At 69.1% G+C, this 50968-nt stretch carries 59 protein-coding genes and 2 tRNA genes; 35 read left to right on the forward strand and 26 right to left on the reverse strand.

Annotated features, from left to right (window positions below):
- Positions 1 to 270 precede the first annotated feature (270 nt).
- Positions 271 to 1713 carry an ATP-binding protein gene (locus ACIBKY_RS53980; RefSeq protein WP_397110306.1) on the reverse strand — a complete coding sequence of 481 codons (1443 nt, stop codon included), beginning with the start codon at positions 1711 to 1713 and terminating at the stop codon, positions 271 to 273.
- A gap of 166 nt (positions 1714 to 1879) precedes the next feature.
- On the opposite strand from ACIBKY_RS53980, the gene ACIBKY_RS53985 reads away from it, so the two are divergent.
- Genes ACIBKY_RS53985 through ACIBKY_RS53995 form a run of 3 tightly spaced genes read left to right on the forward strand, consistent with a single transcriptional unit; the run spans position 1880 to position 3153 of the window.
- Positions 1880 to 2332: an SRPBCC domain-containing protein gene (locus tag ACIBKY_RS53985; protein ID WP_397110308.1), complete on the forward strand. Its 453-nt coding sequence runs from the start codon at positions 1880 to 1882 to the stop codon at positions 2330 to 2332.
- Entirely contained in the window at positions 2329 to 2706 is a 378-nt protein-coding gene (locus ACIBKY_RS53990) for an ArsR/SmtB family transcription factor (RefSeq protein ID WP_397110310.1), read from the forward strand. The genes ACIBKY_RS53985 and ACIBKY_RS53990 overlap by 4 nt, the downstream gene beginning before the upstream one ends.
- Before the next feature lie 12 nt (positions 2707 to 2718).
- Positions 2719 to 3153 carry an SRPBCC domain-containing protein gene (locus ACIBKY_RS53995; protein ID WP_397110312.1) on the forward strand — a complete coding sequence of 145 codons (435 nt, stop codon included), beginning with the start codon at positions 2719 to 2721 and terminating at the stop codon, positions 3151 to 3153.
- Positions 3154 to 3156: 3 nt separating this feature from the next.
- Here ACIBKY_RS53995 and ACIBKY_RS54000 read toward each other — a convergent pair whose 3' ends face one another.
- Positions 3157 to 3813 carry a maleylpyruvate isomerase N-terminal domain-containing protein gene (locus ACIBKY_RS54000; protein WP_397110314.1) on the reverse strand — a complete coding sequence of 219 codons (657 nt, stop codon included), beginning with the start codon at positions 3811 to 3813 and terminating at the stop codon, positions 3157 to 3159.
- Between the two features lie 145 nt (positions 3814 to 3958).
- Between ACIBKY_RS54000 and ACIBKY_RS54005 the strand changes: the two genes are divergently transcribed.
- Together ACIBKY_RS54005 and ACIBKY_RS54010 are read left to right on the forward strand one after the other, a co-directional pair.
- Positions 3959 to 4240: a hypothetical protein gene (locus ACIBKY_RS54005; RefSeq protein ID WP_397110316.1), complete on the forward strand. Its 282-nt coding sequence runs from the start codon at positions 3959 to 3961 to the stop codon at positions 4238 to 4240.
- Complete coding sequence (locus tag ACIBKY_RS54010; RefSeq protein ID WP_397110318.1) at positions 4237 to 4878, forward strand: DUF6461 domain-containing protein; 642 nt, start codon at positions 4237 to 4239, stop codon at positions 4876 to 4878. The genes ACIBKY_RS54005 and ACIBKY_RS54010 overlap by 4 nt, the downstream gene beginning before the upstream one ends.
- Positions 4879 to 5010: 132 nt before the next feature.
- On the opposite strand, the gene ACIBKY_RS54015 is transcribed toward ACIBKY_RS54010, so the two are convergent.
- Positions 5011 to 5403, reverse strand: a complete 393-nt coding sequence (locus ACIBKY_RS54015; RefSeq protein ID WP_379615634.1) for a hypothetical protein — start codon at positions 5401 to 5403, stop codon at positions 5011 to 5013.
- Positions 5404 to 5611: 208 nt separating this feature from the next.
- Between ACIBKY_RS54015 and ACIBKY_RS54020 the strand changes: the two genes are divergently transcribed.
- Together ACIBKY_RS54020 and ACIBKY_RS54025 are read left to right on the forward strand one after the other, a co-directional pair.
- The gene (locus tag ACIBKY_RS54020) at positions 5612 to 5959 is read left to right on the forward strand and encodes an STAS domain-containing protein (protein WP_184959005.1); all 348 of its coding nucleotides are present in this window, start codon (positions 5612 to 5614) and stop codon (positions 5957 to 5959) included.
- Entirely contained in the window at positions 5956 to 6681 is a 726-nt protein-coding gene (locus ACIBKY_RS54025) for a glycosyltransferase family 2 protein (RefSeq protein WP_397110321.1), read from the forward strand. The genes ACIBKY_RS54020 and ACIBKY_RS54025 overlap by 4 nt, the downstream gene beginning before the upstream one ends.
- Positions 6682 to 6750: 69 nt before the next feature.
- Here ACIBKY_RS54025 and ACIBKY_RS54030 read toward each other — a convergent pair whose 3' ends face one another.
- Entirely contained in the window at positions 6751 to 7611 is an 861-nt protein-coding gene (locus tag ACIBKY_RS54030; RefSeq protein ID WP_397110323.1) for an NAD(P)-dependent oxidoreductase, read from the reverse strand.
- Between the two features lie 54 nt (positions 7612 to 7665).
- Between ACIBKY_RS54030 and ACIBKY_RS54035 the strand changes: the two genes are divergently transcribed.
- Positions 7666 to 8001, forward strand: a complete 336-nt coding sequence (locus ACIBKY_RS54035; protein WP_397110325.1) for a winged helix-turn-helix transcriptional regulator — start codon at positions 7666 to 7668, stop codon at positions 7999 to 8001.
- Here ACIBKY_RS54035 and ACIBKY_RS54040 read toward each other — a convergent pair.
- Positions 7998 to 9425, reverse strand: coding sequence for a serine hydrolase domain-containing protein (locus ACIBKY_RS54040; RefSeq protein ID WP_397110327.1), 1428 nt, complete (start codon positions 9423 to 9425; stop codon positions 7998 to 8000). The genes ACIBKY_RS54035 and ACIBKY_RS54040 overlap by 4 nt on opposite strands.
- Positions 9426 to 9537: 112 nt before the next feature.
- On the opposite strand from ACIBKY_RS54040, the gene mptB reads away from it, so the two are divergent.
- Positions 9538 to 10923 carry a polyprenol phosphomannose-dependent alpha 1,6 mannosyltransferase MptB gene (gene mptB, locus ACIBKY_RS54045; protein ID WP_397110329.1) on the forward strand — a complete coding sequence of 462 codons (1386 nt, stop codon included), beginning with the start codon at positions 9538 to 9540 and terminating at the stop codon, positions 10921 to 10923.
- On the opposite strand, the gene ACIBKY_RS54050 is transcribed toward mptB, so the two are convergent.
- Positions 10805 to 13006: a hypothetical protein gene (locus ACIBKY_RS54050; RefSeq protein WP_397110331.1), complete on the reverse strand. Its 2202-nt coding sequence runs from the start codon at positions 13004 to 13006 to the stop codon at positions 10805 to 10807. The genes mptB and ACIBKY_RS54050 overlap by 119 nt on opposite strands.
- A 60-nt stretch (positions 13007 to 13066) precedes the next feature.
- Between ACIBKY_RS54050 and ACIBKY_RS54055 the strand changes: the two genes are divergently transcribed.
- The 4 genes from ACIBKY_RS54055 to serS all read left to right on the forward strand — a co-directional run bounded on the left by ACIBKY_RS54055 (position 13067) and on the right by serS (position 17061).
- On the forward strand, positions 13067 to 14248 hold the full coding sequence (locus tag ACIBKY_RS54055; protein ID WP_397110333.1) for a glycosyltransferase 87 family protein: 1182 nt from the start codon (positions 13067 to 13069) through the stop codon (positions 14246 to 14248).
- Positions 14249 to 14283: 35 nt separating this feature from the next.
- The gene (locus ACIBKY_RS54060) at positions 14284 to 14685 is read left to right on the forward strand and encodes a DUF4446 family protein (RefSeq protein WP_221339935.1); all 402 of its coding nucleotides are present in this window, start codon (positions 14284 to 14286) and stop codon (positions 14683 to 14685) included.
- An 18-nt stretch (positions 14686 to 14703) separates the two neighbouring features.
- Complete coding sequence (gene pheA, locus ACIBKY_RS54065) at positions 14704 to 15624, forward strand: prephenate dehydratase (RefSeq protein WP_397110335.1); 921 nt, start codon at positions 14704 to 14706, stop codon at positions 15622 to 15624.
- A gap of 174 nt (positions 15625 to 15798) precedes the next feature.
- Positions 15799 to 17061: a serine--tRNA ligase gene (gene serS / locus ACIBKY_RS54070; protein ID WP_397110337.1), complete on the forward strand. Its 1263-nt coding sequence runs from the start codon at positions 15799 to 15801 to the stop codon at positions 17059 to 17061.
- 121 nt (positions 17062 to 17182) lie between these two features.
- Here the strand turns inward: serS and ACIBKY_RS54075 are convergent, their stop codons facing one another.
- Entirely contained in the window at positions 17183 to 18541 is a 1359-nt protein-coding gene (locus ACIBKY_RS54075) for a hypothetical protein (protein WP_397110339.1), read from the reverse strand.
- Between the two features lie 104 nt (positions 18542 to 18645).
- Positions 18646 to 19188 carry a TetR family transcriptional regulator gene (locus ACIBKY_RS54080; protein WP_397110341.1) on the reverse strand — a complete coding sequence of 181 codons (543 nt, stop codon included), beginning with the start codon at positions 19186 to 19188 and terminating at the stop codon, positions 18646 to 18648.
- 90 nt (positions 19189 to 19278) lie between these two features.
- Between ACIBKY_RS54080 and ACIBKY_RS54085 the strand changes: the two genes are divergently transcribed.
- Positions 19279 to 20424, forward strand: a complete 1146-nt coding sequence (locus tag ACIBKY_RS54085) for an FAD-dependent oxidoreductase (protein ID WP_397110343.1) — start codon at positions 19279 to 19281, stop codon at positions 20422 to 20424.
- Positions 20425 to 20495: 71 nt separating this feature from the next.
- Here ACIBKY_RS54085 and ACIBKY_RS54090 read toward each other — a convergent pair whose 3' ends face one another.
- Positions 20496 to 20699, reverse strand: coding sequence for a cold-shock protein (locus ACIBKY_RS54090; RefSeq protein WP_157248489.1), 204 nt, complete (start codon positions 20697 to 20699; stop codon positions 20496 to 20498).
- A 223-nt stretch (positions 20700 to 20922) separates the two neighbouring features.
- Between ACIBKY_RS54090 and ACIBKY_RS54095 the strand changes: the two genes are divergently transcribed.
- Complete coding sequence (locus ACIBKY_RS54095; RefSeq protein WP_397110345.1) at positions 20923 to 21720, forward strand: HAD hydrolase family protein; 798 nt, start codon at positions 20923 to 20925, stop codon at positions 21718 to 21720.
- Here the strand turns inward: ACIBKY_RS54095 and ACIBKY_RS54100 are convergent.
- Positions 21711 to 22223 (reverse strand): bacterial proteasome activator family protein, encoded by a 513-nt coding sequence (locus tag ACIBKY_RS54100; protein WP_379615599.1) that lies wholly within the window; start codon positions 22221 to 22223, stop codon positions 21711 to 21713. The two genes, ACIBKY_RS54095 and ACIBKY_RS54100, sit on opposite strands and share 10 nt — an antisense overlap.
- A 5-nt stretch (positions 22224 to 22228) precedes the next feature.
- A complete protein-coding gene (locus ACIBKY_RS54105) occupies positions 22229 to 23185 on the reverse strand; it encodes an NAD(P)H-quinone oxidoreductase (RefSeq protein WP_397110347.1) in 957 nt (318 codons plus the stop codon).
- Positions 23186 to 23335: 150 nt separating this feature from the next.
- On the opposite strand from ACIBKY_RS54105, the gene ACIBKY_RS54110 reads away from it, so the two are divergent.
- Positions 23336 to 25366 (forward strand): AAA family ATPase, encoded by a 2031-nt coding sequence (locus ACIBKY_RS54110; protein WP_397110349.1) that lies wholly within the window; start codon positions 23336 to 23338, stop codon positions 25364 to 25366.
- A gap of 1 nt (position 25367) precedes the next feature.
- Here the strand turns inward: ACIBKY_RS54110 and ACIBKY_RS54115 are convergent.
- Positions 25368 to 25454: transfer RNA gene (locus tag ACIBKY_RS54115), tRNA-Ser, on the reverse strand.
- Positions 25455 to 25512: 58 nt separating this feature from the next.
- Here ACIBKY_RS54115 and ACIBKY_RS54120 point away from each other — a divergent pair.
- Together ACIBKY_RS54120 and ACIBKY_RS54125 are read left to right on the forward strand one after the other, a co-directional pair.
- Positions 25513 to 25830, forward strand: coding sequence for an STAS domain-containing protein (locus tag ACIBKY_RS54120; protein WP_397110351.1), 318 nt, complete (start codon positions 25513 to 25515; stop codon positions 25828 to 25830).
- Complete coding sequence (locus ACIBKY_RS54125; protein ID WP_397110353.1) at positions 25827 to 26738, forward strand: BtrH N-terminal domain-containing protein; 912 nt, start codon at positions 25827 to 25829, stop codon at positions 26736 to 26738. Before ACIBKY_RS54120 ends, ACIBKY_RS54125 begins: the two co-directional genes overlap by 4 nt.
- Here ACIBKY_RS54125 and ACIBKY_RS54130 read toward each other — a convergent pair.
- The 6 genes from ACIBKY_RS54130 to ACIBKY_RS54155 all read right to left on the reverse strand — a co-directional run bounded on the left by ACIBKY_RS54130 (position 26721) and on the right by ACIBKY_RS54155 (position 31221).
- A complete protein-coding gene (locus tag ACIBKY_RS54130; RefSeq protein WP_397110354.1) occupies positions 26721 to 27509 on the reverse strand; it encodes an NUDIX hydrolase in 789 nt (262 codons plus the stop codon). The two genes, ACIBKY_RS54125 and ACIBKY_RS54130, sit on opposite strands and share 18 nt — an antisense overlap.
- 72 nt (positions 27510 to 27581) lie before the next feature.
- Positions 27582 to 28319, reverse strand: a complete 738-nt coding sequence (locus tag ACIBKY_RS54135) for a M15 family metallopeptidase (RefSeq protein WP_397110356.1) — start codon at positions 28317 to 28319, stop codon at positions 27582 to 27584.
- Positions 28320 to 28342: 23 nt separating this feature from the next.
- The gene (locus tag ACIBKY_RS54140; protein WP_379615585.1) at positions 28343 to 28801 is read right to left on the reverse strand and encodes a universal stress protein; all 459 of its coding nucleotides are present in this window, start codon (positions 28799 to 28801) and stop codon (positions 28343 to 28345) included.
- A gap of 13 nt (positions 28802 to 28814) precedes the next feature.
- Positions 28815 to 29057 carry a hypothetical protein gene (locus ACIBKY_RS54145; RefSeq protein WP_379615583.1) on the reverse strand — a complete coding sequence of 81 codons (243 nt, stop codon included), beginning with the start codon at positions 29055 to 29057 and terminating at the stop codon, positions 28815 to 28817.
- Entirely contained in the window at positions 29054 to 29440 is a 387-nt protein-coding gene (locus tag ACIBKY_RS54150; protein ID WP_397110358.1) for a hypothetical protein, read from the reverse strand. The genes ACIBKY_RS54145 and ACIBKY_RS54150 overlap by 4 nt, the downstream gene beginning before the upstream one ends.
- Positions 29437 to 31221, reverse strand: a complete 1785-nt coding sequence (locus ACIBKY_RS54155) for an MDR family MFS transporter (RefSeq protein WP_397110360.1) — start codon at positions 31219 to 31221, stop codon at positions 29437 to 29439. The genes ACIBKY_RS54150 and ACIBKY_RS54155 overlap by 4 nt, the downstream gene beginning before the upstream one ends.
- A gap of 85 nt (positions 31222 to 31306) precedes the next feature.
- Here ACIBKY_RS54155 and ACIBKY_RS54160 point away from each other — a divergent pair, with 85 nt between their 5' ends.
- The 6 genes from ACIBKY_RS54160 (at position 31307) to ACIBKY_RS54185 (ending at position 35798) form a co-directional block, all read left to right on the forward strand.
- On the forward strand, positions 31307 to 31876 hold the full coding sequence (locus tag ACIBKY_RS54160; RefSeq protein WP_397110362.1) for a TetR family transcriptional regulator: 570 nt from the start codon (positions 31307 to 31309) through the stop codon (positions 31874 to 31876).
- A 53-nt stretch (positions 31877 to 31929) separates the two neighbouring features.
- Positions 31930 to 32265: a hypothetical protein gene (locus tag ACIBKY_RS54165; protein ID WP_397110364.1), complete on the forward strand. Its 336-nt coding sequence runs from the start codon at positions 31930 to 31932 to the stop codon at positions 32263 to 32265.
- Positions 32256 to 33185, forward strand: a complete 930-nt coding sequence (locus ACIBKY_RS54170) for a hypothetical protein (RefSeq protein ID WP_397110365.1) — start codon at positions 32256 to 32258, stop codon at positions 33183 to 33185. Before ACIBKY_RS54165 ends, ACIBKY_RS54170 begins: the two co-directional genes overlap by 10 nt.
- A gap of 91 nt (positions 33186 to 33276) precedes the next feature.
- Positions 33277 to 35010, forward strand: a complete 1734-nt coding sequence (gene kstD, locus ACIBKY_RS54175) for a 3-oxosteroid 1-dehydrogenase (RefSeq protein WP_397110367.1) — start codon at positions 33277 to 33279, stop codon at positions 35008 to 35010.
- A gap of 153 nt (positions 35011 to 35163) precedes the next feature.
- On the forward strand, positions 35164 to 35610 hold the full coding sequence (locus ACIBKY_RS54180; protein WP_397110369.1) for a lamin tail domain-containing protein: 447 nt from the start codon (positions 35164 to 35166) through the stop codon (positions 35608 to 35610).
- Positions 35611 to 35621: 11 nt separating this feature from the next.
- Positions 35622 to 35798, forward strand: coding sequence for a hypothetical protein (locus tag ACIBKY_RS54185; RefSeq protein ID WP_379615567.1), 177 nt, complete (start codon positions 35622 to 35624; stop codon positions 35796 to 35798).
- Between the two features lie 169 nt (positions 35799 to 35967).
- Here ACIBKY_RS54185 and ACIBKY_RS54190 read toward each other — a convergent pair whose 3' ends face one another.
- On the reverse strand, positions 35968 to 36363 hold the full coding sequence (locus tag ACIBKY_RS54190; RefSeq protein ID WP_397110370.1) for a hypothetical protein: 396 nt from the start codon (positions 36361 to 36363) through the stop codon (positions 35968 to 35970).
- A gap of 441 nt (positions 36364 to 36804) precedes the next feature.
- On the opposite strand from ACIBKY_RS54190, the gene ACIBKY_RS54195 reads away from it, so the two are divergent.
- The gene (locus ACIBKY_RS54195; protein WP_397110371.1) at positions 36805 to 37851 is read left to right on the forward strand and encodes a trypsin-like serine peptidase; all 1047 of its coding nucleotides are present in this window, start codon (positions 36805 to 36807) and stop codon (positions 37849 to 37851) included.
- On the opposite strand, the gene ACIBKY_RS54200 is transcribed toward ACIBKY_RS54195, so the two are convergent.
- On the reverse strand, positions 37852 to 38049 hold the full coding sequence (locus tag ACIBKY_RS54200; protein ID WP_397110372.1) for a hypothetical protein: 198 nt from the start codon (positions 38047 to 38049) through the stop codon (positions 37852 to 37854). It lies immediately after the preceding gene.
- A 506-nt stretch (positions 38050 to 38555) separates the two neighbouring features.
- Positions 38556 to 38786, reverse strand: a complete 231-nt coding sequence (locus ACIBKY_RS54205) for a hypothetical protein (RefSeq protein WP_397110373.1) — start codon at positions 38784 to 38786, stop codon at positions 38556 to 38558.
- A gap of 405 nt (positions 38787 to 39191) precedes the next feature.
- Between ACIBKY_RS54205 and ACIBKY_RS54210 the strand changes: the two genes are divergently transcribed.
- The 3 genes from ACIBKY_RS54210 (at position 39192) to ACIBKY_RS54220 (ending at position 40677) form a co-directional block, all read left to right on the forward strand.
- Entirely contained in the window at positions 39192 to 39431 is a 240-nt protein-coding gene (locus ACIBKY_RS54210; protein WP_397110374.1) for a hypothetical protein, read from the forward strand.
- A gap of 458 nt (positions 39432 to 39889) precedes the next feature.
- A complete protein-coding gene (locus ACIBKY_RS54215; RefSeq protein ID WP_397110375.1) occupies positions 39890 to 40156 on the forward strand; it encodes a hypothetical protein in 267 nt (88 codons plus the stop codon).
- A gap of 221 nt (positions 40157 to 40377) precedes the next feature.
- Complete coding sequence (locus ACIBKY_RS54220) at positions 40378 to 40677, forward strand: immunity 53 family protein (protein WP_397110376.1); 300 nt, start codon at positions 40378 to 40380, stop codon at positions 40675 to 40677.
- Positions 40678 to 40935: 258 nt separating this feature from the next.
- Here the strand turns inward: ACIBKY_RS54220 and ACIBKY_RS54225 are convergent, their stop codons facing one another.
- Positions 40936 to 42159, reverse strand: a complete 1224-nt coding sequence (locus ACIBKY_RS54225; protein ID WP_397110377.1) for a DUF4041 domain-containing protein — start codon at positions 42157 to 42159, stop codon at positions 40936 to 40938.
- A gap of 328 nt (positions 42160 to 42487) precedes the next feature.
- Here ACIBKY_RS54225 and ACIBKY_RS54230 point away from each other — a divergent pair, with 328 nt between their 5' ends.
- Positions 42488 to 42793 (forward strand): hypothetical protein, encoded by a 306-nt coding sequence (locus ACIBKY_RS54230; protein ID WP_397110379.1) that lies wholly within the window; start codon positions 42488 to 42490, stop codon positions 42791 to 42793.
- Between the two features lie 433 nt (positions 42794 to 43226).
- On the opposite strand, the gene ACIBKY_RS54235 is transcribed toward ACIBKY_RS54230, so the two are convergent.
- A tRNA-Ser gene (locus ACIBKY_RS54235) sits at positions 43227 to 43316 on the reverse strand.
- A gap of 132 nt (positions 43317 to 43448) precedes the next feature.
- On the reverse strand, positions 43449 to 44009 hold the full coding sequence (locus ACIBKY_RS54240) for a YceI family protein (RefSeq protein WP_397110381.1): 561 nt from the start codon (positions 44007 to 44009) through the stop codon (positions 43449 to 43451).
- Positions 44010 to 44094: 85 nt separating this feature from the next.
- On the opposite strand from ACIBKY_RS54240, the gene ACIBKY_RS54245 reads away from it, so the two are divergent.
- The gene (locus ACIBKY_RS54245; protein WP_379615512.1) at positions 44095 to 44592 is read left to right on the forward strand and encodes a MarR family winged helix-turn-helix transcriptional regulator; all 498 of its coding nucleotides are present in this window, start codon (positions 44095 to 44097) and stop codon (positions 44590 to 44592) included.
- Here ACIBKY_RS54245 and ACIBKY_RS54250 read toward each other — a convergent pair.
- Complete coding sequence (locus tag ACIBKY_RS54250; protein ID WP_397110383.1) at positions 44546 to 45055, reverse strand: SigE family RNA polymerase sigma factor; 510 nt, start codon at positions 45053 to 45055, stop codon at positions 44546 to 44548. The two genes, ACIBKY_RS54245 and ACIBKY_RS54250, sit on opposite strands and share 47 nt — an antisense overlap.
- Before the next feature lie 194 nt (positions 45056 to 45249).
- Between ACIBKY_RS54250 and ACIBKY_RS54255 the strand changes: the two genes are divergently transcribed.
- Positions 45250 to 46203, forward strand: coding sequence for a hypothetical protein (locus ACIBKY_RS54255; protein WP_397110385.1), 954 nt, complete (start codon positions 45250 to 45252; stop codon positions 46201 to 46203).
- 6 nt (positions 46204 to 46209) lie between these two features.
- Positions 46210 to 46992: a MauE/DoxX family redox-associated membrane protein gene (locus tag ACIBKY_RS54260; RefSeq protein WP_397110387.1), complete on the forward strand. Its 783-nt coding sequence runs from the start codon at positions 46210 to 46212 to the stop codon at positions 46990 to 46992.
- A gap of 103 nt (positions 46993 to 47095) precedes the next feature.
- Here ACIBKY_RS54260 and ACIBKY_RS54265 read toward each other — a convergent pair whose 3' ends face one another.
- The gene (locus ACIBKY_RS54265; protein WP_184958954.1) at positions 47096 to 48277 is read right to left on the reverse strand and encodes an ATP-binding protein; all 1182 of its coding nucleotides are present in this window, start codon (positions 48275 to 48277) and stop codon (positions 47096 to 47098) included.
- 272 nt (positions 48278 to 48549) lie between these two features.
- Between ACIBKY_RS54265 and ACIBKY_RS54270 the strand changes: the two genes are divergently transcribed.
- From ACIBKY_RS54270 to ACIBKY_RS54280, 3 genes are read left to right on the forward strand one after another with little or no spacing between them, the layout of a single operon-like run.
- Positions 48550 to 49005 carry a MaoC family dehydratase gene (locus ACIBKY_RS54270; RefSeq protein WP_397110389.1) on the forward strand — a complete coding sequence of 152 codons (456 nt, stop codon included), beginning with the start codon at positions 48550 to 48552 and terminating at the stop codon, positions 49003 to 49005.
- Positions 49006 to 49044: 39 nt separating this feature from the next.
- A complete protein-coding gene (locus ACIBKY_RS54275; protein ID WP_184958952.1) occupies positions 49045 to 49521 on the forward strand; it encodes a SigE family RNA polymerase sigma factor in 477 nt (158 codons plus the stop codon).
- The gene (locus ACIBKY_RS54280; protein ID WP_397110391.1) at positions 49518 to 50768 is read left to right on the forward strand and encodes a hypothetical protein; all 1251 of its coding nucleotides are present in this window, start codon (positions 49518 to 49520) and stop codon (positions 50766 to 50768) included. Before ACIBKY_RS54275 ends, ACIBKY_RS54280 begins: the two co-directional genes overlap by 4 nt.
- Positions 50769 to 50968: the final 200 nt, after the last annotated feature.

Here is a 50968-nt window from a genome sequence, read left to right on the forward strand (position 1 = left end):
GGGGCCCGGCGGCCGCTTCTAACGCCGCCGGCCGCGGGCGCCCGCCTGCCCGGCTCGGCCCTCGCGCTGGGCGCGCGCCGCGCAACCGCGCGGGGGGGGCGGGGGCCCCCCCGGGGGGGCCCCCCCCCCCCACGACCCCCTGCCGGGGGCCCGCCCCCGGACCCCCTCGGCCGGCCGGGCACGGCGCCGGAGACCACAGACCCGACCGGCGATCATCACGAAGGGGTCATATGGCTTCCCAACCATGCGGATGATCGTTTCGACATCGCCCTACTCCGCGACGTTCTGGTAGACGGTTGGTTGCCCCCTTCCGCCCAGTTGCTCGACAAGCCCTCTCGATCGCAGCTCGCGTAGCGCCTTTCGGATGTTGGCCGCGGAAAGTTTCAGCTCCTGCTTGAGGTCGGCGACACTGTGTGGACCTGCCGCCAAGGCGTCGTACACGCGTAGCTCTGTGTCGTTCAGGCGTTTTCCCGGGCGAGCGACAGGGGCTGTCGGCTGTTGCAGGACGACCGTGAACCTGATGGCGGCGTCGAGGTAACGCGCGGGCGGGAGCCCTGCGTCCGCCAGGGCGCCGGCCACGATCGGTATGCCCGACGCCAATGCCTCGACGACTCGCGCGCCGGCGTCAGGCGTGCGGGCGTGCTGGCAGATCGCGACGAGTCGTGCGTTGCGCGCGGAGGTCACCGCGTCACGGCCGAGCCGCTCGACCGTGATGCCGTACAACCCGCCTGGATTGGAGACGATCAACCGATCGCTGCGCAGCCGAACCTCCACCGCCATGCCCGCCGACCAGTGATCGAGGTCACGATGGAGCAGAGCGTTCGCGATGATCTCGCGAAAGGCTATGTAGGGATAGGACGGCTGATCGCGCACAGTCCCGTTCGGCGCTGAAACGACGCTCGTGTCGAAGGTTCGGCGGGCCCAGGCCAGAGCCTCTTCGAGCATCCGGGGAATGGCACCGGTGATCGTCATCTGGTTCCGGGCCCGCGATTCTTCGGGATCGCTGGGCAGCGGTTCCGCGGAGGCCTGGATGACGAAGCGCGGAAACCATTCCTGCGGGTGCGCACCCAGAGCCAGCAGCCCTGCCACGGTCGGGGTGCCGTCGGGGGCCGTCACTCCGGCGCGGCGGAGCAGTTCAGCATCATCGGTGAAGCGGCCCAGGCCATGAGAATCCCGTTCGCGAACCGAACGGAGGAACGCCGCGACCAGGTCACCGTCCAGGTCTTCACGGGTGGCGCCCGCCACGACCCGCCGGTCGAAGAGCGGTGGCTTCCGAGCGGCCAGAAACGCCTGCTCTTCCAGATCCGACAAGGGAAAGTCCCCGTCATACCCCCGCAGGTATGCCGTGCCCGAGGCCGTGACCCGACACGGCTTGGCGGACGGATCACATTCGTGCACCCTGGCAACGATGACCGGTGCCCCATCCACCTCCGCGTCGCTGATCGTGAGCTGGACTGGAGGAGAGAAGGAGCGCGCCTTGTGTGCGAGACCCTGTTTGAGAGCCTGCGGATCTGAAAGGCGCACCGGCCGGAAGCCAGTGGCCTCATCGAGGCCAAGGATGATCGTGCCGCCGCCTGGATGGTTCGCGAGCGCGCTCAGCGTAGAGGTGAGCGACTGCGGGAGTCCTCCCGCTGCCGACTTGACCTCAACATCGTCATAGTCGCCTCTGGAAGCGCGGAGTCTCGCCACCAGATCCTGCACATGCTGACTCACAAGCAAATGTAACCAGGTCTTAGTTACATTTACTCGGGATCCGGTTACATTTCAGTTCTATTTTCAACATGACCTCCAGAAGCGCAACTGATGGTTGCGCGTGGGTGGATCTCGCGCTAGCGTGATGTGCAACCAAACGTTGCATGTAGCGAAGTGGAGAAGAGCCATGGAGTACGGGAGCATCGAGCGGGAGATCCACGTCGAGGCCTCGCCCGAGGTGGTCTACGAGGTCGTCAGCCGCCCGGAGCACATCTCGCAGTGGTGGAGCGACGACGCCTCCATCGAACCCACCCCCGGCGCCATAGGCGAGCTGGTCTGGGGTGATCGGGTGGACGTCGCGCCATTCACCGTGGTCAGCGCCGAACCGCCGCGGCTGTTCTCGTTCCGCTGGTGTCATCCCGGCGGCAAGGTCGACGACTCCGTCAGCTCGCTACTGGTCACCCTTGAGCTCACCCCGTCCGGCGGCGGTACGCGGATCCGGCTCACCGAGACCGGGTTCCGGGAGATGGGCTGGGAGGCGGCCAAGCTGGAGGAGGTCTACCGCGATCACGTCACCGGCTGGGACACCTTCGTGCCCCGGCTCGGGGAGTACATCGCGCGGCTGGTGTCGGCTCCGTGAGTGCCGCCGTCGACGACGATCTGTGGTCAGCGGTCGGCGATCCGACCCGCCGGCGGATCCTCGACCTGCTTCTGGCGGACGGCAACGGCACCGCCACCAGCCTCAGCGAGCGGCTGCCCGTGACCCGGCAGGCCATCGCGAAACATCTCGGTGTGCTCGACCGCGTCGGCCTGGTGCACGCGGCGCCGTACGGGCGGGAGAGGCGGTACCAGGTGGACGAGGCGCAACTCGCGCGCGCGGTCGCCCAGTTGTCCGCGGTGGGCGCGGCGTGGGACGCCAGGCTGCAGCGCATCAAGCGGATCGCCGAGGCGATTCAGCGAAACAGAGACGATCAGCGCAACAGAGACGATCAGCGAAACAGAGACGAACAGTGAGAGGAGCTCGACATGGTGGACATCCTTCACCGAGTGGGTATCAAGGCACCGGCTTCCGAGGTCTACGCGGCCCTGACCACCACCGACGGACTCGCCGGGTGGTGGACGACCGACACAAGAGACATCGGCGACGACGTGATCGCGTTCCGGTTCGGGGCCGGGGGGTTCGACATGAAGGTTCTCGAACTCCAGCCGGACAGGCGCGTGCTCTGGGAGGTCGTCGAGGGGCCCAAGGAGTGGATCGGCACGCACGTGGTCTGGGACCTCGACCGGGCCGACGACCAGACCATCATCCTGTTCAGGCATGAGGGCTGGGCGGAGCCGGTGGAGTTCATGCACCACTGCAGCACCAAGTGGGCGCTCTTCCTGATGAGCCTGAAGTCCCTGGTGGAAACCGGGACAGGCGCCCCGGATCCGCACGACGTCAAGATCGACAACTGGAACTGACGCTCAGCCGAGGACGAACGGGAGCTTCGCCGCGAGATCGCCCAGCTCCGCCCGTTCCGCTTCGGTGGGGGCACGCCGTCCGGTACCGACCAGCAGCGCGTCCTTGTCGGAGAACGACTCCGGGAACGCGGCCCCGGCGATCTTCTCCAGCATCTCGCGGGACCGGGCCAGCCCCTCCGCGGGCGGCCCGGCCACCTCGGGCAGGTAGGCGATCAGGTCGAGATGGTGCAGCGTCCACTCGATGACGTACGCGGACAGGTAGTCACCCGCCGTGAGCACGATGTCCTTGGTGCCGACCCAAGCCCCCGGATCAGCCAGTACGGCGGCGCGCCCGGCAGCCGAGCCGACGTCGTCAAGGTGGAACTTGAGCATCCAGGGCTCCCCGTAGGCGGCCGCCAGCCGCACGGTCAGCGCGTCCAGCGGATCGTCGCCGGTCGGGGGCGTGCCGGTGACCTCCCAGTAGGTCACCGCGTCGCGGGTCGGTTCCGTGTCGGCCGGGGTCACGAGGGTGATCAGGACGTCCTGGGCGTCGATGACGAGGTGGCAGGCCAGGTCCCGTACCAGCCAGCCGGAACATCCCGACGGCTTCGCGAAGTCCTCGTCGGGGAGTTCGGCGACCGCCGTACGCAATGCCGTCCAAGAACGTGAGAAGAGGTCCACCTCGGCAGGTTATGCGGTGGCACGCCGAGTACGGCCCAAAACGGTGCTCTTGGCGCGTGTGGTCGTGCTCACGCTACGACCTCGCCGGATATTGGGGTTCGTACCCCATCGAGGGGGCATGGACTGACCGGTAGTGTGATCGACTATGAGGCTGGTGGTGCAGGTGAAGCTCCTGCCGACGCCCGAACGGGCGGCGGCGCTGGAAGCCACCCTGCGAACCGCCAGCCGGGCCGCGGATCTGGTTGCGAAGATCGCCTTCGAACAACGGTGCTTCCGCAACCACGACTTGCGCGAACACACCTACGACCAGATCAAGGCCGAGTTCGGGCCGGCCGCTCAGCACGTCGTCAAGAAGGGCCGCCTGACGCGGCCAGAACCGTCGAGGAGCCGCAAGGTTGGTCTCTTGAGGGCCGGGAAGCTGACATGACCGCAGCCATGCCGACCACGACCGACTACGCCTGGGCCGACAGTGGCGCCCTCGACGACCCCTACTGCCTGACACTCGTACGCGGGCTCACGCCCGAGGAGTTCATGGCACGGGTGCACGCGGAGACCCGCCCCCGGCCGATGCGCCTGGACGCGGACTTCCACGACGTCAGCTACGACCTCAGAAGCGCCGGTGGGGCACTCTTCATCGGCGCCGCCGCCGTTCCGGGCGAGAACTGGACGCTCGCCTACGAGAGCAACGGCCACCTCGGCGTCACCGCGGAGGCGATGATCCCGGTGTCGCTCGGCACCCGGGTCGTCTCCCACTACGAGGGCGGAAACGGCCGCTACCGGTTCTTCTGGGCCGAGGACGGCGACGTCCGCCTCGACTTCGACCCGCTGTACGCCCACGACCGGTGCGGCAGCACCCCGGACGCCCTGCTCGACGACATGGTGGAGATCGGCTACGACCTGCGCGACGACGCCTCGCTGGAAGACATCGACTTCACGTTCCCGCTCATCGCCGCCTCCTTCGCCCTGGCCGAACGCCTCACCGGCATCCGCGTCACCCCCGAACTCCTGGCCGACCGCACCTTCCTCTGCGGCCAGGCCCGCGTGCCCTTCCCCCAGGATCGCTAGCCGTCGCGTGCCGCCAGGTCTCGGGCTCGGGCACCGTGCCCGGCCAACCGCCGGGACCGGTGCGCGGGTTGTGTGCACGGGGCGTCGGTTTGAGCTCCTGTGGTCCGAGCCCCGGGTCTTCCTGCCGTGCCCTTAGGCGGGTGAAGGCACGCGCGGCGTACCGAATGATTCGGACATTGCCCGAAACGTGGGGCAGGGCCAGCGCCACATGCAGCTCCGGCACCGCAGGATCGGATGGGCCGTGTCGCTCGTGATCCCCCCGGCGTCACGAGGCTGGTGCAGGTCGAGCAGGCGCAGGCCGAGCTCGGCGAAGGTCAGCAGGGTGTCTCTGGCGTCGCCGAGGAAGTCGAGGTCCTCGCCGGCCAGCCTGGTGCGGACGGGGACGTACCCGTCGTTGTTGAGCAGCCCCCGCAGGCGCCCTGCTTCGTCGTGCCACGAGGTGGCCTTCTCGGTGCGGATGTGGATGGCCTCCAGCTGCTCGCGCAGGCGCTGGCGCTGGGGATCTTCGGAATGCTCTGTGGTCATGTGTACGCTCGGGCCCCTGGCTTCCGTGATGCGATGGTATTGACCAGGAGAGCCCGTGCAACCCCCCTTTCCGGCACTTGCCGGTGTCACAGTGTCAAGCTTCGCGTACTCTCCGTTTTCATGGAGCCCAAACGCGGGACAAAAACCTGGCGTTCCACTATCGGCGTGAGAACGTGACCAGACGCCTCCACCCCGCTAGCCTGCCCATGTGGAGCTCAAGGTCTCGACTCGATCACATGCCGGCCATGCACTAGTTGCGATCGCCGGTGAAATCGACCTCTATACGGCGCCCCGCCTGCAGCAGGAGTTCACTCGCCTCCTGCAGGACGGGCCCAATCGCGTGGTCATCGACATGTCCCTGGTGGAGTTCTGTGACTCCACGGGGATGAACGTGCTGCTGTCAGCACTCAAACGCATGAAGGAGCAGGGGGGTGAGCTCGACGTGGCCGCCCCACGCCCCGCGGTGCGCAAGATCCTTCAGGTCACGGGACTCGATTCGGTGTTCACCGTGCACGATGAGGTGCCCGAGGAGTTTCTGATCTCCGAGGGGTCATGACGCCGGACACGGCGGTCGTCATCCCGGCCAAGAACGAGGCCGACCGCATCGGCGCGACCGTACGGGCGGCCCTGGAGCTGCCCGGGGTCGACCTCGTCGTGGTCGTCGACGACGGCTCGCTCGACCAGACCGGCCGGGTGGCGCGGGCCGCGGGCGCCAGGGTGGTGCGCCACAGCCGCAACCGCGGCAAGGCCGCCGCGATGGAGACGGGCTCGGAAGCGGTCCGTCTGCTCGACGGCGACACGCCGCGGCACCTGCTGTTCCTGGACGCCGATCTGGGCGAGTCCGCGCGTACGGCGGCCGCCCTGATCGAGCCGGTACGCGCGGGCAAGGCGGACATGTCGATCGCGGTCTTCGCCACCCGGGTACGGCTCGGCGGCCACGGCATGGTCGTCCGCCTGTCCCGCGACGGCATCCGGCGGGCCACCGGCGGGTTCGAGGCGACGCAGCCGCTCAACGGCCAGCGCTGCCTGACCAGGGCGGCGTTCGAGGCGGCCAGGCCGCTGGCCCACGGCTTCGGCGTGGAGACCGGGCTGACGATCGACCTGGTGCGCAAGGGCTACCGGGTGGCCGAGGTCGAGGTCGAGATGGCTCACCGGGCCACGGGCAACGACTGGCGCGCCCAGTTGCACCGCGCGAAGCAGTTGCGGGACGTGGCGCTGGCCCTGGCGGTCCGGGAGCCGGCGGTCCGCGGCGCGCTCGGCAAGCGGCCCGTCCGTTAACGCGGTTCCGGCCCTCAATTGAGGGTGTTGCGGACGCGTCTCGGCGGTTTCGGCCGCCAAGACGGTCCGTTACGGCTGCTTGCGGAGGAGCTCGACCAGGGAGGCGATGCTCTGGTCGGCGCGTCCTTCCGCCACCGCCCGCCTGAGCAGGTCGTGCATGGGCTCGTGCCAGGCGACGTCCAGGTTGCCCTCCCGGCCGATCTCGTGGTCGTACGAGATGCCCTCGTGGAAGAGGCCGAGCGCCGACTCGGGGTTGGCGTAGTCGCCCTTGTCCACGGACTCGGCCAGGGACGGCAGCAGCTGGATGATCATTTCCAGCCACTTCGTCTCGTAGCGCACCAGTGAACTCGCCTCCAGCCCGCGCGAGGTGACCAGTGCCGCGCCCTGGAGGAAGGCGAGGATGGTCGGCAGCAGCGTGCCGCCCACGGCCAGCTCGTACAAGCCGGCCAGATCCGGCTCCTCACCCAGATGCACGGTGTCGCCGCCCATGACCCGCAACGTCGGAGCGTGGCGGTCGAAGACCGCCCGGTCGCCGCTGTAGTACAGCAAGGTGTCCGGCAGCCCGACCGCCGAGGGCACGTTCTTGATCGCGCCCGCCAGGAAGTCCACGCCGTGCCCCGCCGCCCATGCCGCGGTCTCGCGCGCGCCCGCCGGGGTTCCGGTGTTCAGGGTGACCAAGGTGCGGCGGGACAGTTCGCCCGCCGCGGGTTCCAGCGCCTCCCGGGCGGCGTCGAAGGTGGTCAGGATCGCGATGACCAGCTCGCTGGCCGCCACGGCCTCCTCGATGCCCGCCGCCCGCACCGCGCCTTCCGGCGTGGGCCTCGCGGCGGAGCGGTTCCACACGGTCGTCGGGTGCCCTGCGGCGACATATGCCTTGGCCAGAGCGGTGCCGATCGCGCCCAGGCCGATGATCGTTACTGGTGTTCTCATGTTCGCCATGCTCGGGGCTAGCGAACATTTCATCAAGTACCTACTATTTTGTTCGTGAAGAAGGCGCGCTACACCTGCGGTCTCGACGCCGCCATGGACGTGATGGGCGGCAAGTGGAAGGTGCTGATCCTGTGGGGCCTGTACGACGGCCCGCGCAGGTTCGGCGAGGTCAGGCGGGAGGTGCCCGGGATCAGCGAGCGCATCCTCACCCTGCAGTTGCGGGAAATGGAGAAGGCGGGCCTGGTGCTCCGTGAGGACTATCACCAGATCCCGCCCAAGGTCGAGTACTCGCTGACCGCGTTCGGCTCCTCCCTCCTCGCCGCGCTCATTCCGCTCGGGGACTGGGGGGAGAAGCACATGGCCCGCATCGAGGCCATCCCCCGCGACTAGCCGGTGAACGTCACCGTCCGGCGGCGGGCGCGGATCGTGTGGAAGATCCGGGTCCCGGCCACGGCCAGGGCGGTCAGCGCGGCCGTGGCCGTCCAGACGAACAGGGCGGGCCAGACGTAGGAGATCTGGGCGAGGGTGCCGGAGCGGTTCATCAGCAGGCCGAAGAGCTCGGCCAGCCCGGCGAACAGCGCCACCGGCAGCGCGTACGGCGCCAGCCGTACCACCAGACGCCAGGTCGCGCGCCCGGAGCGGCGGCGAGCCCAGGTACGGGCGCGGTAGACGCCCAGCGCGCCCAGAGCCAGCGTGAGCAGGGTCATTCCGGCCAGGATCGGGTCGGCGGAGCTGGTGAAGGGGGCGAGCTGCCGGTCGGGGCGGCCTTCCGCGAGGTCGATCAGGCCGTCGGCGATGATCGCGGCGTCGTCGCCGGACATCATGCCGGTGTTGGTGACCACGGCGATGCCGTACCCGCTGCCGGGCAGGAGGACTTGCACGGCGTTGTGGGTGAGCAGCCAGCCGGTGTGCTTGAGCATGGGCGCGCCGCTGGCGGTGCGGCCGGTGTACCAGCCCATGGCGTACGTGCTCTCGCCGACGCCGGAGCCCTGGTGGGTGGCCTTGATCGCGGGCCGGTCGCCGTTCTGGGCGATGAGCCACCTGGCCATGTCGTCGGCGGTGGAGACCACGCCGTAGCCGCCGTTGACGAACCATTCGGGGTGCGAGCGCGGCACGGTCCGGCCGTAGGCACGGACGTAGCCCTTGGCGGCGCCGGGCAGTTCGAGGCTGGAGTCGACCGTCTTCGTGGCGTTCATGCCGAGAGGGCGGAAGACGCCGGCGGCCATGTGCTCGGCGAAGGGCCGTCGCGCGACGACCTCGACCAGGCGGCCCAGGAGCGAGTAGTTGGGGTTGTGGTAGTACATCCTGGCGCCCGGCTCCGCGCTCAGCCCGGCGGTGCGCAGCATGGCCACCGCGTCCTTCAGCGTCGCCGGGGCGTCGAGCGTGAGCTCGGGGAAGCTGCGGTCGGACATGCCGGAGGTCTGGTGGAGCAGCTGCCTGACGGTGATCTTCGCGGCGCGCGGGTCGGCCATCGTGAACTCCGGCAGGTACTGCCTGACCGGGGCGTCGAGCTTCACCTTGCCCTCTTCGGCCAGCTTGGTGACCGCCAGGGCGGTGAACGACTTGGAGACCGAGGCCAGCGGCATCGGGGTGTCCTTCGTGATCGCGTCGCCGCCGGCGGTGTGGCCGTAGCCGGCGGTGAGGACGACCTTGTCGCCCTTGGTGACGGCGACCATGGCCCCGGGCAGGCCGGTCCGCTCGACGTAGTCACGGACATAGGAGTCGATGCCGAGGTTGTCGTCGGCGCTCGCCGTACCCATGGCGGAAAGGAGGAAAGCGCCGGTCAGGGCGGTGATCACCATCGGAGTTCGCATGAGGAAACCGTAGAAATCCCACCACTCCCGGCGGACCGCCCGATCGGCAGCGGTGTCCCCCGACTTTCGTCAGGTGTGCTGGAATCTGCGGGTGACTTCCGACAGCAGGGCCTTGAGCGCGTCCTTGTGCACCGCGGCGAGCGTCCTGCTCACGATCGTCATCGGGCTGCTCGGGCCGTCGGCGGTCGTCCCCGATCTGGGCGGGCCCTCGCTCGGCCTGAATCCCGGCCCCCACCTCGTGATCGGGCTGGCCGCCGCGGCGATCGTGCTGGGCGGTCTCGGCCTGCTCGGCGGGCTCGCGTACGGCTCGCGCCTGCCCCCCGGGCTCCTGGTCGTCCTCGGTTGTACGGCCGCCGCCGTGCTGGCCCTCCTCCCGCCCTCCGGCTCGGCCGACCACCTCAACTACGCCGCCTACGGCCGCATGGTGGCGCTCGGCGTCGACCCCTACACCCACGGCGCCGCCGACCTGCCCGGCGACCCGATCGCCGGGGCCGTCGAGGAGCCGTGGCGTGAGGAGGCCAGTGTCTACGGGCCGGTCGCGACGGCCGTCCAGGCGCTGGCCGGCTGGGTGGGCGGCGGCTCGCTGTGGCTGACCGTCCTGGTGCTCGCGCTGGTCAACGCCGCCGCGTTCGTCGCCACCGGGCTGCTGCTCGACCGCTTCACCCGCGACGACCCCGCCCGCCGCCTGCGGGCCGCGCTGTTGTGGACGGCCAACCCGCTGCTGCTCTACCAGCTCGTCGCCGGCATGCACGTGGACACGCTGGCCATCGCCTGCATGGTCGCCGCCCTGCTGGCCAGGTCGAGGCCGGCGAGCTCGGGGCTGCTCCTGGGGCTCGGGGTCGCGGTCAAGCTCAACGCCGGGATCGTGGCGCTCGGGCCCGCCTGGGAGCTGCGGCGGCGGCCCGGACGGCTGGCCGTGGTGGCGGGGGTGGCGCTGGCCGTGGTGGTGGCCGGATACGCGCTGGCCGGGCTCGCCGCGCTCGAACCGGTGACCAGGACCAGCAAGGCGATCTCGCACGCCTCCTACTGGAAGACGTTCCAGGGGATGTTGCAGGCCGTGGTGGGGGAGGGCAGCGCGTACCGGGGCGAGATCCAGGTGGCGTCGCTGCTCGTGCTGGCGCTGCTGGCCTGGGCGCTGTTCCGGGCGTTGCCCGGACGGGACGCCCCGGCCGTGGCGGCGGTGCTGTCGGTGGCCTACGTGTTCGCCACGCCGTACATCCTGCCCTGGTATGACGGGCTGGCCTTCGCGATGGTGGCACTGGCGGGGGTCTCGCTGGTGGACCGGTTCCTGGCGGGGCACCTGGTGATCCTGTCACTGGCGTACCTGCCCGCCCGGGTCGAGATGCAGCCCGGCGGCCTGGAGTGGCTGCGGACCGTCGTCAGGCAGCAGGTGGCGCCGTGGGCGCTGCTGGCTCTGACGCTGGCTCTGGCGGGATGGGCGTGGACAGCTGCAGCGCGCGCACGGACGCGGCCACAGCCAGCGGCACCGCCACGGTGAGCGCCATGGCCGGGATCGCGATGCCCGAGTCGTTGATCAGGAAGCCGACGAAAGCGCAGGTCAGTGCGCCGAACAAGCCCGCACGCAACGGCGGCGCCAGCTTGTAGGCCTGGCCGAGCGCGGAGGCGCCCCACCGGGAGGGCCGGTTCAGCACCAGGAACAGGAAGGCCAGCGCCACCAGCGACAGCAGCGTCAGCGACCAGTTGCCGACGGTCACGCCGATCATCGCGCTGAACTTCCTGCCGATCACCGTCCAGGCCTGCCCGTCCAGGATCTGCTGGACGAAGTTCCCCAGATGGGTACGCTGCGCCGCCGGCCGCATGAAGTCGAAGACCATGATCGAACCGATCAGCAGCGCCCCCACGAGCCCCACGACCAGCAGCTTGCCCACCGAGACCCGGCGACCCGACAGCAGGATCAGGAAGACCGCCAGCCCGATCACGAACGCCGGCACGCCGCCGAAGTCCGCCCCCCACGCCGGCCAGCCATCCGCGAACACCGCGAACATCCCATACGCCGCGCACACCCCCAAAGCCAGCCAGGTACGCGCCCTGAGCAGCCAGGCGACACCCGCCAGCGCCAGGATCGTGCCCGTGGACTGGATCGCGAAGGCGATGTTGCTGAACCCGTAGAAGCGGCCGCCGGTGACCGGCTCGTAGCCGCTGACCGCGTTGACCTGCAGCTTGGAGCCGGTCATCACGTCGATGAGCAGGGCCAGCGACGTCACGCCCGCCACCACCGTGAGCGGCCCCAGGACCGCCGCCCGCCACGGCCCCGCGAAGGCCAGCCCGGTGATCAGCCCGGCCGCCGCCACGATCGTGACGATCAGCGCGGCCATCGGCGCGGGCAGGCTCCACCAGGGCACGAGCTGGGCCAGGAACGTCGCCACCGCGATGGACCCGGCCAGCACCGACACCACCTGAACGACCACGAGCAGCCGCGACGCCGCCGCCTCGCCATCCTGCGCGGAGGCGGGCTGCGCGCGGCGGCGGCGCAGGGCGAGGGCGGCGAACAGATAGAAGAGCAGCTGAACCACGACGAACACCGCGAAGAACGGCCCGCGCACCTCCCGCAGCACCTGACTGGCCAGATCGGCGTCGGCCAGCTGGGTGACGGTCTCCTCGGTGGTCGCGGGGGCGTCACCGCCGTCGCTCCAGGCCCGCCCGACGACCGCGCGGGGAGACTCAAGCCCCAGCGCGCCGATCGCGGTGGCGGTCAGGTCGGTGATGGTGACGAGCGCGTCCTGCCGCGTCGAGGCCGCGGTGAGGAAGCCACGACGGTACGGCGGGCCGCCGGGAGAAGGCCCGGCCGCCATGGCCACGTGGAGATGCGCGGCGGGGGAGGTGTCGGAGATGCCGCCCACCAGGACCGTGCTCCCCTCGGGAACCCGGGCCATCAGCGTGCCGACCCGCCTGTCGGCCTCGGCCGCGGCGGCCGCGCGCTGCCCGGCGGGGAGCCCGGCGGGCACCCCGGCCTCGTCCCGGGGCATGCGGGCCCAGGCGGCGGCGAGCGCGTCGGCCTCGAAGACGATCAGGGCGTAGCCGGTCAGGTCGCCCAGCCCCTCCACGTTGTCCGCATATTTCGGGATCCGGCCGCTCTTGTCGGCGGCGGCCAGCGCCGCGCCGGGACCCACCGCCCCCACGGCGCCGCCCGAGTCGGCCACGAGCTGGCCCAGCGTCCCGAGCACCGCGTTGTACCCGGTGCCGGACTGGTAGGCGGCCAGCGACTCCCATCCCGGAACCCGGGCACCCGCGCCGTCCGGCTCCGGCCGGGGTACAGGGGCGCAGCCCTTGCCTGCGGTGCCGGAGCGCTGCCCGGCCGAGACGGTCAGCCAGCCCGCCACCGGACAGGTGACGCCCCGGTCCGGCGGTGGCACGGCACGGGTCGACATCGAGGCCGAGCCGCCCGCGGCCACCAGTTTCCACAGGTTGGGGGTGCGCGACGGGTGGAGATCGCCCCATTCCAGACCGGGTACTCCCAGCAGCACGACCCGGCCACGGGGAGCGGCGGAAGCCGTACCGGCGCCGAGGACGCCCGCCAGGACGGCGCCCAGCATCAGAGCCGCCAGGAACCGACGTGCCATGAGCGCAACCCCCGCAGTGTGCGTCCTCGATCGACTGGAGCCACGGTAACGTGCCAGACCGTGACAGGTGGCAAGCGGCAGTGGTGGACGTGGTTGCTGGCGGCGGCGGTCGTCGCGCTCGCGGCGTGGCCGCTGGTCGAATACTGGCTGACCAACCCCGACGACCAGCGGCTGGTCGACCTCGACGTCTACCGCACCGGTGGCGAGATGATCCGGGAGGGGCGGCCGGTCTACGAGTTCTTCACGCCCGCGCCGCAACTCCTGCCGTTCACCTACCCGCCGGTCGCGGCGCTGCTGGCCGTACCACTGGCGATGATGTCGTGGACCACCGCGCAGTGGGTGTGGACGATCGGCGTCTTCGCCGCCCTCGCCGTCACCGTCTGGTTCTCCTTCAGGCAGGCGCAGGTGGACAAGAAGCCACTGCTGTTCGCGCTGGCCATGGTCTGCTGCACGTACCTGATGCCCATCCGCGACCAGGTGCGCTTCGGGCAGGTGGACATCCTGCTGGTCGCCTTGTGCGTGGCCGACCTGCTGGCGGTCCGGCCGAAGTGGCCGCGCGGCTTCCTCATCGGCCTGGCCACCGCGGTCAAGCTCACGCCCGGCGTCTTCCTGATCTATCTGCTGGTCACCCGGCAGTGGCGGACGTTCTGGATGGCCTGCTTCGTCGCTGCGCTGCTCACGGTGCTGCCCTTCGCCGTCATCCCGCAGGACGCGGCCGCGTTCTGGTTCTCCGCGCTGCTCGACCCCGAACGCCTGGGCTCCAACGCCGCCACCACCAACCAGTCCGTGCGCGGCATGCTCATCCGGCTGTACCTGCCCGACCTGCTGACGTCCGCGATCTGGGTGGCGGTCATCGCCTTCATCGGCTGGTACGGCTTCCGCGGGGCGTACCGGGCGTACCAGGCGAAGGACATGGTCACCGCGGTCGCCCTCACCGGCCTGATGGCGGTGCTGCTGTCGCCGGTCGCCTGGATCCACCACCTGGCCTGGGTCGTCGTCGTGCTGGGCGCGATCGTCGGCGACGGCCGCGACCGGGCCAGGCTGTGGGCGGCGGCCGGCGTCTGGCTGTACTACGTCATCCCGGTCCCCTGGTGGGGCGTCTCGCTCAAGGCGCTGGAAATCCCCATCGTCAGCCCGGTCCTGGGCAAGATCGTGCAGAACGGATACGGGCTGGGCGCGATCGCCCTCGTCTGGCTCCTGGCCGTCTGGTTGCCCAAACGTCGCGGGATCTTGGCCAACTGATTACCCTGTGTGTTGTGCTCGTTACCGTATGGGTCATGATCGGCGTCCTCGCGGGCGTCAGCGGCGTCGTCATCGGCTACGTCGCGCTCAAGCAGGCCAGGCTGGCCGTGCAGGACTGCCAGCAGATGCTGGCCAGGCAGTCCACCGTCAGCACCATGGGCGGCGACCTCAAGGCCATCCGCGACGTGGCGGTCTACCGCTACGACGCCCTGGAGGAGATGACCGGGAGGCTGTCGTTCTCGATCGCGATGATCAACGGCCTGGGCGACGGCATCGTCCTCACCTCGATCAACGGCCGCTCGGAGACACGCACGTACGTGCGGCCGGTCGTGGGCGGAAAGGGCCAGACGCCACTCGCCCCGGAAGAGGAGGAGGCGGTGCGCGCGGCCAGACTCGGACTCGGTCCCGAGATAGAACCACAGATGGCACGCCGCTGAGCTGGTTACTCTGGTGTCATGCCCAGAATCGCCTATCTCGGACCCGAGGGCACCTTCACCGAGGAAGCCCTGCGGCTCATGGAGCCCGACGCCGACCGCATGCCCTGCGCCACCGTCGGTGCCGCGCTCAACGCCGTACGGTCCGGTGAGGCCGACGGCGCGGTCGTCCCGCTGGAGAACTCGCTGGAGGGCGGCATCACCACCACCCTCGACGAGTTCGCGTGGGGCGAGCCGCTGCTGATCACCGCCGAGCTGCTGCTGCCCGTGCGGTTCTCGCTGCTGGCCCGGCCCGACACCGAGCTGGTGCACATCAAGCGCGTCTACACCCACCCGGCCGCGATCACGCAGTGCCGCGGCTACATCAACCGCGAACTGCCCGACGCCGTCGTGGTCTCCGCCCCTTCCACGGCCGCCGCGGCCCAGGAGGTGTCGCTGCCCGGCTCGCCGTACGACGCCGCGGTCGCCGCCCGCATCGCCGGCGAGCACTACGGCCTGGTCGAGATCGCCGCCAACATCGGCGACCGGACCGACACGGTGACCAGGTTCGTCCGCGTCGCCCGTCCCGGCGCGCTGCCGGAGCCCACCGGCTCCGACCGCACCACGCTCGTGGTCTTCCTGGCCGACGACCACCCGGGCGCGCTGCTGGAGATGCTGACCGAGTTCTCGGTGCGCGGGGTCAACCTGACCCGGATCGAGTCGCGGCCCACCGGCGACGGTATCGGCCGCTACTTCTTCCACTTCGACTTCGAGGGGCACGTGGCCGACGCGCGGGTCGGCGAGGCCATCTCCGGTCTGCACCGGATCTGCGGCGAGGTCCGCTTCCTGGGCAGCTACCCGCGCGCGGACGGCGTCACCACCCAGATCAAGCCCGCCACCACAGACGCCGCCTTCACGGAGGCCACCACCTGGCTCGCCCAGATCCGCCAAGGCCGGCCGTAGTTCTTCCATCCGTTACGGCAAGCCGCACCACCGCCACCCGCCGACGCGGGTGACCGCCGATCGTGGGGGTCGCTTCCCACGTCGGACGGGCCGCCCACCGCGACGGCCCACGCCGGCCGGGGCGGTGGTCTTAATTGGTCCTGCCGTCAGCGGGGGACCGAGTACGCTTGGCCTGTGATTGACCTGCGGACACTTCGGGAGGACCCTGAGCGGCTGCGAGCGTCGCAGCGCGCCCGGGGTGAGGACGACTCGATCGTCGACAAGCTGCTGGCCCTCGACGAGCGCCGGCGATCCGCGCTGACCTCGTTCGAGACCATGCGCGCCGAGCAGAAGTCCATGGGCAAGTCCGTCTCCAAGGCGCAGGGCGAGGAGAAGCAGACGCTGCTGCAGCGGGCCAAGGAGCTCGCCGCGCAGGTCAAGGCGGCCGAGGTCGAAGCCGAGCACCTGGGTGCCGAGCTCGACGAGATGGCCCACGCGGTGCCCAACATCGTGGAGGAGGCGGCTCCCCACGGCGGCGAGGACGACTTCGTCGTGCTGGAGACGATCGGCGAGCCGCGCACGTTCGACTTCGAGCCCAAGGACCACCTGGAGCTCGGCGAGGCGCTCGACGCCATCGACATGGAGCGCGGCGCCAAGGTGTCGGGTTCGCGGTTCTTCTTCCTGAAGGGCGTCGGCGCCCGCCTGCAGCTGGCCCTGCTCAACATGGGCATGCAGCACGCGATCGAGGCCGGGTTCACCGCGATGATCACCCCGGTCCTGGTGCGTCCCGAGACGATGGCGGGCACCGGTTTCCACGTCGCCCACGACAAGGAGATCTACCGCCTGCCCGACGACGACCTCTACCTGGTCGGCACCTCGGAGGTCGCGCTCGCCGGCTACCACGCCAACGAGATCCTCGACGGCGCCGAACTCCCGCTGCGTTACGCGGGCTGGTCGTCGTGCTTCCGGCGCGAGGCGGGCTCCTACGGCAAGGACACCCGGGGCATCATCCGCGTCCACCAGTTCGACAAGGTGGAGATGTTCACCTATGTCCGCCCGGAGGACGCCGCTGCCGAGCACCAGCGCCTGCTGGCCTGGGAGAAGGAGATGCTGGCCAAGATCGAGGTGCCGTACCGCATCATCGACACCGCCGCGGGCGACCTCGGCATGTCGGCGGCGCGCAAGTTCGACTGCGAGGCCTGGATCCCGTCGCAGGGCCGCTACCGCGAGCTGACCTCGACCTCCAACTGCACCGAGTTCCAGTCGCGGCGCCTGGCGGTCCGTTTCCGTGACAAGGACGGCAAGCCGCAGCACGTGGCGACGCTCAACGGCACGCTGGCCACGACCCGCTGGATCGTGGCCATCCTGGAGAACCACCAGCAGGCCGACGGCTCCGTGGTGGTCCCCCAGGCGCTCCGCCCCTACCTGGGGCTGGACGTGCTGGAGCCGGCCAAGTAGCCGATAGCGGCGGAACGCAGGACCGCGTTCCGCCGCAAGACCACCACCCCGGCCACGCCAATACCGAGCCCGAACAGACCCGCGAGAGCGAGCGCCGCCGGGTGGCACAGCCAGGTGCGGCTCATGGCCGGGGCCGGGCGGTACGCCGTACCAGAGCGAGCCCGAGGGCGCCGATGGCGACGGCGAAGAAGGTGGCCATGGCGAGTGCCACGTCGTAGGAGTCGGGCCATCCGAACGCCCAGCCACGGAACGGCGCCGCGATGCCCAGCGCGACCAGTATCCCTGTGCCCAGTGCCGACCAGAGGGCGGTGGAGGGGATCTTCGCGAGGACCGACTCCACGATCGCGAGCACGACCGCGGCGAGCAGGAGCGGGGCGCCGGCCAGCCACAGCAGGGCGGGGACGCCGCCCGCCTCCGGATCGAGCGACACGTAGGGCAGCACGCCCACGGTCGCCAGAGCGGGCGCGATCCAGTGGGTGGCGATCCTGCGCCGGCCCCTGGCCGCGATCATGAGCCCCGCCACGATCGCCCACACCCCGGCCAGCAGCGCGACGGCCAGCTCGCCGTGGGCCTCCTGGCCGCCGTCCACCGCTGTGGCGGCCCCCGCGCTCAGCCGTCCCGACGGGTCGTAGCCCAGCCGCGTCCACCGCCCGCTCTCATCCCGTACGGCCACGCCGTCGCGCCCGTTCGCCACGACGACCACGTGACCCCGCGCCGTCGCCTGAACCGCCAGCGACACCGAGGACACCCGTTCGCCATAGGCCCGTTCGAGTATTTCGAGCCGGCCGGGGGAGATCTCCCACGACGGTTGCCAGGTCACGCTGGCGTCGTACGACTGCATGACCCTGACGCCGTCGCCGCGCACCCAGTAGCAGCGGCGCGGCTCCCGGGGCACGCACATCGCCTTCTGCCCCCGCACGTCCGGAGCGCGGTCGGGGGCGAGCCTCCAGGTGCGCCCGCCGTCCGTGGAGACGTTGCCGGACGCCCAGGTCCCCGTCACCGTGATCCGCCCGCCGTCGACCCGCACCGCGTCCGCCGCGGGCGGGCTCTCCACCGCGCTCGTGGCGGCCACGGCCAGGACGGCCAGCGGCACGCCCACCACGGCCAGCCACCTCCGGGGCGCCTCGTGCTTTCTGATCCACCACGCCAGCCCGAGCGCGGGAAGGGCCAGGAGGTCGCTGGGATCGGCCAGGACGTGCGAAGGGCCCGCGACGAAGGTCCAGGCAAGGGAGGCGGCCTCAGCGCCCGTCTCGGTGGTTTTCACGAGGGTGAACAGCGCCCCGGTGAGCAGGGTGGCGGCGAGATCCGCGCGCCGCGCGAACACCAGGGACAGCAGGGGGGCGGCGACGACCAGTCCGGCGACGTCGCTCAGCTTGCCGGTCACGAACCCCGGCCAGGCCTGCTTGAGCAGATGGTCGTTGACGAGCAACAGCAACGCCGCGACGAGCGTCGCGGGATGGCACAGCCACGCGTACCTCATGCACTGATCGACGGCTCCCCTCCGGGGGTTGTTCAGGCGAAGCGCGCTTCGAGTCGTACTCGTGACCGCCCCGCGACCCCGGCCCTCTCGGAAGGGGAGCCAGGTCAGTCGCAGAGGTAGCGCTGGATGGTGGGGGCCACCCAGCGGATGAGGTCGTCGCGCGACATGGCCACGATGGGTGGAAATTTCAGGATGTATCGGGCCAGGGCCAGCCCCAAGATCTGGGACGCGGCCAATCCGGCACGGGCCGGCGCCTGGTCCGGGCCGGTCAGCCTGGCGATCACCGGGGCGAGCTGGGTGGCGAAGATGTCGCGCATGCGTTCGGCGGCCGCCTCGTTCGTGACGCCGGTGCGCAGGAGCACCTGCAGGGCCTCGTTGTGCTCCCACAGGCCGAGGAAGTGGCCGACGAGCCCGGCGCCGATCTGGTCCCGCGGCAGTGCCGAGAAGTCCGGAAATTTCAGGTCGATGTGGGCGGCGGCGGCGAACAGCTTCTCCTTGTTACCGAAGTAGCGCATCACCATCGCCGGATCGATCCCGGCGTCACCGGCGATTGACCGGATCGTGGCCTTCTCGTAGCCGTCTGCGGCGAAGCGTTCCCTGGCCGCGGCCAGGATGACGGCCTTGGTGTCCGCGGAGCTCCTTCTCATGTCAACGATTGTAGGCCAACAAGTGTTGACATCGCCAGCACGCCAGGCGCAGACTGATGCCAACAAGCGTTGACCAAGAGGAGAACGAAGATGCTTCCCACCACCACCGACGTTCTGGTCATCGGCGCCGGCCCCACCGGCCTCACCCTGGCGATCTCGCTCACGCTCAAGGGCCTCGACGTCACCGTCGTGGACAACCAGGCAGAGGGCGACAACACCTCCCGCGCCGCCGTCGTACACGCCCGCACCCTGGAGCAGCTTGAGCCGCTCGGCGTCACCGGGCCCATGGTCGGGCGTGGCATCCACGCCAAGCGCTTCACGATCAGGGACGGGGACCGCGTGCTGGTGCCGGTTCCGTTCGGGAACCTGCCGACGGACTACCCGTACACGCTGATGATCTCCCAGGCGGAGACCGAGCGGATCCTGCTGGACCGGCTGGTCGCGCTGGGCGGGCGGGTGGCGCGGCCGTACACGCTGACCGGGCTCACCCAGGACGGCGAGGGCGCGACGGCGGTCTTCGCCGACGGAAGCAGCGTGCGCGCCCGCTACGTGGCCGGCGCGGACGGCATGCACAGCACGGTGCGGGAGCAGGCCGGCATCGGGTTCAGCGGCGCCTCCTACCCGGAGTCGTTCTCGCTGGCGGATGTACGGCTCAGCGGCGGCGTGCCCAGCGAGGAGGTCGTGCTGTACTTCTCGCCGGCCGGGCTCGTCGTGGTGGCCCCGTTGCCCGACGGGACGTTCAGGATCGTCGCCACGGTCGACGAGGCGCCCCACGAGCCCGACGTGGCCTATGTGCAGCGCCTGCTGGACGAGCGCGGCCCGCGGCGCCAGAAGGTCGTGGTGAGCGAGGTCGTGTGGGGCTCGCGCTTCAGGGTCCACCACAGGGTGGCGGACGCGTACAGGAGCGGCAGGGTCGTGCTGGCGGGCGACGCCGCGCACGTGCACAGCCCGGCCGGCGGTCAGGGGATGAACACCGGCGTCCAGGACGCCGTGGCGCTCGGTGAGGCGCTGGCGGAGACGCTCAAGACCGGGGACGAGGCACCCCTGGACGCCTACGCGGCGGCCCGCCGCCCGGTCGCCCGGGAGGTCGTCGCCTTCGCCGGCAGGCTGACCCGCCTGGCGACGATGAGCAGGGCGCTGCGGCCGGTCAGGAACGTGGTGCTGCGGCTGCTGGCCACGCTGCCCCCCTTCCGCCGGGCGCTGGCCTGGCGGCTGTCGGGGCTGGTCTACCGGTGACCAGGAGCCCGGACAGCGGAAAGGGCGAGGTCCGCTGGAAGCGAACCCCGCCCTACCTCGCTTACTTCAGATCAGATGGCGCGGACGGCAGAGGCCTGCGGCCCCTTCTGTCCCTGCGTGATCTCGAACTCGACCCGCTGGCCGTCTTCGAGGCTGCGGTAGCCGTTGCCCTGGATCTCGGAGAAGTGCACGAACACGTCCGGTGCACCGCCGTCCGGAGCGATGAAGCCGAAGCCCTTTTCAGCGTTGAACCACTTGACGGTTCCCTGAGCCATAAAAGCTCTCCCTCAGGATGTGAATCTATGGGACCCACACCTCATGGGTCCCGGTGTGTCGTACAGCAGCAACCCGGGGTGGCTCAGACAAAGTCATGCTGGTTTTCACTACGGGATCAGCTAATACAACGCCATCACATCTAACACCATTCCACCGCCTTGGTGTTCCCCTCGCTAGGAAGATTTCTGTTGGACGGCATCACCGGGCAAACTGGAACCCGTTATGAACACCCCTCGCCTTGTGGCCACCGACCTCGACGGAACCGCCCTGCGCTCCGATGGAACGGTCTCTTCCCGAACGGCTGCTGCCTTCGCCAGGGTAGAGGAATCCGGGGCTGTGCTGGTACTCGTCACCGGCCGCCCGCCTCGGTGGATGAGGGAGGTGGCCGAGGTGGTCGGGCACCGCGGGGTGGCGATCTGCGCGAACGGGGCGCTTGTCTACGATCTCCACACCGAACAGATTCTTGAATCCCACCTGATCCGGGCCGACGTGCTCGTGGAGGTCGTGGATCAGCTAAGAGCGAACATCCCCGGACTGGCATTTTCGGTCGAGTACGAAGGTGGTTTTGCGCACGAGTCAGATTTCCGGCTCGGTGGCCTGGACCGAAGGGCGGGAGGCGGCAGCGGCGTCGGGCCGGGGATCCTCACCTCGCGGCCGTGCGCCAAGCTGCTCGCCCTGCACCCGGAGATGGACCCTGACGGGCTCCACGACGCCGTGCACGAGCTCGTGGGGCACCTGGTGACCGCCACCCACTCCAGCCGCAGCGCGCTCGTCGAGATGAGCGCGCACGGCATCACGAAGGCCACCGCGCTGGCGGCGCTGGCCAGGCGGCACGGCATCGGTCCCGAGGACGCCGTGGCGTTCGGTGACATGCCGAACGACCTGCCCATGCTCGCGTGGGCGGGCAGGTCGTACGCGGTGGCCAACGCGCATCGCGACGTGCTGGCCGTGGTCGGTCAGACGACCGAGGCCAACGACGACGACGGCGTCGCCCGCGTGCTCGAAGAGCTCTACAGGTAGGGGCCGGAGCCGCCGGGCTGCTGCTGGCCCTCCTGCGGCACTCCGGGCAGCGCCCTGCGCATCTGCTCCAGCTGGGCCCTGGCCGCCATCTGCTGGGCGAACAGCGTCGTCTGGATGCCGTGGAAGAGCCCCTCCAGCCAGCCGACCAGCTGGGCGTGGGCGATCCGCAACTCGGCCTCGCTGGGCGGGGCGCCGTTGTCATCGGTGAACGGCAGCGACAACCGCTCCAGCTCGTTGACCAGCTCGGGGGCGAGGCCGTCCTCAAGCTCCTTTATGGATGACTCGTGGATCTCCTTCAACCGCTTGCGGCTGGCCTCGTCGAGAGGAGCCGCGCGGACCTCTTCGAGAAGCTGGCGGATCATGCTGCCGATGCGCATCACCTTCGCGGGCTGCTCGACCAGGCCCGCCACCGAGCGCTCTTCCTCGCCGCCGTCGCCCTGCTGCCCCTGGAAGTCAGGCCCGACCACCACGATGTGGGGGGTGTTGTTCTCCTCAGCATTCATACGTCTCACCGTACTAGCAGGATCTTGCCGACGTGTTCCCCGGAATCGAGCATTTCGTGCGCCCGCGCGGCCTCGGCCAGAGGCACCTCCGCGTAGATCACCGGCCGCACCGCACCCGCGCTGACCAGCGGCCACACGTTGTCGACGACCCCGCGCACGATGACGCCCTTCTCGTCGGCGGGCCGTGAGCGCAGCGTGGTTCCATGGACGGCCGCGCGCTTGTTGAGCAGCATCCGCAGATCGAGCTCGGCCGAGGTGCCGCCCTGCAGACCGATGACCACGAGCCGCCCGCCCGTCCGCAAAGCTTTGATATTTCTGGACAGATACTTTGCGCCCATGATGTCCAGAATCACGTCGGCCTCCGCCTTCTCGGCGAAGTCCTCCTCCCTGTAGTTGATCACCTCGTCGGCGCCCAGCTCCCTGAGCCGCTCCAGCTTCTCCGCGGTGCCCGCGGTCGCGATCACCCGCGAGCCGAACGCCTTCGCCAGCTGGATCGCCATCGTCCCCACGCCGCTGGCCCCGCCGTGCACCAGCAGGGTGTCCGAACGCCGCAGCCGCGCGGTCATGAACACGTTCGACCACACCGTGCAGACCACTTCGGGCAGCGCCGCCGCTTCGGTCAGGGAGACGTTCTCGGGCACCGGCATCACCTGCTGCCACGGCACTGTCACCTGTTCGGCATATCCGCCGCCGCCCAGCAGCGCGCAGACTCGGTCGCCGACCTGGAAGTGCTCCACGTCCGCGCCGACCTCGGCCACGACCCCCGAGCACTCCAGGCCCGGATACTCCGAGTCGCCGGGAGGCGGGTTGTAGAAGCCGAGCCGCTGGAGGACGTCCGCCCTGTTCAACGCCGAGGCGGCCACGTCGATGAGCACTTCTCCCCGCCCGGGGCGGAGATCCGGCACCTCGCGCCACTCCAGAACCTCAGGCGCGCCGATCTTGGAGATCACAATCGCTCGCATGCTGACCAAGATAGGCGCGTGGCGGTCGGCCGAGCCCCTGAGCGCGGGCGCCGGGCAAAGAAGTTGAGGGTTGCCGCCGTCCGGCGCGACGCTTGACGTTAACCTGCAATGTATTTGCTGCCCCTTTAGACCCACCCGAGGGGGAACACGGTGGCAAGGCACGATCGCGAAGAATCTCTCGAAGAGCAGCTGGCCTGGCTCGACGCCATCAAAGAGACGGAAGAGGCGCCGGTGGCTGTGAGCGCCACCGCCGAGGCCGCGGCTTCGCCGTACCCGAAGGACCCATGGCTGTCGGTGCCGTCCGCGCAGGAGACGCCGACCCCGCCGCTGTTCCGTGCCGCCGTCGACTCCGTGTACGGCTCCGCCGCCGCGGAGGAGCTGCCCGCCACCGAGAGCGAGGCCGCCGAGTGGCTGGGTGACGAGGCCGCGCCGGGCAAGGAGCCGGCCGGGCCGGGCGACGACGATGCCGAGAGCTTCCTGGCGCCGCTGAAGCCGCTGCCGAGGCCGGACGACACCGACAGCTACACGCTCTCCCCCGCTCCCGCCCCGGCGGAGGAGGAGACATCGCCCAAGGCGGAGTACACCGAGGCCGAGACCCAGCCGGACAACCCGTGGCCGAAGCCGCCCGAGTGGTCCAGGCCCGCCTTCGACCTGCCCAAGCCCGCGTTCGACGAGCCGAAGGGCGGCTTCGAGAAGGACTTCGACAGCCCCTTCACGCAGGACCTTCCCCTCGACTTCGAACGTTCCCGCGCCGCCGTGGACCTGCCGGAAGCGGACGCGCCGGAGACCTCGGAGGACGCCGCGGAAGAGGAGCGGCTGCAGAAGCGCTTCGAGGCGTTCAAGCCGGACTGGTCACCGCGTAACGACCCGTTCGGCCGGCCGGACGACGATCGCCCCGCCCCGGAGCCGCAGCCGCCCGCCGAACCGCGGCAGCCGTTCAACGAGCGGCCCTTCACCGAGCGGTCCTTCACCGAGCGGCCGCAGCCCGCGGATCGGGGCTTCGAGCGCCCCGAGCCCGCCCGCCCCGAGCCCGCCCGCCCCGAGTCCGCCCGTGTCGAGCCCGCGGAGCGCTCCGACCGGACCGAGCCCGCCGCTCGCACCGAGCCGGCCGTCCGTCCCGAGCCCGCCGTCCGTCCCGAGCCCGCCGGGCGGCCCGCCGGGCGGCCCGCCGCCGAGCGGCCGGCGGCGCGACGCCGGGCCGCGCCCGTGCCGGTGTTCACCTCACCGCCGCGTCCGCCGGTCACCGGCCGTCCCACCGCCGACAGTCTCGACCCCGAGTCGCTGCTGCGCGGGCGCCGCAACGCCCCGTCCAAGGGCTGGCGCAGGCTGGTGTACAAGGCCTCCGGCGGCTGGATCAAGCCCGGCGAGCCGGCCGAGGTGCGCCGCCGCCGCGAGCTGCTCAACCGGGCCCGCACGCCGGTGGCCACCGGTCACCACCGCGTCGCCGTACTCAGCCTGAAGGGCGGGGTCGGCAAGACCACGACCACGGTCGGGCTGGGCGCGACGCTGGCGCAGGTGCGCGGCGACCGGGTGATCGCCGTGGACGCCAACCCCGACCGCGGCACACTGTCGGACAAGCTGGAGCTGGAGACCTCCGCGACCGTGCGGGACCTGCTGAACGAGCGCGACCAGGTCAAGCGATACGTGGACATCAGGGCCTTCACCTCGCAGGCGCCCTCCCGGCTGGAGGTTCTCGCCTCCGACCGCGACCCGTCGGTCTCCGAGGCGTTCAGCGGCGCCGACTACCAGGCCGCCGCGCAGGTGCTGGAGAACTTCTACTCGATCTGCATCACCGACTGCGGCACCGGCCTTCTCCACTCGGCCATGGGCGGCGTCCTGGGCCTGGCCGACCAGATCGTGCTGGTCAGCTCGCCCTCCGTGGACGGCGCCAGGGCCGCGTCGGCGACGCTCGACTGGCTGGAGGCGCACCACTACGGCGACCTGGTCAGGGACGCCACCGTGGTGCTCTGCAGCGTACGGCCGCGCTCGAAGTCGGCCGTGGACATCAAGAAGCTGGAGGCCCACTTCGCGGCGCGGTGCCGGGCGGTGGTCCGCGTGCCGTACGACCCGCATCTGGAGGAGGGCGCGGAGATCGACCTGGACCGGCTGCAGGAGGCGACCAGGGAGTCCTACCTCCAGCTCGCCGCCAGCGTGGGGGACGGCTTCGCCGGCCGGGAGTGAGCGGAGGGTGTGGGATTCGAACCCACGAGACCATCGCTGGCCTGGCCGCTTTCAAGGCGGCTGCACTCGTCCACTATGCGAACCCTCCAGTGCGCACACCACCATAGCGGCTGTTCCGCTCCCGACGCTCGCGGTAAGTTCGGTGGGTGGATCTCAGGGTCGAGGTCGAACGCGCCGGTAGGGACGCCCTCGTGCGCCTTGAGGGGGATCTCGACAAGCTGTCGGCTCCCCGGCTGAGGCAGCGGCTCGTGGAGCTGTCCGAGGACGGCTGCCACACGCTCGTGCTGGACGCGGCGCTGCTCGACTTCTGCGACTCCAGCGGGCTGTGGGTGCTGGTCGAGCACCACCGGCGCATGACCGCGCTCGGCGGGACCATGCGGCTGAGCGGTGTGCACGGCATCCTGCAGCGCGTTCTCGACGTCACCGGCCTCAGGGCCGTCTTCTACCCGGTGAGGGCACCATGACCCACCACGAGTCGGCGCTGCTGCGCCGCGTGCTCGGTGAGGAACTGTCCGAGGCCATGTGGTTCGGCCTGGGCGGCGGGATCGGCTTCATGTACTTCGTCTTCGAGTACTCCGGTGAGCCGCCACACCTGTCGATCATCGCCCAGGCGCACCCGGAGCCGATGCTCGCGCGGGCCCTGGACCGGGCTGGGGTGCCGCATGAGATCCGCCACACCGGCTCGGCCAAGGTGGCGGAGCGGAACCTGCGGGCGGCGCTCGGAGCGGGGCACCGGGTGGTCTGCCGGGTTGACCGGCACCGGCTGCCCTGGCGGCCAGACTTTCCTTTCCCCGAACCCATCGACGTGGACGTGCTCGGCCTCGATGGCGATCGGGTACGGCTCGGCGACGGCGACCTGTCTCTGGAGGCGTTCCTCGACGCGTGGTCGGCGGCCAAGAAGGAGCGCCACCAGCTCATCGAGATCGCCGGGACCGGCGGCGGGCGGCCGGACGTCGCCGGGGCGATCAAGGAGACCGCGGCCAGGCTGACCGGGCCCGTGCTGGGCAACAACTTCGACGTCAACTTCGGGCTGTCGGGCATGCGCAAGCTGGCCGAACAGCTCGGCGACACCTCGACCAAGCAGGGGTGGACGCGCCGGTTCACCGACGCGGGGGTCGCGCTGGAGCGGCTGGCGGTGTGCCTGGACGTGGAGTACACGGCTCCGGCGGCGTCGCGGCCGCTGTTCGCGGAGTTCCTGGCCGAGGCGGGGGAGGACGCCGCTTCCCGGATTTATCGGGCTTCGGGGGAAATTTGGGCGGATGTGGTGAGTGCGGCGCGGGCCGGGGAGTCCTACCCGCGCATCGGTGAGCTGGTGGCCGCCGCCGTACGGGAGGAGGAGCGTGGGGCCGCGCGCCTAGGAGCGCAGTTGTGAGAGCAGCCATCGGGGTCCGGACGTCTCGGCGCCGAGGGCGGCCACACGTTCCTTGAGGCCCCGGTCGGCGGTGACCACGCGGTAGCGTTCCCACGGCCTGGCCTGCCGTACGAGCTCGACGATGGTGTCGTCGCCGCTGCGCGCGGCCGCGACGACCTCGACCTCGCCGGTGGGCGGCGCCTGCCTGGCCGCGCCCTCCACGACCGCCACGATCCTCGGGTACCACTGCGCGAGCAGCGGGTGCGTGAGGCCGCTGCGGGCGGCCACGTCGCGCACCAGGCGGGTGGCGGCGCCGAGGCGGTCGTTCCACCAGCCGTGCTCGGCGCGGGCGCCGACGATGTTGGCCACGTCCAGCACCACGGTCTCGGGGACGAGCACGCCCTGGACCTCGTCCCACGTCTCGGCGAAACCCGGGTGCAGCTTCCTGGCGGCGATCTCGGGCAGGGGCAGCCAGAGGAGCTCCGAGCTCTCGGAGTTCGCGGGCGCCGCGTCCAGCAGGGCGCCGGCCTCGGCGATCACCGTCTCGAACGTCCATCCGCCGTGGTCGTCGAGGTAGACGCCGCGCACCCGCAGGCCGTCGGCGCCGAGCGCCGCCTCCTCGTGCGCCTCGCGCAGCGCGCTGACGATCGCGTCCTCGTGGCTGTCGCGGGCGCCGCCGGGCAGGCCCCACGTCCCGCCGTGATGGCTCCACCACGCGCGCTTCTGCATCAGGACGTGCGGAGTGCCCTGTTCGTCATGGTGTACGGCCAGCAGCCCCGATGCCCCGTGCACCCCCCAATGCCGGTGTCCACGCGCGCATTGGGCCCATCCGTCACCGTCTTTCGCCGCCATACGAATATTCTGTCAGCCCCCGCCCTTGCTGAAATGCTGGTAGTCCTTCGTGCCCGACCAGTAGCCGCCCCACTCCCATCCGACGGCGGCGAAAGCCTTCACCACCTTGTCGCGGGGATTTATGACGCCTTTACCATCCATTGGGCGCTCGGTGAATTTCTTCGCGTTTTGGTGGGCTGTGCCCCCGTCTGCAGTGACGTACGGGTTTTCGCGGGGATTGATGTCGATGGCCTGGCCGTAGGCGTGCTTCGACCAGTTGCTGGACCCGGTGGCGGGACGGCAGTTGAAGGCCGAGGTGTTGTCGGCGTCGATCGAGTCGTAGTCGTCGCCTTTGTAGGCGTCGACCAGCTCCATCTTCTTGATCGGCCAGCGCTGGGCGTACAACTTCCCGAAGACCGTGACGATGTCGTCGGTGACCGTCTCCCGCACGATCAGCTCGCCGGTGTGCGCCTTGTCGTCGAAGCCCCAGTAGGTCATCGTGATCAGCCGCAGGTCGCCGAGCGGCACGGGGCAGCCGGGCCGCCACGAGTACGGGACCCGGTCGCGGGAGACCTTGGAGATCTTGGCGCTGAACTCCGGCGGGCCGGCGGGTGTGCTCGGCACCTCAGTGGGTGCGGCGGGCTCTGTTGGCTCCGTCGGCGGTGCGGTCGTGGGCGGAGTCGGGGCCTGCGCGGCTGAGGCGACCGGTTTCTGCTGCCCGGCGCACGCTGCCGCCGCAAGCACCATGACCAGGGCTGATACACGCTTCATCCAGCCACGATACGTGCTTTCCGCTACGGCACGATGAGGACGGTACGTCGCGAGCGCCTGGCGAGTCCCACCGAAACCGAGCCGGTGAACCCGCGCCAGACCGAACGGGAACGGCCGACCACGATCGCGTCGGCCATGCTCGCGTCGGCCAGCGACTCCAGCGCGCGGGTGGCGTCGCCCCGCATGGCGATGAACTGCCAGGGCACGCCGACGCCGCGCATCTCGTCCCGCAGGTCCTCGGCCAGGTCGCCGGCCGGATCGGGGACGATCGGCGCACCGGCGAAGAACCAGAGCGTGGCGCTGTTCAGCGACTCCACGAACGCCACCAGCAGCCCGGCGTTGTCCCGGCGGGCGAGCCCGGCCGCGTACGCGAGCGCGTTGCGGCTGGGGCCCGAGCCGTCGTAGCCCACCACGATCAGGCCGGCTCCGTCCTTGCCGATCTCGAACCCGGGGTCGGCCAGCGGCTCCCCTTGGGGATACACGGCACGCCCCTGGTCAGCGCTTCTCGGCCACGTGCCGGCCGCGGCGGGCCAGTTCGCGCAGGGCGTCGGCCGCGTAGGCCACCAGCGCGGCGAACGACAGGCCGGCCAGGATGCCGCCGAGCCACAGGTCGTTGACGGTCGCGTCGGTGTACGCGGCGCCGCGCGGCTGGTACCCGACCGCGAACGGGGCGGCGACCAGCCAGAGGCCGCCGAGGAACAACAGCACCAGGGCGCTCACGCCCAGCTTCGCCTTCATCGCTTCTCCTCCACCAGTGAGCCGTTCTGCCGGGTTCTCATGTCCTCGCGCAGTGCCTCGACCAGCGGGGCCAGCATCGTGGCCAGTTCCGCTGAGGACGCGCCGGCCGGGGCGGCGGGGGCCGGCTCGGGTTCGGCGGGGCGCTGCCGTACCGTCACCAGACCGCGCGCGACGAGCTCCTCATAGATCGCGGCGGCGAACGCGCCCGCGCCGGCGAGCGCGACGACGGCCACGCCGAGGCCGGTGAAGAACTCCGAGTTGGTGGCGGCTGTCCAGTCGGCCCCCTCGGGCTGGGTGCCCAGGGCGAACGGGGCGATCATCAGCCACAGCCCGGCGAGCAGCGCCAGGGCGGCCGTGACCACGCCCACGAACTTGCGGATCATAGGGTGACTCTCTCTTTCTCGGGTGGCGCCGCCTGTGCGATGAGCGCCCGCGAGGTCGGGCGGAGCACGTCGTGGGCCACGGATCTGGCGCGCTCGCGTTCTGAGCGCTCGTCCGGCGGCGCCATCCTGGCGACGGCGCTCAGCAGGGCGGAGGGGTGGCCGTTGGTGTTCTCGACGCGCTGGGCGATGAGTTCGAGCAGCAGGCCGGCCAGGACCATGTCGTCCTTGGTGAGCGTCTGGGGCGCGGCGGCGGGCTGGTTGGTGCGCAGCGGAAGTTCCTTGAGGAACAGCGTGGCCACGAAGCCGAGCACCGCGATCGGCACGCCGACCAGGAACACGGTCTCCAGCCCGCGCGTGAACGACTCCAGCACGATGCCCTTGACCGGCTCGGCCAGGTGCTGGATGGCCTCGGGACTGCCCAGCTTCGGCGTGCCACCGGCGGGCAGGTTGATCCCGGCCGCCTGGAGCATCCCCGCCATCTCGTCCTTGAGGCGGTTGGTGAGGATCGCGCCGAACGCGGCCACGCCCACCGCGCCGCCGAGCGAGCGGAAGAACGAGACGCCCGAGGTCGTCGAGGCCATGTCACGCGGCTCGGAGGCGTTCTGCGCGGCGAGGATGAGCATCTGCATGGACAGGCCCAGTCCGGTGCCCAGCACCGCCACGTCGAAGCCGATCAGCCACTCGCTGGAGTCGACGTGCAGCCGGGACAGCAGGAAGAGCCCGACCGCCACGATCAGCAGGCCCGCGACCGGGAAGATCTTCCACTTGCCGGTCTTGGTGACGATCTTCCCGGAGATCACGCCGGCCAGGAACAGCGCGACCACCATGGGCAGCGTCATGAGTCCCGAGTTGGTCGGGCTGAGCCCCTTCACGATCTGCAGGTACTGCGGCAGGTAGATCATCGCCCCGAACATCGCCATGCCGACCAGCAGCGAGGCGAGGCTGGTGAGGACGAACGTGGGGTTGCGGAAGAGCCGCGGCGGCAGGATCGGGTCGCGGGACTTCTGCTCGGCCAGTACGGCCAGCGCCAGCATCAGCAGGCTGATCGCGGCCAGCGCGTAGGTCCAGAAGGAGTTCCACTCGAACTCCTGGCCGCCCAGCGTCAGCAGCAGCATGAGCGCGCTCGCGCTCGCGGTGATCGTGAAGGCGCCCCAGATGTCCACCGTGGTGTCGCGCCGGACGTGCTCGATCTTCAGGAACTTCTGGATCACGAAGAACGCGACGGCGGCGAAGGGCACCACGACGTAGAAGCACCAGCGCCAGCCGAGCCAGTCGGTGTCGACGATGAAGCCGCCGAGCAGCGGCCCCGCCACCGTGGACAGCCCGAAGACCGCGCCCATGTAGCCGGAGTAACGCCCGCGCTCGCGCGGGGAGACGATGTCGCCGAGGATCACCTGCGACAGCGCCGACAGACCACCCACCCCGAGCCCCTGTACGGCTCGCGCCGCGATGAGCTGGCCCATGTCCTGGGAGAGCCCGGCGGCCAGCGACGCGGCGACGAACAACGCCAGCGACGTCTGGAAGAGCAGCTTCCTGCCGAACAGGTCGGACAGCTTGCCCCAGAGCGGCGTCGAGACCGTCATCGTGAGCATCGTGGCCGAGGCCACCCACGAGTACTGGTCCTGGCCGCCGAGTTCGCCGACGATCGTCGGCAGGGCGGTGCCCACGACGGAGGTCGAGATCATCGAGGTGAGCATCGCGAGCATGAGCCCGGCCATCACCTCGAGGATCTCGCGATGCGAATACTGCCGTCGTCCGGCCTGGGCCACCAAGCGCCCCACCCCCTTGAACATGTGAATACCAAGCGAGTATACGCTCGTTTACTAGCCGCGCGGCAAGTGGCCACCGCGCGGGTAGAGTTCGGGCATGAACGCCGAGGCGGCCACGGAGGCCAAGCCGCGTGATCGCGAGGCCACCCGGCAGCGCCTGCTGCGCGCCGCGCGCTCACTGTTCGCCGAGCACGGCTACGAGCAGGTGACCGTCCGCATGATCGCGGCGGCGGCGGACGCCAACATCGCGCTGGTGGGGCGCTACTTCGGCTCCAAGGCGGGACTGTTCGGCGAAGTGCTGGCCGGCGAGCCCACGGTCGCCCGGGTCATCGAAGGCGACCGGGAGGGCCTGGCCAGACGGCTGGGGGAGTACGCGGCGGAACGCATGCACTCCGACCCGGAAAGCCCGATCCTGCGCTCCCTGGAACGCTCGGCCGGCGACCCCGAGATCCAGGAGCTCGTCCGCGAACGGCTCCGCAACGCGATCATCGCCCCGATGACCGCCGGGCTCGAAGGGCCGGACGCGCACACGCGGGCGCGGCTGGCGATCGCGGTCTTCCTGGGAATCGGGACCATGCGGCGCCTGCTCGGACCCGAGGTGCCCACCCCGGCCGACGTCGACCGGATCACCGCCGTCTTCGAGCTGTGTCTACGCCCGCACACGTGATCGTTACCTGGGTGAGGCGGTAGCCGTAACATCTGGGCCGCAGCATGTCCGGCATGCGAGACACGTCCATCGCGCACGAGCAACTCACGAAGCAGTCGGCGCCCGCCTTCACGGACCTGGCCGACGACCTGGCCGGCTCGGTACGGCGGGCCGAGGACATCCTGGGACGGCTGGGCTCCTGGCCCGTGGGCGAGGAGGCGGACGAGGCGTTCGTCGCCTGGTACGCGCCCAAGCGGCGGGAGATGCCGGAGATGATCGACGAGTTCGCCAAGGCCTACCGCGACCTCGCCGAGGGCCTCCTGCTGATGCGGCAGAACGTCGCCACCGTCGACTGGGGCATCGCCGACGACCTGCGCATCACCGACGTCCCGGTCTACCGATGGCCGTGAACGCCCTGCTGCTGGCCCTCATGGCCGGCGGCACGGGCTCACTGGTCGCCCTGCGCGTCTACGCGGGGGTGACCGCGCCGGAGATCCCGCCCGGCGAACTGCGCAAGGCCGCCAAGGCCTTCCGCGAACTGGCCGACGACCTGGACAAGGGCGACGAGGCCATCGCCACCAGGGCGAACGCCGCCGCCTCCAAGGTCTGGCTCAACAACTCCGGCGAAGGCGTGGACGCCTTCTCGAAGCTCTACCTCACCAACCTCAGGTTCTTCCCCTACGCCTTCGCCAACGACTGCCGGGTGATCGCGGTGGGCTGCGAGGCGTACGCGCGCATGGTGGAGGACGTGCGCGAGCGGTTCGTGGAGCTGGAGAAGGCCATCATGCAGTTGCTGTGGCTGGTCGCCTTCCAGCCCCTCACCACCGCCCTGTACGGCGTGGCCCAGGCGATGGCCGCCGCGCAGCTCGCCCGCCTGGTCAAGCTGGCCCAGGTCCTGAAGTCCGTGTTCCTCCACAACGTGGCCAGGATTCTCCGGCTGACCTTCCCGAAGTACGTCCTGACCACCCTGAACTACGCCGCGGTGGACGGCGCGGCCTATGCCGCGGGCTCGATGGCCGCCGACGCCTCCGTGGACGTCGCCCACGGCAGGGACGTGGACCCGTCGGCCACCGAGTTCGGCAAGATCGTGACGGCCAACACCGGCTACATCCTGGGGTATGACGCCGCCAAGCTCGCCCTGCCCGGCCCGGCGACGCGCGGTGGCGAACTGGCCGCCCGGCTGTTCGGCTCCGGGTTCGGTTACACGCCCGTGAAGAGCGCGCTGGACGGCGACGGCACCATTCTGCCGACCGGCGACGAATGGATCGGCGAGCTGGAGGGCCACGGCATGCGGGCCCTCATCTTCCCGCCGGGCTGGAGGTACCGCTGACGGTTGACAGGTGATCAAACCAAACGCATGCTTGGGTGGCTGTGGCCCTTGGCGCGAGGCCGTACTTCACTCCGTTGCGAAGGGTTCCGCCATGCCTGCACACCCCCACCCCACCCGCCGGACCGTCTTACGCGGCGGCGCGGCCGGAGCCGGGCTGCTGATCCTCGGGGCCAACGCCGCCCACGCCGAGGCCGCCGCCACCCAGGAGTTCGACGTCGTCGTGGTCGGAGCGGGGGCCGCGGGGATGACGGCCGCGCTCACCGCGGCCAAACGAGGGCTGAGCACGCTCGTCGTGGAGAAGGCCGCGACGTTCGGCGGCTCGGCGGCCAGGTCGGGGGCGGGGATCTGGGTTCCCAACAACGAGACGATCCTGGCGGCGGGCGTACCGGACACTCCGGCCAAGGCCGTGGCGTACCTGGGAGCCGTGGCCGGGCCCAGCGGGGTGCCGGCGGACAAGCAGGCGGCGTTCCTCGCCAACGGGCCGGCGATGATCTCGTTCGTCACGCGCAACAGCCCGCTGCGATTCCGCTGGATGGAGGGCTACTCCGACTACTACCCCGAACTCCCCGGCGGCCTGCCCAACGGACGCTCCATCGAGCCGGACCTGTTCGACGGCAACGTCCTCGGCGCCGAACTGGCCAACCTGAACCCCGCCTATATCCCCGTCCCCGCCGGAGAGGTCATCTTCAGCGCCGACTACAAGTGGCTCAACCTCGCCCTCGTCAACGCCCGCGGCGCCGCCGTCGCCCTGGAGGGCGCGGCCCGATGGCTGGCCGCCAAAGCCCGCGGCATCGAGCCGCTGACCATGGGGCAGGCGCTGGCCGGCGCGCTACGCGCCGGACTGGCCCAGGCCGGGGTCCCCGTCTGGCTCAACACGCCCCTGACCGACCTGCGCGTGGAGAACGGCCGCGTGGCCGGCGTCCTCGTCACGCGCGACGGAACCCAGACGCTGGTACGCGCCCGGCGCGCGGTCATCCTGGCCTCCGGTGGCTTCGAGCACAACGACGCCATGCGCGACCAGTACCAGGAACAGCCCATCGGCACCGACTGGACCGTCGGCGCCGCGGCCAACACGGGTGACGGTCACCGGGCGGGGCTCCAGGTGGGCGCCGCCGTGGAGTTCATGGACGACGCCTGGTGGGGCCCGTCCATCCCGCTGCCCGGCGAGCCGTACTTCTGCCTGGCCGAACGCACCCTGCCAGGCAGCCTGATCGTCAACCAGGCCGGGCGGCGGTTCGTCAACGAGGCGGCGCCGTACAGCGACGTCGTGCACGTCATGTACGAGCGGGACGCGATCCCGGCGTGGCTGGTGATCGACCAGAACTACCGCAACCGCTACCTGTTCAAGGACATCGCCCCGACGCTGGACTTCCCCGCCTCCTGGTACGGGGCGGGCGCGGTCGTGAAGTCATGGTCATGGAACGGCCTGGCCGCCAAGATGGGCGTCCCCGCCTCCGCCCTGAGCTCGACGCTGACCCGCTTCAACGGCTTCGCGTGGACCGGCCGCGACCTGGACTTCCGCCGTGGAGACAGCGTCTACGACCACTACTTCACCGACCCCGCCGTCATCCCCAACTCCTGCCTGGCCCCCCTGCTCCTCCCGCCGTTCTACGCACTCAAAATCGTCCCCGGCGACCTCGGCACCAAGGGCGGCCTGAAGACCGACGTCCACGCCCGAGTCCTGACCACCGCCGGCACCGTCATCCCCGGCCTGTACGCGGCGGGCAACGCCTCCTCCCCGGTCATGGGCCGCAGCTACGCCGGAGCCGGCTCGACCCTGGGCCCGGCGATGACCTTCGGCTACATCGCCGCCCGCCACCTGTAGACCGGGCTTCTCGGTGTGCGGGCTCTGTCCGTCGGGGAGCCCGCTTCCGTACCCGACCCCTGCTGACCGGATGCGGCCAGGCCGACAACCACCGTTATGGACCACCCGTCCCATGGAGCGTTCCCGTTCCCTTCGGACGCAGAGGATCCGACGATGCGCCTCCTCCTTCGGACAGCCGCCGCCACCCTGACCGCCGCCGCCCTCATCGGCATGCCCGCCCAGGCCGCGGCACCCGCCGTACAGATCATCAAGGTGTACTACGACAGTCCGGGCAAGGACACCCGCTCCAGCACCAGCCTGAACGCCGAGTACGTCGTCCTCAAGAACACCACCCGCAAGCCGATCCAGATGGAGAAGTGGATCCTGCGCGACAAGACCGGCTACAAGTACCGCTTCCTGGCGTTAGTCCTCAAGCCCGGCAAGACGGTGACGGTCCGCACCGGCGCCGGCGACGACGGCACCTCCACCGTGTACTGGAACCGCGGCCAGTACGTATGGAACAACGACGGTGACACCGCGAGCATCCACCGGTCATCCGACCTCAAGAAGATCGACACCTGCTCCTGGGGACGCGGCCGCGCCTGGACACATTGCCCCTAGCCTTGCGGTCCATGAGATGGTTACGCCGCCGCATCCGCCAGATCCTCGCCAAGCGACGATTCCGCCGCCGGAGGGCGCGCCGGCAGGACCTCAACACCCCGTCCTCCCCGACTGGCGGCCAGAACGACACGGGAGACGTGATCCGCGGCGCGGACTTCTACAACGACGGCACCACCGGCGGCTTCTGACACCCTCAGGGCGACTCGGTCCGCCCTGTCCTGGCTTCACGCCGAGAGACCCGCGGGCATCCTGGGACTCAATCGACCGATTCAGCCCGTCTGGCAAAACGGACCTGGCGCTATCGATGCGGATGAAGTGTGGATTTTGCGCGCGATACCGCAGAACACGTCTTGGTGCCTACTCCGGACGAATCGTCTGGAGCCAGACGCGAGGCCCGCCACCGTTCTCGATCGCCCAGAACATCCAGCCGTTGCGGTTGTCGTTCACCTCCGGCTGGTAATGCCCGACGACGGCCCGAGCCGCCCCGGTGGGGGACTTGTAGGACTTCCCTGCCAGAGGCCCGTCAACGATCTCGACCCGGGCCGGAGCAATGAACTGAGCACGGGTTCGATGTCCTGCGTAGTCGGCATAGATGGGGATGCCGTCTCCCGTCGTCTGGAGGGAGACGGCATGCCCACCCGCCGAGGGGTCGAGGATCAAGCGCCGCACGATCTCCCCCTCGGTGGTGCCTGCCATACGGGCGGCGAACGCCACCTTGTCCTTGGTGTCCTGCGATACCTCGATAAGCGCCATCAGGGATCTCCTCTCCGTGCAGAGCATACACAGCAAAGCAAGCACTGTGCGCAGCATTTCAAGCAAGGCCGAGAACGGGGACAGCGGGCCGTCCACCTCAGCCGGCGGGGCCGCAACGGTGTCGGGGACGCGCTCCGGGGCGGCCGACTCGATCCCTCGCCCCCGAGAAGGCCTGGTGCCCGGCACCTTCGCGATCCAGGGCGCCTCCCTAAAAGGGATAAATGGCGCTATGGCCCGAATATTCAGCGCAATTCCCGCGCTCCAAGATTTCATCTTTGACAGCCTTGACCTGCCCATCTCAACAATTGATTGTTGATGTGCGCATCTCGGAAATGCATAGGCGCATGCAGGGAGGTCGAGGCAGGGTTTGACGGATGCGCAAACGCGAACTGTGAGTGGTGGCAACCTAGCCAACAAATTCCGACAAGAAGGATACTACGGATGGCTAACCACAATTTCGGTACAGCAAGAAAGCGCTTCTTCGTCATCCTCGGCGTGCTGAGCCTCGCCATAAGCACAGGGAACGCCACAGCCGCGACCGCGAGCAGGGCCGACCCGGACCAGGCGGCCGTCAAACAAGCCGGTCAGACCGCGGCGCAACTGTCCGCCTACTGGACCCCGGCCCGCATCAGGGGCGCGAAGGAGACCCGGCCCGCGAACCGGAGCGCGGGCAACAGGAGCACTTCGGTACCGAAAACCAGTCTCCCGCCCCTATCCTCCGCCGGCACGCGCCCCGCCAGGGCCTCCAGTCCGGGCCCCCGCGACGTCCGCGCCGCCATCGTCAAGGCGCAGCGCTGGAACAGCCACGGCGTGATGCCGGCCACCACGATCGGCAAGCTCTTCTACACCAACGACCAGGGCGCGGACCGCTACTGCTCCGCCTCCGTGATCAACGCCAACAACCGCAACACCATCTGGACCGCCGGACACTGCGTCCACCGCGAAGGCGGCGGCGGCGCCCAGGGCTGGTTCACGAACTTCCTGTTCCGGCCCGACTTCGACGCCGGCAGTTCCCTGGGCACGTGGGGCTGGCGGACCGCGGCCTCACCCCGAGGCTGGACAGAGAACGGCGACTGGGCCTACGACATCGGCGCCATCGCCCTGGCCCCCAACTCCCAGGGCAACGTCCAGGACATCACGGGATCCCAGGGATACCACTTCAACAGCGGCCGCCACGACTACCAGGTCCACGCCTTCGGCTACCCGGAAGACGCCGCACCGGAAGACCGCCCCGAAATGGACGGCCAACGCCTCTGGTACTGCACCGGCGCCACCTGGAAGCCGGGCTCGGACAGCCGCATGGGCTTCCACTGCGACATGTTCCACGGGGCCAGCGGCGGACCCGTACTCTACGATCTCCAGTTCCCCCGCGGCTGGGGCTACATCATCAGCGCCAACAGCTGGCACTTCTTCGACAACGACGAGTGGCGCGACCCGTACCTGGGCGACGCCGCCGTCAACGTCTACAACACCGTCAAGGACCGCTAGTCACCCTCCGGTGGCGTCGCGCTGGCGCTCGTCCGTCCAGTAGTCGAGAACCTGCCCGGAATCTCCGTCATTCTCCAGTACGGCCGGCGAGACAGGAGACCTGGAGTCAGCCTGAGCGGCCAACACCATCCGATGCACCCCGAACCCCACCGCGACAGCCACCACAAACACCGCCGCAACCCTGACAGACACCTTCATCGACATAAGCGTCACTCCCCGCCTCAATCCTCCGACGCTGAGTGACCAATGGCAACCGCCAGTGCCGAACCGGTCTGACACGAAACCCCGACCGAGCTCAGCCAGCCAACCACCTGCCTGGCTGAGCTCTCCTGGCGCTCATGGACCATCCACCCCGGGCCGCACCGATGCGAGATTCCCAAGGAGGTGGTGTTTCGGTCGTCCTACACGCCGGCCCGAGATGAAGACCTACACGCACCCCGGGACGCGGTCTGACCCGCCTTGTTGGCGCATGTTGTCGCCGTGCGTACCGGGGCACCCGTTGATCCTGACCCCGGGCATCGGGTACTCCGTCTGCATGATGAGCCCTCGGCCGCCTCACGAGAGCCTCGGTACTGCGGAGCCTCAGCCGGATGGGGCGCTGAACCCGAACCGCATGTGCAGCTGGAAGACGGGCTGTTCCAGGGGTGTTCAACGTGGATCAACACCCGAAGCAGCACCCGCAAAGATCTTCGTCTGGGGCCGGCCTAATCGGCTGATGCCGAACCCTTGCCGACCTTCTTCAGGACCCACACGACGATGACCGTCGGAACGGCAATGCCGAGCAGGCCGATCGCTGCGAATGGCCACCCACTCAGTACATCCGGTAGCCATGGAAGATCGAACACTGCCGACACCCCGAAGATGATCCCCATTCCAACGAGGCCCAAGATCATCCAGAATGTGAACTCAAGGATCGCTTCTTTCAGGCGCCGCATTCGGTCCTCCCCACTGACTCAGATTCTGCCAAGACTTGCCCTCCTGCGCGCGGCCACCGCTTGATCATCCCGCCCGAAGGGAGGCGGCGTCCAGGGGCATGGGGTCAAGGTGGAGCGCTTTACAGGAGAGGAGCGACCTTGACCCCATGGCCCCTGGCCTGCTCGGCTTGTCGCGGGTCGACGGTGGGCGGAATGATCAGGCGTCCACCTCGGCCACCCAGGGTCCCTCGGTGGCGAGCACATCCTCAGCGATCATCCCGGAATCGGAAGAGCCTGTGCCGGGGTATGAAAGGGCTGCCTATGCGACGGTTGGGACTCCTTGCGGAGTGGTTCTGGCGCCTAGATACGTTCTTGGGTGGGGACGCCGCACCGCAACGGGCTCAGCGATTCTCTGCGGCCCACCCTGTGTATCTCGGGCTGATCACCGGTCCAGCCTTCGGCGGTTTCTTGGGAATCGTCGTGTTGGTCGGTGCAATAGCTGGGGCGGAACACGCGCTCACGTTGAATTCCCTGGCGTTCTGCGTGGGCCTGGGCGCGTTCATCGGGGTCTTCTTCGTGGGCTTGGGCTATTTCGAGCGCTGGCGGCAGCGGCATTACGGCCACTATCCGACACATGCCCAGGATCGACCTGGTAATCGTGCGTAGCGGCCCGAGCGGCGGAATGCACGCGAGAACGGCCCCCAGGTCCACACACGCAGCGTGCCGGCCGCAAGCTCGGGCCGCGTAGCGCCGCCTCGATCCGTTCTGCGAAAGGCTCTCCGGGCCGGAGACGCCTATGAGCGCTGGGGCACGATGGGGCGCAAGCTCGCTTGAGAGGAACGCGCGGAGCGAAGCGGAGCACCGATGGGGCCGCGGTGGGATCCAACTGGCTGACCACTTGGCTGGGCAACGGGCGGGCCTTGGGAGGGCGTCCGACCGGAGGGAGGTCCTTCAGGGGTCGAGCTTCAGCTCGACTGGAGAAACAGCCTTGCCCCCCACGCGCGAAGCGCGCATGAGGGGCAAGACCATGCTTGCGGAGGCTCGTGATCTGCAACCCAAACTGCAACTCATGGCGATCAAATGGAGGAGCATTCGAGGCGGCGGCCAGGACCTAAGATCACCTTATGTCCGATCTCTCGCTCCCTGAAACTTTCGGCTTCGGTGCCGCCGGACTGTTCGTCTGCGGCCTCGTCCTGTGGGCGGTGGGCATGATCCGAGTCTTCAGACAGCGCCGCGTGCTCCGATACACAGACCGGTTCAGAGCCGAGGAGCTCACCGGGCGCGTCCGTCAGCTCAAGGTCCGCGGGTACGAGGAGCAAGCAATCCAGCTTGTTCAAGTCGAACTCGGTATGCCGGCGAAAGCGGCCCGCTCCTGGGTCAGGTCCATCTGAGGCAACCAACTGTTAATCAGCGGATCGGACGTACAAGATCCTGGCATGTCGCATAATTAATTCGAGCTAACATGCTGCCCGAAAAGTCGCATGCCGATCAGGCTCGACCTGCGAAATCGCAGGTCAGAGTGCTGGCTGCCTGCCTGCCCCGTGATTCTCTACGATTCCCCCTCGTTTCCCCCCCTCGCGCACGCGACGGGTACGGCTGACAGACTCACCACATGATCACGGACCCACTTACCTTTCTTCAGTCTTGGTACGCCTCCGGCTGCGACGACGACTGGGAGCATAGCTACGGCGTGACGATCGGCACTCTGGACAACCCGGGATGGTGCATGAAGATCGACCTTGTTGGTACGTCCCTCGCGGGGACCTCGCTTGATCGCCTGGCAGTGGAGCGGACCGAGGACGACTGGCTACATGTCTGGAGCGATGGCGCCTGCTTCGAAGGAGCGTGCGGCCCTCTCAACCTTGGCGAGATGCTGGAAGCGTTTCGAGGCTTTGCCGACGGCGCTGTCTAGCCTCCCTCCGATGCCCCCATCGACGTCGCCTCTCGTCAGAAGTGCGCTGGAGAACGCAACTCACTCCTGAATCTGCGGATTAAAGGCTCGATTCTCGAGTGTTCTGGTTGGTTCAATGCAGATGAGACTGAATGAATGGCCTGCATTGACTGCCATTGATCGGGGCTGAACTGCAACTGGGATGCAACGGTCCCCACGTACAACGCGTGCACCAGTTGCGGCCGTGGCGTGAGTGCATGGATGAGGGGGTGTCCGGGATCATTTGACCGTTCCACTCGTCCCCATGGACTGCCGCCACTCCAAGGCCTCCGCCATGTCCCGGTACTCCAGCAAGTGTTGACCGGCGATCTTCTGTAGAACGTCACGGACTTCCGCAGGGGTGGCGCGGAAGAACTCTCGCCGCAGGTTCACCTTGTTGACACGCCGATCACTCAGCTGTGCATGCAGGCGGCCCTCCAGCCCCACGGCGTCCTCGCTGAAGATCAGCGCATGTGTGTCGAACTTGAACGGCACTGAAGCGTCGCCCAGCTCGCGAACGCGATCCTCCGGCTCCAATCGCCGGGTCATGCCAATCTTCACTACGTTTTCTCCGAACGCCCCAACGTTGGAGATGACGTATACGTAACCGGCTCGGATGTTCGCTTCGCGTGCTTCGACATCGGCGACCGCCACGCCGATCTCTTCTAGCTTCGCCTTCAGTTCCTCTATGCTCTCCGTGGATGCCTCACCGTTCTTCAACAGTTTTGCCAGCGCTGCGCGATAGTGCGCCTCCTCCTTGCGCAGGCGCGCTTTCTCCCGCTCGAACTCGCGGCGGGCAGCCTCTTCTTCTCGCTGCTGTTCACGCTGAGCACGGATGAATTCCTTCTCTTCTTCCTGTTTGGCCAGATAGTCTGCGGTCAACTCCAATTCGTGGATACGAGTGCGGTGGTATTCGGGATGGACATGAATGTGCATCGTGCGCCCAAGCTTCACGATGGTGTCCACAGCCTTTTCGAGCCGGTCAATCGCCGACTGGAGTTTGTAGGGCCGCATAGTGCGTACACAGTTGTCGGCCTCTGCGTTGTAGGCCCGCAGCATCAACTTGGAGAAGTCGCGCACCATCTTGCGGCCCTCGGACGCCGATCCGTTCACCTGCCAGTTGGTGGCACCGACAACAGCGCGGCCCTCTCGTGCCATCTCCTTGATACGCGCCTTCATTTGGCCAAGTCGCTCTTTGTAGGCGACCGCGTCACTCAGCGGATGCCGGTACTCGTAGATGCCCACCTCCTGGAGCAAGGTGGTCTCGTCGGTGTGTACGATTCGCTGCTCTGTCTCGCGCAAGCGTCGTGTCGCATCGTCGATCGCAGATCGTAGGCCCGCATGCTCCTGGTGCAACGTCTCGTTCATCGCCGCGACGCGCATGGCGTCCATGCCGCCAAGTCGCTCCACCCAGTCGCGTAGCTGTGCGTTCTCCTCTTCGAGCCGCTTCTTTCCGCCGAACAACCCGCCGCCTTTCCGGTCCGGGAGCTGAGAGATCAGTGTGTCTTCAGCGACCCAAAACTCCCACTCGGGCGGGGCCGGCGGCCAGGATGGATCCGGCTGCCACCCCTGCGGCGGCTTCCATCCACGAGGCGGGACGGGCCAACCCGGCGGAGGGTTGAACCGAGGGTCGGGCATTGGCGCTCCTTCGCTGGAGATGGCCCTACACAGGAGAGATAGCTACGAGCGCCAGAAGGGTTACAGGAAGCGAGCATCCAGGCCCCTCAACGTCCAATACGGGGTTGCAGCCCACGGCATTGGGCGCCCTAGTCTGCTCGGCGAGTACGTTGACGTGATCTGCGAGCGACTCGTCCAGCCGCCCCGCACGCTCACGGACTACAAGTCCAAGGCCCGAAACTGGATCATCCCGCTCCCCGGCAAACACCGCCTCGACAAGCTCGCTCCCGAGCACGTCCAAGCGGCCTACGCGACGACGCACGAACGAGGACTGCAGCCCAGCACGATCCTCAAGATCCACCGCATCATCTCCCGCGCTCTGAAGATCGCCCTACGGCGTGGAAAGATCACCCAGAACGTCGCCACGCTCATGGGACGCCGCTTCTGCGGGGACCACCGAGATCGGTCCCCTGACCCGTGAGGAAGCTCGCCGCATCCTCGACGTGGCCAGGACCCGCAGGAACGCCACACGCTGGTCCGTGGCTCTCTCGCTCGGCATCCGCGACCCGTCTCGGCGGCACCCATCGAGCGGGCCGAGGACTGGAAGACCTGGAAGTCGATCCTCAGGCAGGCCAACGTCCGAGACGCCAGGGTCCACGACGCCCGCCACACCGCCGCGACGCTCCTCATCGAGCAGGGTGTCCAACATTCGGGTGGTCCAAGAGATCTTGGGTCACACAAGAGTCACCACCACGGAGCGGTACACCCACGTGGCAAGCCCGCTGATGCGCGACGCAGGGGAGCGCCTGGCGTCCGCCCTCTGGGGAGACAGTTGCAACTAGGTCTGCAACTACGACAGGTTCACAAGATCAAAAAGGCCCTCCCTCGGTGATCGAGGAAGGGCCTCTCATCTGCGGAGGCTCGGGGATTTGAACCCCGGATGGGCGGTAAACCCAAACCGCATTAGCAGTGCGGCGCCATAGACCTGACTAGGCGAAGCCTCCCGGTAGCCACGTGGCTTCCGACAGCGTACCGGCCTTCAGGCGAGGCAGCAAAGCGGTTACGCAACGCATGTTGTCCACCGCCTGTGGATAACCCTGTCCACACCTGTGGACAGGGTCGCGTACGCCTCGGGCTCACGCAGGGTTGGCCTCGCCCTCGATCTCGATCTTGACCTTCTTGCCCACCAGTACGCCGCCGGTCTCCAGGGCCTGGTTCCAGGTCAGGCCGAAGGTCTCGCGGTCGAACTCGGCGCTGATGCTGAAGGCCCACACCTGCTGGCCCCAAGGGTTGGTGCCGGCGCCGTTGTACTCGACCTTGAGCTCGATCTCCTTGGTCACGTCGCGGATCGTCAGGTCGCCGACGACGGTGAACTCCTCGCCGGAGTGCCCGGTCACGCGCGTGGTCCGGAAGGTGAGCTCGGGGAACTTCTCGGCCGAGAGGAAGTCCTCGCTGCGCAGGTGGCCGTCGCGGTCGGGCTGGCCGGTGGTGATGCTGGCGGTCTTGATGGTGATCTCGGCCGTGGAATCGAGCGGGTTCTCCGCGATCGTGACCGAGCCGTCGAAGTCGGCGAACTGGCCGCGTACCTTGCTGACCATCATGTGCTTGGCCGTGAAGCCGACGTTGGTGTGGGCGGCGTCGAGCTTGTAGGTGCCGGCGGTGGGGATGTCCAGGCCGTCCCAGGTACGAGTGCTCATCGGGGCCTCCTTGAAATCAGGTTACTTGCGCCAACAAATGTCTACACGAGGAATATTCCTCGCGTCAACTATCGTCAGATACAGTATGAGCGTGAGCCCCTTTGACGACCCCCGCCTTACGGCCATGGGCCTGATCGCCGAGGTCCATGCCGGCCTGTCCGCACGGATGAACCCGGTCTTCCAGGCGGCTGGGCTGTCCTGGATCGACTTCGAGACACTGATCAGGCTGTCGCGTTCACCCGAGCAGCGCCTGCGTATGACCGATCTGGCGGCACAGACTGGTTTGTCCACGAGCGGGGTCACCCGCGTGGTGGACCGGCTGGAGCGTGAGAGCCTGGTCGCGCGGATGGCGTGCCCGACCGATCGGCGGGCCTCCTACGCGGTGCTGACCGACGCGGGGCGTGAGCGGCTGAGCGACGTGCTGCCGCGGCACCTCGCCGACATCGACGACTGCTACACCACTCTTCTCGACGACGACGAGCGCGCGACCTTCCTGTCCGCACTGCGCAAAATGCGCGATGTCGTACGGCCCGGCGCTACGGCTGGGGCGGCGGCTGAGCGGGAATGCACAACTCCAGCCTGAGCTTGGCCATCGCCCGTGAGACGGTGCTCTTGACCGTCCCCACGCTGATCCCGAGCACCTTGGCGATGTCCGGTTCGCTCATGTCCTCGTAGTACCGCAGCACGATGGCCTCCCGCATCCGCGCGGGCAACTGGTCAAGCGCCTGTTCGAGCCGCACGTGGACTTCGCCGCAGGCCTCGGCCTCGGAGCAGGTCTCCGGCAGTTCGTCGGAGGGGTACTCCTCCAGCTTCCGCCGCCGCCACTGGGAGATGTTGATGTTGACCATGGCCCGCCGTACGTAGCCGTCGAGCGAGCCGCGGTCCTGGATGCGGTCCCACGCCAGGTACGTCTTGGCCAGCGCGCTCTGCAGCAGATCCTCGGCGTCACAGGCGTGCCCGGTGAGCTGGTGGGCGGTGCGCAGGAGGGCGGGACCGCGAGACGTCACGTACTCGCGGAACTCCTCTTCCCGGCTGGCAGTCTGCATCGTGGCCAGAATCGCAGGGTGAGGGCCTGTTCGGGCTGAACCGGAATTCAGGATTCGGTCTACCAAACATAAAGGTCGGGACATGCCGGTGGCAGTTTGTTCGTCACCGGGTGTCTACACCTTCCCCCGGGGTTGCGTATTTTGCTCTCATCTGGGGTGTCCGGTGCCTGCCGTACCGGATCTCGTGTGAGGCTATGCGCGTGGGGTTTCCGAGTGTTGAGCGGCGCAGAGCGCTCGCCGCGGCCGCGTTGGGCCGGGAGGCGGGCGTGCCGGGCCCGGATCCCGGGGACGGCGCGCCGTTAACCGCGGTGGCAGGCGAGATCCTCGACGTGAGCCCGCATCTGATCATCATCGAGACCGTGGACGGCGAGGAAGAACGGCTGGTCATCGCGCCGTGGGCGACCGCGTGGCGGGGCGGCGACGTCGCGCCGGCCGATCTGCCCGTGGGCGGCCGGGTCATGATGCGCGCGTTGCGCGACGGCCGGGTCGTCGAACGGATCTGGGGTGACGTGACCCGGATGACCGGCACCATCGTCTCCATCGACGGCCGCAAGGACCTGTCCGTCGAGCTCGACTGCGGCTCCCACCGCGGCCGCCGCACCATCGTCATCCCCTATCGCACCACCGGGCGGTTGCGGGTACGGCATCCGCAGTTCGAGCCCGGCTACCTCTTCGACGCCATCGGCATCAGGGACCAGGGCGAGAGCCACGCCCTGCTGCCCGCCACCTCACAGCCCGCCTACCCGGCCAAGTCGGTGCCGTCGCCGCCGCCTGCCTACGCCGGGCAGCAGCCGCGCATCTCGGGCACCGCGACCTGGGCCGACGCCTTCGACGAGGACGAGCGGGGCGCGGCCTATCCCATGCTGGAGCGTTCCGACGCCGGGTGCCCGGACGCGGCGGTGTCCTGTGTCGGCCTGCCGTACCTGGCGATCGGATCGTTGTTGCAGGTCAAGAACCTGTGTACGACACGCAGCGCGAACGTGCCGATCGTGGCGTGCGGCTGCCTGGCCGGTCGCTTCTGCGACCGGTGCGTGGAGTGCGGCACCTCTCCGCGGGGGCGGATCATCGAGTTGTCGCCCTCGTCCTTCGTGGAACTGGGGGGCGAACTGACCAAGGGCTGCTTCAACGCCCAGATCGGATTGGGGTGACCGCACATGCTCGAATCGCAGCTGCCGGTGCTGATCGTCCTCCTCGTTTTGGGTACGGTCGCCAAACTCGCCACGGTGTACACCGGAGGCGAACCGGGCGCCCTCAGCCGCCTCGGCCCCGCCGTCCTGGTCCCCGACAAGCTGCAGGCCCCCGCACTGGTGTGCTGCGCGGTCGGTGAGCTGGTGCTGGTGACCGGCCTGGTGCTGACCACGCACCCGTTGTTCCGCTGGGGAACGGTGCTCTTCTTCGCGCTGTCCACCTACGTGCTCATGGAACTGCGCAGGCGCCGCCCCGACGCGGGGTGCGGCTGTTTCGGCGAGGTCAGCTCGGCGCCGGTGGGCCGCCGCTCGATCGGGCGCACGCTCGTGCTGACCGGGATGGCCCTGGTGTCGGTATGGGCGCCGGTGCCCGGCTGGGTGGCCTTCGCGAACCCTTCGTGGTTCCTCCTCCTGGGGGTGGCGGTGCTGGCCGTGCTCTCGCCCGAGATCGAGGAGGCGGTCGACCGGATCCGGTATCGGGCGCCGTGCGAGCAGCGTCCCGCGCCGCAGGAGAGCCACACGCTCGCGCGGCTGCGTGCCAGCGGCGCCTGGCGCGCCCACCGCGACGGGCTCGTCGCGGCGGAGCCGTACGACAGCTGGCGTGAGCTTTGCTGGCGTTTCTTCGCCTTTCAGAACCAGGCGGGCGACGACGTGGTCTTCGCCGTCTACCTCAGCGGACGCCGACCGGCCGTGCGCATGGCAGTGGTCAGCACGGACTCCATGCCGGAATATACGCCAGTCTCGGCCTGACGCTAGACCGTCCTATAAAGCGGTAGGACGGCATGACGATGTGGCTCTATTGGGTTGTCTAGCTTCCCCACTAGACAACCCAATAGAGGACTAGGAGTGCCGGTTAGATCGGTTGTGCACGTAGGAACCTCCCGAAATGCGGCACAGTGAACGCGATCTGACCGCGTTCGGCGCTGTAGATGAGACCCTTCTTGATCAAGCTGTCGCGGGCCGGTGACAGGCTGGACGGCTTGCGGCCCAGGGCGTCGGCCACGTCGGAGGTGGCCACCGGCTCGTCGCCGATCTGGGCCATCGCATGCATGTAGTCGCGCTCGGCCGGCGTCGCCCGCTCGTACCGGCTGCCGAAGAAGCCCACCGCGAGCTCCTCCTCCGCCTCCGGCGCCGCGACCTTGACGTCGTCGGCGGTGATCGGGCTGCGCGGCGCGAGGTCCCACGCCACCTTGCCGTAGGCCTGCACGAAGTAGGGGTAGCCGTCGGCCGCCTCGTAGAGCGCGTCGAGCGCGTCCTGGGTGAACTCCACCTCTTCCTCCCGGGCGGGGAGGATCAGCGCCAGATCGGCTGCGTCACGGTCGAGCTTGTCGATGCGGGCATAGCGGAAGAGCCGCTCGGAGTAGCTCTTGCTGGCCGACAGGACGCTCGGCAGGTGCGGCAGCCCGGCGCCGACCACGATCAGCGGCCCGCCGGTCTGCGACAGCTCGTGGCAGGCGGCGCACAGGGCGGAGATGTCGGCGGCCTGCACGTCCTGCATCTCGTCGATGAACAGCGCGACGCCGACGCCGAGGTCGGTGGCGACACTGGCCGCGTCGACGAACAACTCGGTGAGGTCGATCTCCAGGTCGCCGGAGTCGGCCCGCCCGCGGCTGGCCGGCACCTCGATGCCGGGCGACCAGTGGGAGGTGCCCTTGGCGGCGGCCGGGTCGCGCATCGCGAACGCCTTGAGCACGCCGAGGAACTCCTCGATGCGCTCGGGCGCGCGATGGCGCGGGGCCAGCTCGCGGATCGCCATGTGCAGGGCGGCGGAGACGGGGCGGCGGATCGACTGGTCGGGCCTGGCCTCGATCTTGCCGGTGCCCCACAGCCGCTGCATCGCCATGGACTTGAAGGTGTTGAGCAGGACGGTCTTGCCCACGCCGCGCAGCCCGGTGACGACCATGCTGCGCTCGGGGCGGCCACGGGCCACTCGCTCCAGCACCACCTCGAACTGCTGCAGCTCTCGATCACGGCCGGCCAGCTCGGGGGGACGCTGTCCGGCACCGGGGGCGTAGGGATTGCGCACGGGGTCCACGCTCTCGGACTTTATTGCCGGGTATAGCGGTCGTCGTAGATTTGGGAAGAAACAGCTACGGCGTGTCTGGACGAGCATGGCACCCCCTCTCACCTGGCCGAACCCGTGTTCGATTCGATACCCAGAACTGTAGCGCGCACTCGAACACCTGCGCGATGCTTTCGAGTAAAGATCTTCGCAACACCAGCCCCGACGCAAGGAAGTACTCACCCGGGAGCCAGCAAGAGGTTGAACTTGGCAGCCGCGCCGGGCGCCCAATAGCGTTCCGACCCATGCGGACCTTCGCGAACCTTCAGGAGCTCAAGGCGAGCGCCGGCGAGATCTTCGGCCCGACCGAGTGGCGCACCGTCACCCAGGAGCAGGTCAACCTCTTCGCCGACGCCACCGACGACCACCAGTGGATCCACGTCGACGTCGAGCGGGCCAAGCAGAGCCCGTTCGGCGGCACGATCGCCCACGGCTACCTCAGCCTGTCGCTGCTGCCGTCGTTCCTGGAGGAACTGGTCGAGGTCCAGAGCATCGCGATGGCGGTCAACTTCGGCCTGAACAAGGTCCGCTTCCCCAAGCCCATCCCGGTCGGCTCGCGCGTGCGCGCCACGGCCGAGCTGGCCGCGGTCAAGGGCAGCCCCGCCGGCCAGCTCACCACGCTGAAGGTCACGATCGAGGTCGAGGGCGAGCGCCGCCCGGCCTGCACGGCCGAAGTGCTCTTCCTGTACGTCCCCGAATAGCCGTGCAACAGAAGCACCCACGCGCCGCTCCTTGGATACGTGGACCACACAGCTGATTTCGACGAGTTCGTCCGAGCGAGGGGGGACGCCCTCCTCCGGTACGGCTATGTGCTGTCCGGAAATTCGGAGGACGCGGCGGATCTTGTCCAGGAGGCACTGGCGCGCCTGGGTGATGCCTGGCATCGCGTGCAGAACAAACAGAACCCCGAGGGGTACGTCCGCACGACGATGACCAGGCTGCACATCAGCGCCTGGCGTCGGCGGCACAGGGAGGACCTTGTCGCCGACGTACCGGAAGAGGGCAGGTCTGACAGGTACGGCGACGCCGACCTGTGGGCCGAACTCCAGGAGCTGCCGCGCAAGCAACGAGCCGTGCTCGTGTTGCGCTACTACGAGGACCTCGCCGACGCCGAGATCGCCGAGATCATGGGCGTCTCGCGGGGGACCGTACGCAGCCAGGCGGCCCGCGCCCTGGACAAGCTCCGCATCAAGCGAGTGCTTCAGGAGGCGCGATGAGAAGCGAAGAAGACCTGGTGCGGACGCTGCGAGCGGCCGCCGACCAGGCCAAGCCCCTGCCGGGCGGGCTGACGGAAGCGGTGGCGGCACGCCGCCGCGGACACACGAAGGGCCAGTGGGCGCGGATGGCGCTGGCCGCCGCTGCGGTCGTCGTCCTTGCCGGGGGTACGGCTTTCGCCCTGTCCAGCGGGGGCGGACAGGCCGGACCGGCGACCCAGGTCACCGTGACCAGCACGACGGAGCCTGACGAGGAAAAGCCGGTCGAACACGTCACCCAGGCCTGGCCGGAGGCGATCGCGAAGGTCCCGCGCGTGGCGTCCAACGGGTGGAAGTACCGCCCGGTCGCCGCGATCGGCCCGGCGGCGATCCTGCTGGCCGCGGACAAGTCATTCGAAAAGGCCGGCCGCGTGGCCGTCTACGACATGGCGAGCAAGGCCACACACGATCTGGGCGCGATTCCCGAACCCCAGCGCGGATACTTCGTCCAGGAATGGGCGGGCAACGACCAGCATGTCGTCTGGTACGGCGAAACGCCCAACAACAAGGACATCTGGGCCGACATCTGGGTCATGCCGCGGCCCGGCGGCGAGGCCCGCCGGCTCACGGAGCTGACCGGCGACCAGGCGCAGATCGAGGTCCTGAACGTCACCGCCGACCACGTCGTGTGGTCGGTACGCAAGGGCGGCGTCTACCGGATCCCCCTGACCGGCGGCGAACCGGAGAAGATCCAGGGCACCGACGACCTCCACCTGAACGCCTGGCCATGGGCGTTCGCCTTCGGCCCCGGCAAGCAGGGCGAACGCAACCAGACCCGGCTGGTCAACCTGGAGACCGGCAATTCCATGGACATAGCCCTGCTGGAGGGAGACAAGGGCGTCATCTGCAACGAGAACAAGTGCATCGGCACACAGGAGAGCGGCCTCATGTTCTCGCAGGGACCCCAGGGCGACTCACGGAAGGAACTCCCGGACGGGGTGAGCCTGCACACGGCCGAGGACCGGCTGCAGGACGACGTCATCAACGCCATGGGCGGCGGCCCGAAGCTGCCGCTGGCCTACGACCTCAGGAGCGAGCGGCTGGTCTCCTTCGGCAAGGAGGGGCTCGGCTACTGGTCCCTGCCCGGCATCCTCGCCTGGGACGACGACGCCAAGGGTGTCCAGAAGTGCGAGAACAACTCGTGCACGACCGAGGAGAAGGGCGGCGGCAAGGAACTGACCGTCGTCAACCTGAAGGCCGTCCCCCGATGATCACCGCCACGGCGAGCGCCGGAAGATAGGCGAGCACGAGCCCGGTGTCCCGGAGCGGGCATTCGCTCCGGGACACCCGCCACCGCGGTCATCAGCCTTCGTACGGCTAGATCGTTGATGTGAAATCAGTGATCGTAGGAGGTTAGGGATCGCTTTACCGGAGCGCCGGTGTTCCAGTTGTGCCAGATGGCGGCGTTGAG

The sequence above is a fragment of the Nonomuraea sp. NPDC050394 genome (assembly GCF_044459065.1).
In the GTDB taxonomy this organism is placed as follows: domain Bacteria; phylum Actinomycetota; class Actinomycetes; order Streptosporangiales; family Streptosporangiaceae; genus Nonomuraea.

What these genes read in the sequence shown, in the direction of transcription:
- ACIBKY_RS53985 (WP_397110308.1), top strand. Translation starts at nt 1,880, where the DNA reads ATGGAGTACGGGAGCATCGAGCGGGAGATCCACGTCGAGGCCTCGCCC.
- ACIBKY_RS53995 (WP_397110312.1), top strand. Translation starts at nt 2,719, where the DNA reads ATGGTGGACATCCTTCACCGAGTGGGTATCAAGGCACCGGCTTCCGAG.
- ACIBKY_RS54005 (WP_397110316.1), top strand. Translation starts at nt 3,959, where the DNA reads ATGAGGCTGGTGGTGCAGGTGAAGCTCCTGCCGACGCCCGAACGGGCG.
- ACIBKY_RS54010 (WP_397110318.1), top strand. Translation starts at nt 4,237, where the DNA reads ATGACCGCAGCCATGCCGACCACGACCGACTACGCCTGGGCCGACAGT.
- ACIBKY_RS54015 (WP_379615634.1), bottom strand. Translation starts at nt 5,403, where the DNA reads ATGACCACAGAGCATTCCGAAGATCCCCAGCGCCAGCGCCTGCGCGAG.
- ACIBKY_RS54025 (WP_397110321.1), top strand. Translation starts at nt 5,956, where the DNA reads ATGACGCCGGACACGGCGGTCGTCATCCCGGCCAAGAACGAGGCCGAC.
- ACIBKY_RS54030 (WP_397110323.1), bottom strand. Translation starts at nt 7,611, where the DNA reads ATGAGAACACCAGTAACGATCATCGGCCTGGGCGCGATCGGCACCGCT.
- ACIBKY_RS54040 (WP_397110327.1), bottom strand. Translation starts at nt 9,425, where the DNA reads ATGCGAACTCCGATGGTGATCACCGCCCTGACCGGCGCTTTCCTCCTT.
- ACIBKY_RS54050 (WP_397110331.1), bottom strand. Translation starts at nt 13,006, where the DNA reads ATGGCACGTCGGTTCCTGGCGGCTCTGATGCTGGGCGCCGTCCTGGCG.
- ACIBKY_RS54060 (WP_221339935.1), top strand. Translation starts at nt 14,284, where the DNA reads ATGATCGGCGTCCTCGCGGGCGTCAGCGGCGTCGTCATCGGCTACGTC.
- pheA (WP_397110335.1), top strand. Translation starts at nt 14,704, where the DNA reads ATGCCCAGAATCGCCTATCTCGGACCCGAGGGCACCTTCACCGAGGAA.
- ACIBKY_RS54075 (WP_397110339.1), bottom strand. Translation starts at nt 18,541, where the DNA reads ATGAGGTACGCGTGGCTGTGCCATCCCGCGACGCTCGTCGCGGCGTTG.
- ACIBKY_RS54080 (WP_397110341.1), bottom strand. Translation starts at nt 19,188, where the DNA reads ATGAGAAGGAGCTCCGCGGACACCAAGGCCGTCATCCTGGCCGCGGCC.
- ACIBKY_RS54085 (WP_397110343.1), top strand. Translation starts at nt 19,279, where the DNA reads ATGCTTCCCACCACCACCGACGTTCTGGTCATCGGCGCCGGCCCCACC.
- ACIBKY_RS54090 (WP_157248489.1), bottom strand. Translation starts at nt 20,699, where the DNA reads ATGGCTCAGGGAACCGTCAAGTGGTTCAACGCTGAAAAGGGCTTCGGC.
- ACIBKY_RS54095 (WP_397110345.1), top strand. Translation starts at nt 20,923, where the DNA reads ATGAACACCCCTCGCCTTGTGGCCACCGACCTCGACGGAACCGCCCTG.
- ACIBKY_RS54100 (WP_379615599.1), bottom strand. Translation starts at nt 22,223, where the DNA reads ATGAATGCTGAGGAGAACAACACCCCCCACATCGTGGTGGTCGGGCCT.
- ACIBKY_RS54105 (WP_397110347.1), bottom strand. Translation starts at nt 23,185, where the DNA reads ATGCGAGCGATTGTGATCTCCAAGATCGGCGCGCCTGAGGTTCTGGAG.
- ACIBKY_RS54125 (WP_397110353.1), top strand. Translation starts at nt 25,827, where the DNA reads ATGACCCACCACGAGTCGGCGCTGCTGCGCCGCGTGCTCGGTGAGGAA.
- ACIBKY_RS54135 (WP_397110356.1), bottom strand. Translation starts at nt 28,319, where the DNA reads ATGAAGCGTGTATCAGCCCTGGTCATGGTGCTTGCGGCGGCAGCGTGC.
- ACIBKY_RS54145 (WP_379615583.1), bottom strand. Translation starts at nt 29,057, where the DNA reads ATGAAGGCGAAGCTGGGCGTGAGCGCCCTGGTGCTGTTGTTCCTCGGC.
- ACIBKY_RS54150 (WP_397110358.1), bottom strand. Translation starts at nt 29,440, where the DNA reads ATGATCCGCAAGTTCGTGGGCGTGGTCACGGCCGCCCTGGCGCTGCTC.
- ACIBKY_RS54160 (WP_397110362.1), top strand. Translation starts at nt 31,307, where the DNA reads ATGAACGCCGAGGCGGCCACGGAGGCCAAGCCGCGTGATCGCGAGGCC.
- ACIBKY_RS54165 (WP_397110364.1), top strand. Translation starts at nt 31,930, where the DNA reads ATGCGAGACACGTCCATCGCGCACGAGCAACTCACGAAGCAGTCGGCG.
- ACIBKY_RS54170 (WP_397110365.1), top strand. Translation starts at nt 32,256, where the DNA reads ATGGCCGTGAACGCCCTGCTGCTGGCCCTCATGGCCGGCGGCACGGGC.
- kstD (WP_397110367.1), top strand. Translation starts at nt 33,277, where the DNA reads ATGCCTGCACACCCCCACCCCACCCGCCGGACCGTCTTACGCGGCGGC.
- ACIBKY_RS54180 (WP_397110369.1), top strand. Translation starts at nt 35,164, where the DNA reads ATGCGCCTCCTCCTTCGGACAGCCGCCGCCACCCTGACCGCCGCCGCC.
- ACIBKY_RS54185 (WP_379615567.1), top strand. Translation starts at nt 35,622, where the DNA reads ATGAGATGGTTACGCCGCCGCATCCGCCAGATCCTCGCCAAGCGACGA.
- ACIBKY_RS54190 (WP_397110370.1), bottom strand. Translation starts at nt 36,363, where the DNA reads ATGGCGCTTATCGAGGTATCGCAGGACACCAAGGACAAGGTGGCGTTC.
- ACIBKY_RS54195 (WP_397110371.1), top strand. Translation starts at nt 36,805, where the DNA reads ATGGCTAACCACAATTTCGGTACAGCAAGAAAGCGCTTCTTCGTCATC.
- ACIBKY_RS54200 (WP_397110372.1), bottom strand. Translation starts at nt 38,049, where the DNA reads ATGAAGGTGTCTGTCAGGGTTGCGGCGGTGTTTGTGGTGGCTGTCGCG.
- ACIBKY_RS54205 (WP_397110373.1), bottom strand. Translation starts at nt 38,786, where the DNA reads ATGCGGCGCCTGAAAGAAGCGATCCTTGAGTTCACATTCTGGATGATC.
- ACIBKY_RS54215 (WP_397110375.1), top strand. Translation starts at nt 39,890, where the DNA reads ATGTCCGATCTCTCGCTCCCTGAAACTTTCGGCTTCGGTGCCGCCGGA.
- ACIBKY_RS54220 (WP_397110376.1), top strand. Translation starts at nt 40,378, where the DNA reads ATGATCACGGACCCACTTACCTTTCTTCAGTCTTGGTACGCCTCCGGC.
- ACIBKY_RS54240 (WP_397110381.1), bottom strand. Translation starts at nt 44,009, where the DNA reads ATGAGCACTCGTACCTGGGACGGCCTGGACATCCCCACCGCCGGCACC.
- ACIBKY_RS54245 (WP_379615512.1), top strand. Translation starts at nt 44,095, where the DNA reads ATGAGCGTGAGCCCCTTTGACGACCCCCGCCTTACGGCCATGGGCCTG.
- ACIBKY_RS54250 (WP_397110383.1), bottom strand. Translation starts at nt 45,055, where the DNA reads ATGCAGACTGCCAGCCGGGAAGAGGAGTTCCGCGAGTACGTGACGTCT.
- ACIBKY_RS54255 (WP_397110385.1), top strand. Translation starts at nt 45,250, where the DNA reads ATGCGCGTGGGGTTTCCGAGTGTTGAGCGGCGCAGAGCGCTCGCCGCG.
- ACIBKY_RS54260 (WP_397110387.1), top strand. Translation starts at nt 46,210, where the DNA reads ATGCTCGAATCGCAGCTGCCGGTGCTGATCGTCCTCCTCGTTTTGGGT.
- ACIBKY_RS54270 (WP_397110389.1), top strand. Translation starts at nt 48,550, where the DNA reads ATGCGGACCTTCGCGAACCTTCAGGAGCTCAAGGCGAGCGCCGGCGAG.
- ACIBKY_RS54280 (WP_397110391.1), top strand. Translation starts at nt 49,518, where the DNA reads ATGAGAAGCGAAGAAGACCTGGTGCGGACGCTGCGAGCGGCCGCCGAC.